This is a genomic window from Helicobacter muridarum (assembly GCF_000765805.2).
GTDB lineage: Bacteria > Campylobacterota > Campylobacteria > Campylobacterales > Helicobacteraceae > Helicobacter_A > Helicobacter_A muridarum.
In genome coordinates this window covers 1-41,668 of sequence record NZ_JRPD02000018.1, presented here as the reverse complement: position 1 = coordinate 41,668, position 41,668 = coordinate 1, and the positions used below count along the sequence as shown (strand labels likewise).

The window sequence follows — 41,668 nt, the reverse complement described above, 5'->3', positions numbered from 1 at the left end:
ATATGATGTTTCACAAAACACAGCAAGATATTATGCGAAATTGGCATATTGGTTTAGAATCTAACTTAGATTGCTTGGATTCTAAACAAAATCAACTCACAGAATCCAAAGCTAACTTATATAACTCTAATCAATCATTAAAACCACTATGTAGTTTCCTTTGCATTACATACAATCATATAGATTTTATAGAGCAATGTCTAATAGGATTTTTAGAACAAGAAACCACTTTTCCATTTGAAATAATTATTCATGATGATTGTTCAACAGATGGCACAGATAGAATCATAAAAGAATATCAATCAAAATATCCACAAATCATAAAAGCTATGTATGAAGAAGAAAACCAATATAGCAAAGGTGATAAAGGTAAACCATTCTGGGCTATTATGCATAATATGGCAGGCAAATATATAGCACTTTGTGAAGGAGATGATTATTGGAATGATATACATAAGATTCAAAAGCAAGTAGCATTTCTAGAATCAAATCCAGAATTTGTAGGTTGTTATCACCGTTGTCATACTATTTTATCAGATGGCACAATGTATAAAGAGGATCTTGGTAGTCAATATAAGGATATTAGTGCTCGTATGTTGCAGAGGCTTGAAGTTGGCATTTCAACAAGGACTATTTGCTATCGCAATGTTGTGGATTATTTAGAGCCAACATTGCATTACTACCATTATAAGATTCTAAATGGAGATACATTCCTTTGGACACTTCTAGGGCAGCATGGCAGCATTAGATATATGTCTGATATTAATCCCTCTTATTATCGCCTACATGCTGGTGGGATATGGTCTTCTTTATCAGATAAAACAAGATTTATTATTCATACTAAGAGTTTCTTTTATATGTCGGAATACTATTCTGAGATTGGTAACTATACAGCCGCTAGCTTCTTTTTTCAGCTTTCATTGCGAAATTTATGCTTTGCTAGTGATGCTAGCTTAATGCAAGATGACGTAGATTCTGTAATTAAGACTCTGTTAAATAAACGGGGGGGGGCAAAATACCTTTGGGTGGGCTTCGTTCATCTTCTATCAAGATTATTTTGCGATTGCTCTTCCCACGCTCTCATTTCTTTATCATTTCCTTACGAGAGAGGATAAGGAAATGGAGAGGAAAATATGCACAAACTTAATCTTCATTGTTGTTAAGAGATTTTATCTTTTATCTCAACTTATTCTTCTTATTGCCAACTCTATTTTTTATAGATATTTAGCATATATAACTAATAGCATATTTAGACTTTATTATTCCTATATAAAGTCTCATTTTATTTTAACTATTGTGGGACGTATATGATGTTTCACAAAACACAGCAAGATATTATGCGAAATTGGCATATTGGTTTAGAATCTAACTTAGATTGCTTGGATTCTAAACAAAATCAACTCACAGAATCCAAAGCTAACTTATATAACTCTAATCAATCATTAAAACCACTATGTAGTTTCCTTTGCATTACATACAATCATATAGATTTTATAGAGCAATGTTTAATAGGATTTTTAGAACAAGAAACAACTTTTCCATTTGAAATAATTATTCATGATGATTGTTCAACAGATGGCACAGATAGAATCATAAAAGAATATCAATCAAAATATCCACAAATCATAAAAGCTATGTATGAAGAAGAAAACCAATATAGCAAAGGTGATAAAGGTAAACCATTCTGGGCTATTATGCATAATATGGCAGGCAAATATATAGCACTTTGTGAAGGAGATGATTATTGGAATGATATACATAAGATTCAAAAACAAGTAGCATTTCTAGAATCAAATCCAGAATTTGTAGGTTGTTATCATGAGTGTATTATGCCTAAGGATAATTCTCATATATTATATGATAACCTTGATAGAGATAAGGTATCTAGCGGATTATCATTGCAGAGGCGAGAGGTTTTTATGTCTTTGCGCACACTTTGCTATCGCAATGTGATTGATTATTCGCAACCTATTATCTCTCATTATTTGCAGAGAATTTTTAATGGAGATGTGTTTGTAAATGCCCTCTTAGGTGCTTATGGCAGCGTTAAATTCTTGTCTGATATTAATCCATCTTATTATCGGCTACATGCTGGTGGGATATATTCATCATTAGCCAATGAGGATAGAGTAGCAAATAGCGTGCGAAGCTTATACTATATATCTTCATATTATGCAAAAATAGGCAAACCAAACTTATCAAGCCTATGGTTGCAAGAATCAATACAAACCTTCATTAGACAGCAACCAATAATATTAATGCAAGCTGATTGCGAAGCTTTAATAAAATCTTTATATCAACATTACCATTGCACACTCCCGCTTAAGTTGGCACTTCGTATGGTATTTCCAAGTGTATATAATATGCTTTTTGGCTTTCGAGATTGGCTTAGGAAGTATAGACAAAGATTTATAATTAAAGCAGATATTTCAAAGATATATTACAAAGAGTTTAAAGAGGAGAGGATTCCAAAGACATTAAATAATTTTCTTGCTAGAAAAATTCAAAGATTTCAAAATAAACGATTTGTAAAATATCGTTTAAATGCATTGCAAAATAATATTAACAACTTTTTTAGGTTGGGTGTGTTAGGAGTGCGAAAATTTGCAGATAAGTCTCACAAACCAGAGCTTATTGTGTCGTTTACTTCATATCCTAAGAGAATCTCACAGGTATTTTATACGGCGTATTCGCTTCTTACTCAAACACATAAGCCAGACAAAGTTATATTATGGTTAAGCAGCGATGAGTTTCCCAATAAAAAGCGAGACTTACCTAACTCTCTCTTGTCTTTTCAAAGATTTGGGCTAGAGATAGCCTTTGTTGAGGGAAATCTAAAATCCTATAAAAAAATAGTATATGCTTTGGATAAGTATAGAGATTGTGTTATTGTTATTGCTGATGATGATGCTTTATATCCCAATGATTGGCTAGAAAAATTATTTTTGGCATATACCAATAATCCTAGTTGTATTCATTGCAATCAAGCAAATCGTATTGGCTTGGATTCTAATAATAGTTTATTGCCCTATGTTCAATGGAGAAATGTTAATTCTGCAGATATGGGCACTAAAAATGATGATGTTGTTTGCAGTGAACCCTCGTTTATACACCTAGCAAATGGTTTAGGCGGAGTGTTATATCCTCCTAACTGCCTTTATAGAGATGTTTTAGATTCTAGCCTCTTTATGAGTCTTTGTCCATTGGGTGATGATATATGGCTATGGGCTATGGCTCTTTTGCAAGGCACAAAAATTCATGTTATAGAAGATAACTATAAAGACATATTTATCACAGATTGGACAACACAGGATAGCGCGCTATGGCGCACAAACTGCGATGAGGGCTATAATGATGTGCAATTAAAAAATGTTATAGCCAAGTATCCAGTTTTGTATTCAATGATTCTAGAATCTTCTAATCATGCTCGAGATATAGAATCTAAACATGAAGAAATTAAAGAAATTACAACAAATGCAATAAATTATCAACAAACCTTAAGTAATGGGGGGGGGGGGGGGTAACCTCCTAATTATTAAATTAGGCTTAATAAATCCAAATCTTCTAATTTCTGCAAATTTCCTTGCAAATATAATAACTCACATATCAAATCTATATCCCTTAGAAATTGAGTCTACTTCAAGCAACCCTAAAATATATATTCAAGGAATATTATATCTATTTTTGACATTGCATCTTAATTCTTGCTTTGTATTACTTTTTTCAAGTCCATATTGTTTACATAATAGTCACCGGCACTATTTTTTACATTTTATACATCCCACATATCTTAGCTCTTTATTTGACAATTTTAACAATAAGGAATGCTTATGAAGAAAATATGTCATATTATGTGGCTAGACAAGTTTATACCTCCATATATAAATTTTATAGAGACATACCTAAACCCTAAAGAGCATACATTTTTAGTTTATGGAGATGAGAGTTATTTAGCTCAATATCCCCTGCCAAAGCGAGATAATATAATTTTATTATGGAAGAGATTCCCTAATGTATTCCTAAGGGATTTATATCTTGCTTGGCATATACAAATATCAGATAAGGTTTTTATACATGGGTTGTGGGAACATAGAGCAAATAGAGTTTTAAGCTTCGTTTTTTGGAATCTTAAAAAATGCCACTATGCAATCTGGGGAGGCGATTTGTTTGATTATGTCAATGGTGATAAAAATGACCCTTGGTATCATAAAAAGGAAAAATATAGAAGATTTATTATTAAACGATTTGGATTTTTTATTCCGGTTGTATATGGGGATTATGATTTAGCTTGTAAATGGTATGGCGCAAAGGGTAAGATGTTAGAACCATTCATGTATGTAACATTCTTTGAGAAATATAAGGATATTCCATTCAAGCAACAAGGTGATAATATTATTATACAAGTGGGCAATTCCGCCGCACCTACGAATAATCATGAGGAGGCTTTAAATATCCTTGGGCAATTACCAAATAATAATTTGCAAATATATGCTCCTCTATCATATGGAAATATGGATTATGCTAATCGTATTAAGACGATTGGAAAAGACTTATTTATGGATAGATTTCATGCCTTAGAATCATTTATGCCTTTTTCTGAATACCAAGACTTCTTACAAAATGTTGATATAGCCATATTTAACCATAGAGAGCAGCAAGCTATGGGCAATATTTTTGTGTTACTTGCATTAGGGAAAAAGGTATATTTAAATGCTGGAACTACGCATTATGATTTCTTAATTCAAAAAGGCTTTCGAATCTTTGATATGAATAACTTTAATTTAGAGCCTATTTCGTTTGAGGATTCTACGCATAATAGGGAGTTATTAATTAAGCTATATAGCAAGGAGAATCAAATAAATAATCAAAAGTCGTTTTATAGCTAATTTGAATTGTATCAAGTTTTACATTTTGCATCACTCTGTAAATAAGTCTTTGCGGCATTCTTAGAATAGTATTCATGATTTTTGAGTGTATAATTGCATCTATTTGATAAAATTGGAATCTTATGGATACAAAAAAGATATTCATATCTATTGGACTTGCTTGGATTATTCTCATTTTGTTTTTTGCAATTATCTTACGAGATGAAGGTATTGAGGTTTCTAAGTCAGAGCTTATAGAAATCCTCAAACAACAAACACCACAAGAGATATTTGTGGATTCTAGCACGCTTTTTTTGCATACTAAAAATGCTATCTACACAATGCCCCTTTCTTCTCTTTTGCAAGATTCTATATATTCCTTGCTCCCTAGAGTTGGAGATGCTACTAATTGTATTAAGGATTCTAATGATGTATGTCTTCCTAATTCACAGACTAATATTAATAATTTACTCAACCAACCCATATTGCCATCTATACAAAGTAGAATAAGCTACACAGATAAGATGTATTATTTAGCATTTATTTTTGTGTTTGGTTTAATTGGAATCATAGCAAGCTTTATGTTTTATACAAAAATATTTTATGTTAAAAATAAAACAAATCCTAATAAAATTAATGACAATATGAATACATACGCTAATAAGTCTTATACTAATTCTAGTCCTAATGATTACCGTATAACCCAGCCTATTGCCCCAATGACTAGCCATGTTCGCTTTAATGATGTGGCAGGTATTAGGCAGGCAAAGGACGAGCTATTAGAAATTATTGATTATCTTAAGAATCCTAAGAAATACCAAGATTTAGGAATCCATTTACCAAAAGGAGTATTGTTATCAGGTCCTCCAGGGGTTGGCAAAACTATGATAGCCAAAGCTGTTGCAGGCGAGGCAGGCGTGCCATTTTTCTATCAAAGCGGTTCTTCATTTGTTGAGATGTATGTAGGTATTGGAGCGCAAAGAGTAAGAGATCTCTTTGCTAGGGCTAGGGTTAGCGCGCCTGCTATTATATTTATTGATGAAATTGATGCTATAGGCAAGATGAGGGGAATTGATAATCACCAAGAATGGGAGTCAACCTTAAATGAGCTTCTCACACAAATGGACGGTTTTGAGCAACAAAGTGGAATCATAGTCATAGCTGCCACTAATCAAGTAGAAAATATCGATAGCGCATTAGTTAGAAGCGGTAGATTTGATAGGCGAATATTTGTTGATTTACCTGATATAAAAGAAAGGGAAGAGATATTAAAGGTATATTTAAAAGGTCGCAAACACAATGTAAATCTAGCAGAAATAGCTAAGCTTTGCGTAGGATTTAGTGGCGCAGATATAATGTCTTTAGTCAATGAAGCAGCTCTTTACGCATTGCGAGACAAAAGGGATAGCATTACTACAGACGATATTATTGCTGCTAGTGATAAGATTATTTTTGGGACAAAAAAGCAAATTGCATTATCAGAATCCCAAAAGAAAATCATTGCAATATATAACGCGGGTAAGGCAATTTCACAATATTGGCTACTCCAAGACTTTGAGAAAATATCCCTTATTACATATTCTAATGCTCAAAATTTGACTAAGATTCCAGAATGTGCTTTAAAAAGCGAAATGATTACTTATATAAGGGTTGCTCTTAGCGGTAATATAGCTTTAGAAATAGAAGGCTTAGAATCTGCTAATATTTCTAAGCAAGATTTACAAGAAGCAAAGAATATAGCTATGACTATGTGTAAGGACTATGGTATGGGTGTTACAATCACTGGAACACAAGATGATGTATTAGACATATTGACACAGGCATATAATGAGCATAAAAGTTTCTTGCAACTATATAAGCAATATATTCCAATTATTGCCAATGAGCTACTAGATAAGGAGAGGTTGGATAAAGATGACATTCAGAGGATTCTTTTAGTCTAGTAATAAATCAACTATGAAGGGAGCACAATGAATATTAGACAAGCCTATATTGATTTTTTTGCTAAGAAAGACCATAAAGTCTATGATTCTATGCCACTTATTCCAGATGATGCAAGTTTGCTTTTTACAAACGCGGGAATGGTGCAATTTAAGGATATTTTTACAGGCAATATTCCTATTCCCACATTGCCAAGAGCTACAAGCTCACAGCTTTGTATCCGCGCAGGTGGAAAGCACAATGACTTAGAAAATGTCGGCTATACAGCGCGTCATCATACACTTTTTGAAATGCTTGGTAATTTTAGCTTTGGTGATTATTTCAAAAAAGAGGCAATCGCGTATGCGTGGGAGTTTGTAACGCAGATTCTAGGTTTTGATAAATCTGTGTTATACGTAACAATCCACGAGAGCGATGATGAGGCATATAAGCTATGGTGTGAGCATATCGCGGCAGAGCGTATTAAGCGAATGGGCGATAAGGATAATTTCTGGCAAATGGGTGATAGCGGACCTTGCGGACCTTGCAGTGAAATCTATGTCGATCAAGGCGATAAATATTTTCATAGCGATGAAGATTATTTCGGTGGCGAGGGTGATAGATTCTTAGAAATATGGAATCTTGTCTTTATGCAGTTTGAACAAAAAGATGGCAAAAGAATACCTTTGCCAAAGCCTAGCATTGATACAGGAATGGGCTTAGAGCGTGTCATTGCGCTTAAAGAGGGCAAGATTAATAATTTTGATACAAGTCTTTTTGCACCCTTAATGCGATGTATTGAGAATCTCACGCACAAAACATATATGGGCGATGATGAAATTTTTGATAGATTTGACTTTCAAGAATCACAGATTCTTGAAATTAAAAATACTCAAGCTTCTTTTCGTGTAATAGCAGATCATGCTAGAAGTGTTGCTTTTCTTTTAGCACAAGGAGTAAATTTTGACAAAGAGGGGCGCGGCTATGTTTTGCGTAGGATATTACGCCGTGCAGTGCGCCACGGTTATTTGCTAGGACTAAAAAAGCCATTTCTATACGAGGTTGTGGGCGTGGTGTGTGAAAGTATGGGAGAGCATTATTGTTATTTGCAAGAGCGCAAAAATGCCATTAAAGAGCAGTGTAATGCAGAAGAACTTCGATTTTTTGAAACCATAGAATCCGGAATGGCATTGTTTAATGCGGAGTTAGAAAGTTTGCAAAGTGAGGATTGTAAAAAGCAAGAGGGGACTTTTAGCGGTGAAGTGGCGTTTAAGCTCTATGATACTTATGGCTTCCCGCTTGATTTAACTCAAGATATGTTGCGCCAAAAGCATATACAAGTGGATATGGAAGTGTTTGATCAATGTATGAATGAACAAAAAAATCGCTCAAAGGCGAGTTGGAAAGGCAGCGGTGATTCTTTGAAAGAGGGAGATTTCAATCTGCTTTTAAGCAAGTTTGGGAAAAATGAATTTGTGGGCTATGAGAGCAATAAGCAATCGTGCAAGATTAAAGCCTTGTTAGATTCTAATTTTAGAATAGTGGATATATTAGAGCCTAATTCTCAAGGCTGGGTAATGCTTGATATTACGCCATTTTATCCTGAAAGCGGGGGTCCTGTGGGCGATACGGGTGTGCTATATTCTACAAATAAAGCTTTAGAATCTTCACAGGCGCAAAAATATGCCAATGTGCTAGATACGCAAAAATTCTTTGGGCTAAATCTCTCTCTTGTAGAATCTCTAAGAACCTTGAAAGTAGAGCAGGAAGTATTTGCGGAGGTAGATTCTAATCGTTTAGAGATTATGAAACACCACTCGGCTACGCATTTGCTACATTTTGCGCTAAGCAAAGTGTTAGGAAGTCATATCGCTCAAGCAGGAAGCCTCGTGCAGCCTCATCGTTTGCGCTTTGACTTCTCTCATCCAAAGGCTTTGACAAATGATGAAATTACCCATATTGAAAATCTTGTCAATGAGCAGATTCTTAAAGCAAATAGCCAAAAATGTGAAACTATGAATATCAAAGATGCAAAAGAAAAAGGAGCGAAAGCTCTTTTTGGTGAGAAGTATGGAGAGAGTGTGCGTGTGATTTCTTTTGGCGATTCTATCGAGCTATGCGGTGGGATTCATATTAAGAACACTGCTGAAATTGGCAGTTTTTACATCACTAAAGAATCAAGTGTAAGCAGTGGCGTGAGGCGAATTGAAGCAGTATGTGGAAATGCGGCATATCAATATGGTAAGAATGCTTTGATTGAATTAGATAAGGCAAGAGAATCTTTAAAATCTCAAGATGTTTTGCAAGGCATTGACAAATTAAAAATGCAGTTAAATGAGGCAAAAGAGAGAGTAAATAAGGCGAAACAGAATATAAAAAGCCTTGATTATGAGGAGATAAATGGCGTGAAGCTCATTGTGCTAAAGCTTGATTTCATAAGCGCAAATGAAGCAAAAGAGTTGATTGATAGGGTGAAAAATGAAAATGAAAATGTAGCTATTTTGCTATTGACTAAATCTAAAAATAAAATAAGCATTGCAGCAGGGGTAAAAAATGCACAGCTAAAAGCTGGGACATGGGTGAAGCAAGTAGCACAGATCCTAGGAGGCAGTGGCGGAGGTAGAGATGACTTTGCCACTGCAGGAGGCAGGGATATAAGTAAGATTAATGAGGCTTTAGCTTTAGCTATAGATATTGCAAAGAATGTTTTAAGGGATTATTAAGCATATTGGATTTTAGTATTTATCTTCCTAGAAGATTGTTTTGTGGGAAATATGAGCTTTTTGTCATTACTGTTCCTTAAATAAAGTATAAAAATTTATTGCTGCTAGATTTTAAATTGTAAATTTGTGTATAAGGGCGATTGCCCAATATCTAGCATATTCTATACATTCATAAACATGACAATATATAAACAATACTACATTACCTTGTATCATGAAGTGGAAATCTATCATCTAGTTTTTTACAAAAGCGCATAGATACTAATATTACTAACCATGATACATAAATCCACAAAAGCATAAACATGATTATAGAAATAGACCCATAAATATTTTTATAGAATTGATTATATCCCATGTAATAAACAAATAAGCTTTTGAATAGATACCAAATACCAGCACCAAGCATACTACTTAAGGCTAGCACTGTAAAACGAATAGATTTATTTGCTGCTATGCGAAATAGGATTGCAAAAGTTAACCATGCAGTAAGCATTGGTATGAACTTAGAAAAACTAGAAAATATATCCCAATACTTAGTAGATAAGCTTGAACCAAAATATATTGATGTTACTAAGAATATTGGTATAAGAGTGATTAGTAACCAATAAATTATAAAGGAGTCAAATAGACTTCGTTTCTTAGCAATAAAGATTCTAGCGGATATATCATCAAAGTTACGAAAGAAGAAAAAAGAGCTAACAAGGGCTACTAGGAATCCTATAAATCCCATCTCTTTGCCATTAAGCAAGAATCCATCAATCATAGTTAAGATGTCATTTGTATTGTCAAGCAATATATTATCTAATATAAACTCTTTAAGGCTATTAATTTGATTGTTAAATAATGGAAAAGTTGTAAAAATAGAAATAAATACAAGTAACATTGGTATAATGGAGAATATATTATAAAAACTTAGAGATGAGGCGTAGTGAAATATTTTTTCTTTATCTGTGAAGTCGTAATAATAATGAATACATTTATAATATTCATTATATAATTTTGCTTTGATTTTGGCTAAAAAACTACTTTTTTTTGAATCTATATTATTTTTAAGTTTAGGATTGTGCTCTATTGTGCTATTATTTGATATGCAACTTGATGTATAATTTATATTTATAGAAGTGGGTAAAAAGCTTATATTGTATTTTATATTATCTAGTGGGCTGCTATTTGTATTAGGATTTGTTTGGTTAGTAAATAATGAGCTATATTTTGTCATTAATAAGTTATTCCTTAATATTATCATAACACAAGTTTAACGGTGAAGCTAGTCTAAAAACTCTTGCCTAATTAGTTTACCATAATAATATTTAAGGGATAGTGTTTTTTTATTCTCATCGAATATATGAAGCCAATTGTGAAGAACACCATTCTTAAAATTTGCTTTCAAGACTTGATTTTTAGTATTGTATTGGTAGAAAGAGCCATGTAACTTGGATTTTTTATAATATCCATAGAAATGTAGTTTTCCATCAGGATAGAAGTGCTTGAAGCTACCATGTAGATAATCATTCTTATAATGCACTTCCAATGCTACTATCGTATTTTTATAGTAACCTACAAATTTTCCATGCTTTAATGACCCTTTGCAAGTTCCATCCAGGATAATCTCATCAATAACTACTTGACATTGATTTAACTTAGCAAAAGCAAATGAAAGAATCAGTATGAATATAAATAATATATATCTCATGATTTAGTTTAAACTTAAATTTAATTAAATACAAGTAATAATTTGACAATTATTTAGTAGAAAAAGACATACTAGGAATCCTAAGTTAATTATAGTTCCTTAATAATGTCTTATATTAGTAGTTTTAATTTTGAATAGGTAATTTCAATCTATTTAACGTTTAAAACCTCATTAATTTTTTTGATTCTATCTTCATTTAATAGATAGATTAGATTTTTTTCATCTTGTTTATTTTTTCTTAATTCTTCTTTTTTCTTAACTATACGATTTAGAATGCTTGTAGCTTTTGAGTTATTTCTATCATATTTCGCTTCTTCTAGATCTAGCTTGAGATTTTTCAAGTCAAATGCTACAGATTCCCGATAATCCTTAAATTTTTGAGTTTGTTTTTTCATTTCTTTATGAAATTCATATTCAATTTGTAAAATTTCTCTCTTTTGCTTGAAGCTAGCCTTATGATATATCTCTCCAAGTATGCCATCTGGTGCTTTTAGTTCCATATGATGATCGTTATGGTTATGCATACCAGACTGATTATGTGTATTCTTATTGTCCATATCCGAGTGTGCCATTAACAATCCTGTGGTAGCAACAGAAACAAACAATAAGCTCTGTAATATTCTCATGATTTCTCCTTAAAAACTTTAAAAGATGTTGTTAGAATTATAGCTGAAATTATGACTAATTCTATTTTTATTTACAAGACAAGGAGATTGTGAGATATATAGTCATAAATCTATGGAGGCTTTTAAAGACTTTGTTGTTAAGTTATCAATATGCTTTAACTTTATTTAATGAGGATTCGTTAATTACTGGCAGAATTTATAAATATCTCGAGCTTAATTGCACTGAAGTTTTAATTGTCCTTAATATCTCATCAGGGCTAATAGAAGCAATCTCGAATCTGTTGCTTTTTGATACGATATAAGGGTTTCCTAATAGTACTCGTTCAATAGATGTGTCTCGCATATTTTTCCCACTAGTTTTAGAACTATTACCATATAAAGTAATAGTTGGTGCGCCCATAACCCATGCAAGATGTGTGACACCTGTATCTCCACCAATGACGCAATCCATCTGTTTCATAACGAATTTTAAGTTATTCATTGATAGTTTTGGTAGTTTGCATACTCTTATATTTTGCTGTTTTATCATTTCTAATAAATCATCTGCCCTATCTGAATCCTCATTCCATACCAAAAAGAATTCTGAATTGGGTATAAATCTTGTTATTAGCCTTGAAAGCATGGCATAGTTCTTAATTGGATATACTTTTTCTGGAATCGATGCTTCTAGTATAAATAGTATCTTAAAGGTTTTTTCTCCTATTGTTTCATTTTGTTGAAGCATCTTTAAGAGTTCTGGATCTAAATTGTGATAGCTAATTCCAAGGCTTTGGGAGCGTAGTTCAATTGCCTTTGAAAGAGGCATTACAGACTCATTGAATTTATTTATATGACTAAATAGCACCTTGAAATTTCGCTCTAAAATATTTGAATCATAGCTTATGTCTACCTTATGCGAATATAGATAGCTAGCCATACCCTCTCTGCAGCCATTTTTGCTAAATCCTACAAATTTATTTGTGCTTAAGCACTTACCAATACTAGCTGATTTTATTAGCCCTTGCATGTCTATAACCATGTCATATTTGCCAATATTCTTAGCATAAGAACGAATCTCTACCAATCCTGTTAGACTTTTTAGCATTTTTTGAAATGGAAATTTATGAATTTTGTTTATACATGGGGATTTTTCTAATACACCTGCAAATCTTTCATCTACAAACCATTCTACTCGACAATCTTGCACTGATTTTAATGCCGCTAGCATACTAGAAGATATAACTACATCACCTAGAGACGATAACCTAATGATTGCAATTCTCATAATTTTCCTTTACTTGCTAGAAATTTTTTCTAGTTAATTCTTTTATTCATTAAGTATTACTATAAATATTTAAGAATTGATATTACTTTGCGTATAAGTATGATTCATGCCATTGTATGTCTTTATGTAACTTTTGTGCAGCATGTAAGCACCAGTATGGATTTCGCAAAAGCTCTCTGCCAATAAAAACAGCATCACATCTATTATTTCTTATCATCTCATCTGCCATTAAAGCATCATTTATTAAGCCTCCGCTAATACAAGGAATATCTTGCAGTCCATGTTTGATAATCTTGCAAGCCATTGTCTGATATCCGGGGAATATTTGAGCAGCCTCATTCATTATTACATCGCCAACTATACCTCCTGTGCTAATATGCAAGCAGTCTATTAGATTTTTTATTGGAGAAAGCAACTGTATAAAATCTTTTGGTTCATTCCCTCCGTTATTATAGTCATTGGCTGAAATGCGCACAATGATAGGATAGGAGCCGCCTAACTTATCTCTACAAGAAAGTATGATTTCTTTTAAAAATAAAGCCCTATCTCTTCCATATTCATCATCTCTTTTGTTGCATATTGGGCTTAAAAATTGCGATATTAGATAGCCATGTGCAGCGTGTATTTCCACAGCATCAAAACCAGCCTCTTGTGCTCTCTTAGCAGCTAAACTAAACTCCGATATGACTTGATATATATGATTTTTATTCATTTCTGTTGGGACTTTATATTTTTTACTAAAAGCAATAGGAGAGGGAGCTAGAATCTCTCCATCAATCTCGCTTTTCCTGCCTGCATGAATGATTTGGAGTGCTACTTTTGCGCCATATATATGACATTCATCTACTATTTCTTTTAGACCGTGTATTTGAGAATCCTCCCAGATTCCCAAGTCTTTATCTGTAATACGACCAATGGGTGATACTCCAGTAGATTCTAAAATTATTAATCCTACTCCACCTACTGCCCTTGTGGAATAGTGTAGCTTGTGCCATTTTGTTGTTTTGCCATCTTTTGTTGCTTGATATTGGCACATAGGTGCCATAACAATGCGATTTTTTAAGATTAAGTTTTTGATATTCCAAGTAGAAAATAGATCATCTTTCTGTTTCATACATGAGTTTCCTTAATTATTATAAATATATTCTAATTTCTAGATAAATAGACAAAATAATCTAAATGTTAATGTTGAATACCATTAGCTAAGTATAACATACCATTGTCCTTAGTTTTAACCATCTTAGTTAAATCATTTTTGTTTGGTTTGGATAGAATTTAAACTATTCTTATAGCTAATCTAAGGAGATATATGCAACCTTTCATATTGCATTTTATTAATATGCCACAATCTTTGCAAGATTCCCAAAGTGAAAGTTCATTTGAGATTCTATGCTATGCGTTGATTGAGAATCCAGACATAGCAGAGCGTGCCTTTCATATAATAAGCGATATTTCTGATGCCACAATAGAGACCTCGTATATGGTATTTTTTTCTAGTTTTTTTGCTGTATTATTTGGATTGCCATTAGGTATTTTATTAAGTATCACAAAGGTTAACTCCATATTTCCAAAACCAATGTTAAACAACATACTAAGCACGATTGTAAATATTGTTCGCTCGTTTCCATTTATAATATTGATTATTCTATTGTTCCCTTTATCGAGATTTATCATTGGCACAAGTATTGGCTCAACAGCTGCTATTATACCATTGTCAATAGCAGCTATTCCATTTGTTGCTAGGCTTTTTGAATCTGCGCTAGAGGAAGTAGACAATGGCTTAATTGAGGCTACTTTAAGCATGGGTGCTAGTAAGTTTTATGTGGTTAAGATGATGATTATGGAATCTATGCCTGCATTGGTGAATGCAACCACTAATACTGTTGTTTCTCTTATAGGATATTCTGCTATGGCTGGGGCAGTTGGTGCTCCTGGTCTTGGTGCTTTAGCTATTAATATTGGCTATCAAAACTTTGATACATTAACACTATTTCTTACATGTATTATGGTGATAATTTTGGTGCAACTAGTCCAAGCTATTGGAGATAGGCTTTCTCGTGCTTTAAGAACTCATAACTTTGGAATCTTTGATAAATTTTTTAGATGATATTCGTTTTTTACTTATTTATATTGTTTTATACTATATAAATCTTAGTTCTCAATTATTGTATATAGTTAGATAGCCATGTATTGTATATATTGTCGTTTGAGTATATTATAAAACTTGATATTTGAATTAAATGAAATTATTTATCATAAAAGTAACAATTAGTAACTATTCTAAAATAAAACATTACCTTGTATAAATTTTTTATTAATTCTTTATTAAAGAAAACCTAGAATCAAACTAACATAGTTTTCCGAATTTTATTTTTAATTTGGGAATCATGGTGTGCAATAAGCAGATTTATTTCATTATTAAGGAAGAATAATATGGATAGTGCGGCTTTTAATCACCCTTACTTTGGAGCATTCGTAATGTTTGTTCTTACTCTAGTGGCCTTTCAAGCAACATTTTTTTTACAGAGAGTAGTTTCTAGAAAATTAGCACAAAGACAAGGCGATAAGCTAAAGAGCGCGCCTTATGAGTGTGGTCCAATTCCAATTAAGCAGGGCAATAGAATTTCACATCAGTTCTATATCATTGCTGTTTTGTTTGTTTTATTTGATGTTGAAGTTATATTTATGATTCCATGGGCATTAGAATATCGCAATCTTGGCATACTTGGCTTTGTTGAGATGTTAGCATTTATTGGCTTGCTTGTGGTTGGATTTCTTTTTGCGTGGAAACGAGGAGCTTTGGCATGGCAAGACATCAAGTAGATTATTTAAGTGCTAAGGGCATGCCTGTTGCATTGGGAACTGTAGATAAGATTCTAAATTGGGGAAGGAGTAACTCTCTTTGGCCCCTTACATATGGTTTGGCTTGTTGTGCTATTGAGATGATGGCTACAGGCGGCTCGAGATTTGACTTTGATAGATTTGGTATTATATTTCGTGCTAGCCCAAGGCAGAGCGATGTTATGATTATTGCTGGGACATTGACAAAGAAACATGCAGAATTTACACGTCGTTTATATGACCAGATGCCAGAGCCAAAATGGGTAGTTTCTATGGGCAGTTGTGCAAATACCGGAGGAATGTTTAATACTTATGCGACTGTGCAAGGAGTAGATAGAATTATTCCTGTTGATATTTACTTGCCCGGTTGTGCACCTCGTCCCGAGACATTACAATATGCGATGATGGTTTTACAGCAAAAAATTCGTTCACAGAAAGCTTTGCCAAGCCCAGCAACAAAACGTCTAGTATAGCTATTACTTTAAATAGATTTTGAGTATAGAGTTCTTATTTAATACAGATTATAGAATTAAGTATTATGCAGGTAGTATTTGCTAGGTTAGTTTCGCGCCTGCGTATGTAGTTAAAGTTATAAAAGGATTTTTAAGGATATAACATGATACGAAGGAAGCAACCAAAAAAAGATGTTCAAAGAAAGGTATATCACACAGATACATTTTATCAGCCAATTCTTACTACTAGGATTCCTACTGCCCAAAGTGAGTTTGCTATAGTAGAAGAGGCTTTAAACAAGGAAAAATTAATTCTTAAAAGTTATGTAGAGATAGGGCAGGGTGTATTTTATGTTAAGAAAGATTTATTACTTAGGACATTGGAGATTCTAAAATCGCTTGGATATAACATCTTATCAGAAATGAGTGCGATTGATAATTTGGCTATTGACAATCACTTTGAATTATTCTATCAGCTTACTTCTCATGAGCAATCTCATAAGGGTAGACGCAGGCTTAGGATAAAATGTAGAATTAGAGAAGATGAAAGTATTCCATCTGTAAGTGAAATTTTTCCTGCTGCAAATTGGAGTGAGAGGGAATGCTATGATATGTTTGGAATCAAATTCGAAAATCATCCTTTCTTAAAGCGGATATTAATGCCTATTGATTGGGTAGGATTCCCATTACTTAAATCTTATCCGCTTAAAGGCGATGAATTTGCTTCTTGGTATGAAGTTGATAAAATTTTTGGTAGGGAATATCGCAGTATTGTGGGTCCAGAGCAAAGAGATAGTGCTAGGGTAGATAGGGCTGATAGTATAAACTTTGCACGTATTGGTAAAGAAGTCCCCAAAGGTTCAGAGCCTAGTGATAGCATTCATAAAATTACCTATCAAGAGATAAATAAACCACCAATCTTAAAAAAGTTTCCAACAAATAATCCTAAAATTCTTGACAAGAGATTGTGAGGTATCCATGGCGCAATATTTTAATAAGCTACAAACTCAATTTGAAAATGTGCTATTTGAGCAAGACGATAATAAAATGGTAGTGAATCTAGGACCTCAACATCCAAGTGCACATGGTCAATTAAGGCTTATATTAGAGCTTGATGGTGAGTTGGTTACACGCGCTGTAGCAGATATTGGATACTTGCATAGAGGCGTTGAAAAGCTCGCAGAAAATATGATATATAACGAATTTATGCCAACTACAGACCGTATGGATTATACTGCTGCAAGCAGTAATAACCATGCGTTTGCATATGGTGTTGAGACTTTGCTTGGCGTTGAAGTTCCCCGTAGGGCAAAAGTTATTCGCACTATTCTATTAGAGCTTAACCGCTTAGCTTCGCATTTGCTTTTTATGGCTACTCATGCTCTTGATGTTGGTGCTATGAGCGTATTTTTATATGCCTTCAAGGGTAGGGAATATATATTAGACATGATAGAGGATTATTGTGGTGCTAGGCTTACACATAATTCTATTCGAATAGGCGGTGTTCCATTAGATATTCCAAATAATTGGTTTGAGAACATAGAGCATTGCTTGATTGAAGTTGTGCAAACAACCGATTTAATCAAGGGGCTTTTAGATAAGAATAGAATTTGGCGCATGAGGCTTGAGGGTGTTGGCAAAATCACTAAGCAACAAGCTCAAGACTATGGTTTAAGCGGTATTATGCTACGAGGTAGCAGTGTGTGTTATGATATTCGTAAGGAAGAGCCATATGAAATTTATGATGAGATAGATTTCCAAGTCCCATACACTGATAGCGGAGATTGTTATGGTCGTTATGTTCTTTATACTGAAGAAGTATATCAGTGTTGTAGTATTATAAAGCAAGCAATAGCCATGTATAAAGGCACTTCAACGCAATTAATGGCACATGCTCCACAATATATTTCTGCCCCAAAAGAAGATATTATGACGCAAAATTATTCGCTAATGCAGCATTTTGTTTTGGTAACCCAAGGCATGAGACCTCCAAAGGGAGAGGTATATGCACCAACTGAATCTCCAAAGGGAGAACTTGGATTCTTCATTAGCTCATTAGGGAATCCATATCCACATAGAGTTAAAGTAAAAGCACCAAGCTTCTATCATCTGCAAGGTATGACTGCAATCATGCCGGGGCATTATCTAGCAGATATTATTACAATGATTGGTAATAGCAATATTATCTTAGGAGAGATTGATAGATAGATTCTGTTAGCTATTTGTGCTTTGCAGGATTTTATAGCTTAATATAAGGTAAAGATAATGAAACGATTTGACTTACGACATTTAAAAAGCAATTTTTACGACAAAATGGGTGAGCTTATAGATACTAGATTAGAAAGGGGTGAGGTTGGAATCTTTTTGTTTGAAAAAGGAGAGCATGAGAATGTAGCAAAGAGTGCAGCCTATGTAAAGGATAGAGGTCATTTACTTATGAATTCCTTACAATTTAACCATGTGGATTGGACTATCGTAGTCAAGAAAGTTTAAGAGAAATAAAAGGATTTTATTATGGTAAGAAAAGATAATCCAAATATTCCTTATAGTCTTAGTAATTTCCCTAAGGATCTATCTCGAGTTAAGTTCTTTACCACACAATCACAAAGTAAGGAAGAAATAAAGGCTTTTGTTGGTTGGGACGGAATTGTTATTTTTGATGAAAATCTTGATATTTTACAAACATTAAAGATGTATGCTAAACAGTATCAAAACTATGCTCAATCATGTGGCAGATGCACGCCCGGAAAGTTTGGTGGCAAGGTTTTGTATGAGCTATTAAATAAGATTCAAAATGATCCACATGCTAATCTTGATGATGTAGATAAGTTAAAAGAGGTTTGCGATCTTATGCGCATAACTTCTAAATGCGAGATTGGTAAGACCACACCAAAGCCAATTTTGCAAATCCTAGAATCTAATCCAGAAGTCTTCACAAAAGCAATACAAAATAAATCTAAAGATATAGATAAATCTAGCAAGAATTCCAAGCAAGACATGGATGAAGAAATCATGATCCCTACTTCGTCTAATGTCGTATATCCTGCAACAAGACCACTTACTAATGCTAATAATGTTCTAAGAGACTCTAAGACTAAGGAAACCAAACAAGTAAATGAATCCTTAAACACAGAATCAAAAAATCCAAGTTCTAAAGAACAAAATTATGATTTAGATGAATCTCTATATGAAGAGAATGAGTTTGAATTATTGCAGCGATATAAGAGTGCTATAAAGACTAAGATAGGAGATATTTCTTATATCTCAAAAATAACTGCGCCCTGCACAGATGAATGCCCATCAAGAGTTGATATTCCAGCTTATATAGAGGGCGTAAAGGATATTCGATATATGGACTCTTTGTCCAATACTAGAGGCAGCATGCCACTAGCCCAAGTTTGCGGTAGAGTCTGCCCTCATCCATGTGAAAATGCTTGTCGTAGAGCTATACTTGATGCTCCAATTAGCATTATGGAGTTAAAGCGCATTGGTGCAAACGCCGAGTTTAGCTTAAAAAGCTCTGGTATGTTAAAGCAATATGCCGCCCCTAGCTATGTAGAAAAAGATAGTTTCTTTAGCTCTATGGCAAGTGTTGGCGTTATTGGAGCTGGTCCAGCTGGGCTTAGTAGCGCGTATTACATGGCTTTACGTGGAATCAAGGTTGAAGTATACGAAGCCCTACCTGTGCTTGGCGGTGAAGTAGCTGTTGGTGTGCCTAATTATCGCATGCCAATTGATGCTTACAATCATGATATTAATGCTTGCAAGGAGCTAGGTGTAGTGTTTCATACTAATTATGAGGTGGATTCTAAGAATATATTAGAATTAGAAAGGAAACATTCAGCACTTGTTATAGCAGTTGGCACTAGGGCTAGCAAGAGGCTTGGTTGCAAAAATGAGAATCCAGCCTTAAATGGCTATTTACCTGCCATAAGATTTATGGATTCTGTAAATTTATCTCAAAAATTTCAAATTGGAGAGCTACCAAATCTTTCAGGTAAAAAGATAGTATGCGTTGGAGGTGGTTTTACATCTATGGATGTTGTTCGCTGTTGTGTGAGGCTTGGAGCAGAAAGTGTCATAATGCTGTATCGCAGAGATGAGGCTGCAATTATCAATAATACATCAAGCGAAGAATATCATGAGGCGTGTGAAGAAGGTGTTATATTTCAATTCTTAAGTGCAGTTGATGAAATAATTGAGCAAGATGGTGCAATCAAAGCCTTGAAGATTAATCGTTATGAGCTTATTAAAAGTGAGTCTAGCCCAAAGGGCGAGCTTAAATTAATCGAAGATGGAGGAGTGATTCTTGAGTGTGATATATTGATTCCAGCAGTTAGTCAAGAAATGGATTTCCCTCTAGAATCTAGCTTTGGTGTAGAGACTACTAAATGGAAGACAATACTTACAGATGAAGCTAGTTTTTCTACAACCAAAAAGGGAATTTTTGCTGCTGGAGATTGCGTTAGCGGTCCTTTAACTATTGTAAATGCTGTAGGGCATGGTAGAAGGGTTGCAAGTGTTATTGCTAATTATCTTAAAACAGGTGAAGTAGCAATTAATGCCGATGAGCAAATGGAAGATATTCTAAAAAAGATTGGAGTCTTTGATAAGAATAGAGATGTTCATGGATTCTTAAGCGGAAATAAACGCGAGGTAAGCATGAAGCTAGCCCCGCTTTATCGCTCAAAAAACTTTGAGGAAGTAAATTTTGGACTTAGTATTGAGAGTGCATTACATGAAGCTTCAAGATGTATGCGCTGTTACTATATAAGCATGTGCGTTGTGGGTGAGGATTCTAGCCTATCTGCAAATATGTAGGGAGATGATAATGAGTGAAGTGAGAGAAAATCTAATCATAAACATCGATGGCAAAGAATGTAGCGCATTAAGTGGAGAGAGTATACTAAATGTTGCAAGGCGCAATAAAATCAATATTCCTACACTTTGTGATTTAAAAAAATTATCTCCAACTGGTGCATGTCGTATGTGTATAGTTGAGGAAGAAAATGGCAATATAGTTGCAAGTTGTAAAAGCTATGTAACAAAGTCTATTTCTGTAAAAACTAATACGCAAAAATTGCAAAAATATCGCAATCAGATTATGAGCTTCTTATGTATTAATCATCCTTTGGAATGCGGTGTATGTGATAAAAGCGGCGAATGTGAGCTACAAGATAAAGTTTTAGAGACAAAAGTTGATATTCAGCCATTTTTTGCATTGCAGAAGAAACAAGACTTTGTACATTTTCATAATAAGATATATGATGAGAGTCTTTGTATTATGTGTGAGAGATGTGCTAGAACTTGTAATGAATTCGTAGGTAATAATGTCTTAAATGTGCTAGCTGGTGGCTTTAGCTCTAAGATTGGCGTAAATTTCAATGCTTATTGTGAGGATTGTGATGAGTGCGTTAGTGTGTGTCCTACTGGCGCAATGATTTCGGAGCGTTTTGTTTATACAAGCAATGCTTGGGAGTTAGAAAAGAATCCATCAAGATGCCTTCATTGCTCATTGCGTTGTGAACTTTTTTATGAGGTAAAACATGATATAGATTCCAATAAGCAGGTATATCGAATCAAAAATGAAGCTCATATCAAACAGCTATGCCATGCAGGGAGACATAATTTCTTAAGGACTAATCCGCTAGAGGCATTTCATAGCAATTTTTATAATCAATTAGGAAAAAATCAAAACCTATCTCGCACTAGATTAAATGATTTTAGATGTGATATAGAATCTATTCTAGCAAATGTAGATGCTATTAGATTAGATATTAATGTAACCAATGAAGAGGCTTTTTTAGCGCAAAAGTTAGCAAGCAGGGCTCAAAAGAAGCTCTATTGCAATGAGGCTTTGTATTACAAGGAATTTGGTGAAATTATAAAAAGCATTAGCAATAAATCATTTACTACGATACATAAAGCCTTGTTAGAAGCTAATTCTTGTATAGTGTTAGGAAGCTATCTTTTTGATGAAATTCCTGTGCTAAGAAGTGATTTATCGAAGTTAGCTCTTAAAAAAGGCTTGAAAAATATTTGGATTCATACCCTTTTAGAGAATAGATTTAAAAGCGATTTGGCTATTAAATATGAGGCTGGTAGCGAGCTTGCTATTAGTGCTTTTTTGCTTAATATATTTGCTAAGAGTTTGCAAGATTCCAAAGATTTAGCAAATTTAAATTTTATTAGCAGTATTTTATCTTGGCTTAATAATCTTGATTTGGGGAATTTAATAGCAGAGAGCAATATTAGCGATATGGAGCTTCAAGAGTTAAGTAGGCTATGTGTGGCTAGCTATGATGTTGTATTGCCAAATCACGAAGAGACTACATATCAAAGCAAGGTGGTGGTTTTGGTTGGTCAAGATTTTTATATGCAAGAATCATTTAGAAATATTGCCCAGGTATTGGGCGCAATAGATTCTCTAGATTTTGTAGAAGTCTTACCAATTCCTTATGGCAATGCCAATGGAATCAAAGAGATATGCACTCTTAGCTATGATAGCGGAGAGTATAAAAATGTGTTAGGAATTAGAGTTTTTGGCGAATATAGCCTTGCTCCATCTAGGCGAAGCAAAAATTGCTATCCTATTATACCGCTGCAGTTTATAGAGGGTAGTATGGTTGACTTGGATTATAATCTAGTTAAGATCTCTGCTAGCTTTGTGGAGACAAGCCCATTTAATCGGCATGGAATTGATAATTTTATATTCCATGATTTACTTGATATATGCAAGGATTATTTAGAGCTTGATATGGAATATTTAACTGATGTTATACCAGAGATTTCATTTTGCAAGATTCCATTTGAAAATGGATTCGATGACTTTCAAAGTCAAAGCTTAGTTTTGCCATTTGCTAAGATAGATATTAGTATGCCATTAGATGCGCAGGTAAATCTTAATGATGGAAGCGGAATATATGTATACAAGCCAGCTTTGAGCGGAAATCTAAGCTTTTATAAAGATTGTGATATGAGGCTCATAGCTAAGGATTATATGGATAAGAGCCCATTGCAAGATGTCAATACCACAAGGGATTCTATTCCTATTGATTCTATATTGCAAGTGTCTAGTCAATTTTGTATAGCTACCAATTTAAAGAATGATGATGTGATTTCTTTTCAATTTGATTCATTGGTATTAGATGTAAGGGTTGAAGTCGTGAATGGACTGAAAGGAATGATTGCAATTTTGCTAAGCGAACATTTGTTAAGTCCTAATAAATATTATGATTACAAGAGTATTTTGATTACAAAGTAAGAGGATATTATGACAATAAAGATTGAGGGACAAGAATTTGAATGTTTTGATGGTGAAACGATTCTTGATGTTGCTAGACGAAATAATATTCAAATTCCAACAATTTGTTATTTAAGTGGTTGTAGCCCAACTTTAGCCTGCAAAATGTGTATGGTAGAGGTAAACGGCAAGCGAGTATATAGCTGCAATGCTAAGATTAAGAGTGGTATGGACGTAGTCGTGCATAATGAGGAATTACAAAAAGATAGGAACGAAATCATGACTACTTATTGCGTAAACCACCCATTAGAATGTGGTGTATGCGATAAGAGCGGTGAGTGTGAATTGCAAGATTTTACACTTTATACAAAAGTTGATACACAGCTTTTTGGTTTGCAAGAGGCTGATAAAAAATCATTTAGTTTTGCTCAAAGCTTTTATGATCCTGCGCTTTGTATTATGTGTGAGAGATGTGTAACCACTTGCAAAGATAATATTGGTGAGAATTTTCTAAAAGCTGGTAAGGCTAATCTCTTTACGCCAGATTCTTATAAGGAATCTATGGGGAAAGATCCATATTCTGTTTGGGCAAAGCGGCAAAAAGGTCTAATTGAATTCATAGGCAATTATGAATGTAAAGACTGCGGAGAGTGTATATCTGTGTGTCCAGTGGGTGCTATGACTTATAAGGATTTTACATATAGGAGCAACGCATGGGAATTAGAAAAGGTTCATTCAACTTGTGGGTTATGCGCAGGTGGCTGTAATCTAATCTATAATGTTAAACATTTAGATGTTAAAGGCGACTTACAAAAGGTCTATAGAGTTCAAAATAATTACCTATATAATCCAATTTGTGGAGCGGGTAGATTTGCTTTTGATATGGTTTCTATTGGAAGTAGGAATCTCTCTTCAGTCCTCGCTGCATTTAAAAGGGCTGATTGCTTGCATCTTGGTGGAGATGTTAGCAATGAAGAGGCTTTGCTAGCAAATCTTATTTCTAAGAAATATAATATTCCATTAGTGAACTCTGAAGCAAGATTGTATCAGATATTTCAATTCTACTTCATTCAGGCAAGTTATTTTTATAATAATCTTTTCTCTAATTTGCAAGATTCTGCTCAAAGCTCAAAAAAAGAAGCCAATTTAAGCCCTATGGATATGTTTGCTACATATAATGATATTAGCGTAAGTAAGACTACTATTGCTTTGCATGCTTATTTCAAATATCAAGCCCCTTCGTTGCGATATAAAATCAATAATAATCTTAAAATGCAAAAGGGCTCACAACTAATAAGCATAGGGTTATTTAAGGATTCTCTATTGCAGAGTTTGAGCAAGAATGTAATACAAATCAAGGCAGACTCTAACATTAGCATAGCCGGAATTTTAGGGTTAATATTTGCAAATGACTTAATTGATGATTTTGAGGCATGCTTTCCTTATGCCTTGCAACCATTGCTAAATATGTCAGCATCTAACAAGGATTTTGCGTTAAAGGATAGCAGTCAAGAATCTACAGTAGATTCTAGTTCTAATATTGGAGAAGCAAAATCTAATGGTGAAAAAATAGAAGAAACCAAGCAAAAAGATTTAAAGCCAAATGAATCTATAGCAAATAATCTCTCTGCATATAACATTAGCCTCTTATTAGATTCTTTAAATTTGGAAAATCTAGATGCTTTGAAACTTAGCAAAAATGGCGGTGTATTAATCATCTCTGAGCATACCATTAATGACTTTTTGCAAAGTAATTTGGAGTATATACATGGGTATGGCATTAACCTTTATCAAGATAGAGAAAATCCTCCAAGCATAGCTGAAGCAGTTAGCCTAAGCATTGCAGAAGATATTACAAAGCCAATAGCTAGCTCACTTATGGATTCTCGTGCAAAAGCACGTATACTAGCCTATTTACTAGCATTTTTATGCTCTAAGCTAGATCTAAAGATTCTATATATTCCAAGCGGAGCGAATGTGCTAGGCATTGCATCATTGTGTGAGTTATCAGCCTTTGACATATCAGAATCCAAATGTAGCATTGGTATTAGGGCTAAAGGAGACTTTGTGCTTGATGCAAATCTTGAGACCATTAAGCCTAATTTCGCTCTGCCAACCCTAGCCCAAAATGAAGGCAGCATTACTAGCATGGAGATGCGAGTTTTACCTCTAAATCCAAGTGTGCCGTATTTGGATTCTAAATTGCAGCCAGCTTTTGATTTGAGTGATATAGCAAGGGAGATTGGGATATTTGATGATAATGAGCTAGATGAATGTGAATATATTGGCGATTTGACTAAATTTTTGCATTTGTATAGCAAGGGTTGGTTCATCTATAAAGACATTGCCTATGAAGATTTGAATGCTAGCTTTGATAAAGATGGGAAAGACAATAGAGGCTATATGATGATAACAAATCGCAATAATTTTTCTAAAGATGCGAAGCGCCCAATAGAGTTGAAATTTTCATTACGCCTTGCTAGTCAATGCAATGATTTTGGTTTGCCTAATTCTAAGTTTAACGAGGCATTAGAAAATAGCCAAAATGATAAAAGTAGCATAGATGATTCTAAAGATTCTAAAGCTAACTTTAGCTCTAATCCTAATACAGATGATATGAATGTAGCACGTTTTTTAGCTATCAAACTAGAGACGCAAAATCACTTTAACCCTACTACACTAGCAAGCAAGAATCTCCAATCAAAAAGTGGAATTCATGCTAGCAAATCTATCCTTGATGAATTGGGATTAGAGGATTCTAATATGGTTGTTGTTCGCAGTAATGGAGGCGTTGTGATTGCACCAATTTATTGCGATTATGACTTAGAGGATTGCGTTCTTGTTTCACCAATGCTTAGTGGAATAGAACTCTTATTTGGTGATAAGACCCATGTTAATGTGTCCTTACAAAAAGCAAAACAAATTGAATTAAGTGCTGTTTAGGCATGCTATGGACATAGGATAAAGGATATATATGAGTGAATTTATTATTGAAACAATTATCAAAGTGATTGTTGTGCTACTAGTTTTTTCTTTCTTAGGAGGATTTGCTACCTACTTGGAGAGGAAAGTTTTAGGATTTTTTCAGCGCAGATTAGGACCTATTTATGTGGGGCCTTTTGGATTATTACAATTTGGTGCAGATGCTATTAAGCTTTTTACAAAAGAGGATATTCTTCCTCATGGAGCAAATAAAATCATCTTTGCGCTAGCTCCTGTTGTAGCTTTGGTTAGTGCTATGACATCTATGGTTGCTATACCATTTTTTCCAGATTTTGAAATCTTTGGTTACAAAGTAACACCAATTATTTCTGATATTAATGTTGGTTTGCTCTTTTTTATATCTGTTGGTGCAGTAGGGATATATGCCCCCGTATTAGCTGGGCTTAGCAGTGGAAACAAATATAGTTTAATTGGTGCTATGAGGGCTTGTATTCAGGTCTTGAGCTTTGAGGTTGTTGGAGCATTATCAATACTTACTCCTATTATGCTTGTTGGTTCATTATCGCTTGTTGCTATGAATGATTATCAAAGCGGCGGAATTTTTAATTGGCTAATCTTTAAGCAGCCCTTAGCTTTTATTATATTCTTGATAGCAGGCTATGCAGAGCTTAATAGAACACCATTTGATTTACTTGAGCATGAGGCAGAGATTGTAGCAGGATATTGCACGGAGTATAGCGGCTTGAAGTGGGGTATGTTTTTTATTGCTGAATATGCACATATGTTTGCTTTTGGTTTTGTTATAAGTCTCATTTTTCTTGGTGGGTTTAATCCTATTTGGTTTATTCCCGGAGGCATTGCAATTATATTAAAGGTATGTTTTTTCATATTCTTGTTTATGTGGGTTAGGGCTACTCTTCCACACATTCGCCCAGACCAACTAATGAATATGTGTTGGAAGGTGCTTATGCCATTAGCCTTGATTAATGTGCTTATTACAGGCTTAGTATTATTATAAGGAGGATTTTATGGAAACAAATCAAACCAAAAATGACCTTATTGATGTTGAGAAATCATCGCAATTAGCAAGAGTAGATTCTAATATAAATATAGAATCTAAATCTGCTAAAGAGAGTCATGAAGATTTAGCTAATATAGATTTAGCATCAAATTATGAGGATACAATTCATTCTAATCATATTTCTACAAATGAGCATGTTTGCCAAGTAGATTCTAAGAAGCATGATTATTACTTCGTTCCTATGGAATCTCTACCTAGTAATGCCTTGCAAGCATTTAAGCGAAGTGCTAAGTTAAGCTTAGGGCTGGATTTGATTAAGGGCATGGCATTGACTATAAAGGAATTTTTTAGTAAGCCTGTTACACTTAATTATCCATTTGAAACACAACCACTAAGCCCTCGTTATCGCGCCGTGCATGATTTGCAAAGAATGCTAGAGTCTGGTAGTGAGCGTTGTATTGGCTGTGGATTATGTGAAAAGATTTGCACTAGTAATTGCATTAGAATACTTACACATGAGGGAGATGATGGACGTAAGAAAATCGACTCATATACAATTAATTTGGGTAGATGTATTTATTGCGGATTATGTGCTGAAGTTTGTCCAGAGTTGGCAATCGTTATGGGAAATCGCTTTGAGAATGCAAGTGAGCAAAGGGCGCATTTTGGGTTAAAAGAAGATTTTCTAAAAGATTTAGAGGAGGCAAAATTTCATCAGCAACTTGAGTTTGATGGCTTTGGTAGCGTGCGACCTAATGCTGATTCCGAAATAAAGCAAACTCCGCTAGATTATTAGTAGATAAGGAGAGAGAATGTTTGAGCTTATTGCTTTTTATGTGTTTGCAGCTTTGACTCTTTGTGCATTTTTGATCGTTGTTATATCAAGCAATATCTTATATGCGCTTACAGCCTTAGCATTTGGCATGATTTTAATATCTGGATTCTTCTTTTTGCTTAGCGCAGATTTTTTAGGCGTTGTGCAAATAATAGTCTATACTGGTGCAGTAGTAGTAATGTATGCATTTGGCATGATGTTTTTTGATAGTAATAAAGAAGTAAAAGAAAGATTCCATAATCAATTCTTTGTGTTCAGTATAGCTGGTGTTATTTTGTTAGCTTTATTGATTATTGTAGGCAATGCAGAATCATTTAAACTCGATGATATAGCTACTAAGGACATGAGCACGGAAGCTTTGGCTCATTTGTTATTTAATAAATACCTTGTATGCTTTGAAGCAGCAGCAGTAATGTTGCTTATGGCTATGATAGCAGGCATAGCAGCAGGTGCAAATAGAGTTAAATTAAATGAGGAAGATATATCCAATACAGATTCTAATGTTCATTTATATACAAAGGATTCTAAATGATTACCCTAAATCATTATTTAGTATTTAGTGCGATTATGTTTTGCATTGGTTTATATGGAATCTTACGTAGAAAGAATATCTTATTGCTTTTGTTTTCAACTGAAATTATGCTTAATGCTATAAATGTAGCTTTTGTATCAATAGGCTATTATAATCAAAACTTAGAAGGACAAATCATAGCCTTATTTATTATTGCATTAGCCGCAGCAGAGGTTGCTATTGGTTTGGGCTTAGTGTTGTTATTGCATAAGAAATACAAAACCTTAGATATTGATAATCTAAGCAATATGAGGGGCTAAATATGTCGCTACTTGATTTTATATTTATGCATAAAGAAATCTTGCTATGCACATTGGTATTTTTGCCACTTATAGCTAGTTTGATTGGTGCATTTAGCTCTACTATGCCAGCTAGCAAATTTGTTGGATTTATTTGCTCGCTTCTAATTAGTTCTAGTTTTGTGATTGCTTGCTTGCTGCTTTATTTATTAGCTAACTCTAATATACGAAGTTTTCATGTGGAGCTATGGGATTTTATTGAGACTAGTCAATTTCAAGTTAGTTTTTCGCTCATGTTTGATAAGATTAACGCCATTATGATATTTGTAGTTACCCTTGTTTCTAGCATGGTTCATTTTTATTCTATTGGCTATATGTCTCATGATAAAGGCTTTAATAGATTTTTTGCTTACTTGGGTGGATTTGTCTTCTCAATGTTATTGCTTGTTGGTGGTGATAATTTGCTTATATTATTTATTGGCTGGGAAGGCGTTGGCACTTGCTCTTATTTGCTAATTGGCTTCTGGTATGAGAAGAAGAGTGCCAATGTTGCATCTATTGAAGCATTTGTGATGAATAGGGTAGCAGATTTAGGAATGTTGCTTGGAATCTTCCTTGTATATGTAGAGCTAGGCTCTTTATCTTATGGTGAAATCTTTTTATCTTTGGCTAGTAATCCCCCTAGCGATACCATACTTACTTGGATAGCTATTTTACTCTTTATAGGTGCTATGGGAAAATCAGCACAATTTCCTTTGCATACATGGCTTGCTAATGCAATGGAGGGTCCAACTCCTGTTTCTGCCCTAATCCATGCTGCTACAATGGTAACTGCTGGAGTTTATTTAGTCATCCGCCTAGCACCATTGTATAATCTTGTCCCTAATGTCGCCTATTTTATAGCATGCCTTGGGGCATTTGTAGCAATATTTGCTTCTCTTATGGCTATTGTTAATAGGGATTTAAAACGTATTATTGCTTATTCTACTCTTTCACAGCTTGGTTATATGTTTGTCGCAGCAGGGCTTGGCGCATATTGGGTTGCATTATTTCATCTGTTTACGCATGCGTTTTTCAAATCTCTATTATTCTTAGGTGCTGGCAATGTTATGCATGCTATGAATGACAAGCTAGATATTACTAAGATGGGTGGATTGTCTAAACCACTTAAAGCTAGTATGATATTTATGTTTATTGGCTCTATTGCATTATGTGGAATCCCGCCTTTGGCTGGATATTTCTCTAAGGACAAGATATTAGAGCTAGCTTTTGCACAGCATGAATATGCTATATGGACTATATTATTAGTAGGTGCAATCTGCACTGCCTTTTATAGCTTTAGGCTTTATACTCTTGTATTCCTAGCACCCAAGAATCATGATGAACATGCACATGAGGCAAGTAAGATTATGCTATATGCTATGACTCCTTTAGCTTTATTGGCTATTGTTGCTGGATTGTTCCATAATCAGTTTTCAGAATTTTTATCAAGTGCGCTAGTACCAATAGATATTCATGTAGATAACTTATTGTTGCTTATTGCATTCACACTAGTGCTTATTCTAATATCTATATGGATTGCATATAGTATGTATAAAAATGGATATAAGGAAAAATCTAGCTACAACATTTTTCATAAGATTCTGAGCAATGAATATTATATTCCACATCTATATAGGTTAGTCTTTGTTAAGCCTTTTGGAATGCTATCAGACTTATTCTATCATGTTGTTGATATGGGCATAATTGATAGGGTAGTAGATTCCATAGGTAAATTATTCTTATTAATAAGCTATGTGTTGCGACCTATACAAAATGGTAATCTTAGTAGCATGCTTCGACTAGTGTCTCTTGGCTTAGTGATACTGCTCATCATCATGCTATTGTATTTTATTGTGATATAGGCAAGGAGTATAATGTGGAATATTTGTTGAGTTTGATTATTGCCTGCCCGCTTGTAGCATGCCTATTTGTTTTTATGTTTGATGATGGCGGGGCTAAGAGATTTGGTAGAATCATCTCTTTTGTCGAGCTAGGCTTGGTTGTTGCGTTATGGGCTTGTTATCTTCCTGATTATGTAGATGGGCAATTTTTTAGCACATTTGCGCTGATTCCTAGATTAGGGGTTGATTTTGCTACTTCTGTTGATGGAATATCTTTGTTTTTGGTGGTTTTAACAGCATTTATTATGTTTATCGCTACAATCTATTTGAGACGCATAGATGATGCTAAACCTTTTGTTGTTTGTTTGCTCTCATTAGAGGGAATCTTAATGGCATTATTCACTTCAGAAAATGCACTTATGTTTTATACATTCTGGGAATTAGCATTATTGCCTGTGCTTTATATCGTGGGAGTTTGGGGTAGCGGACAAAAAGTATATATTGGATTAAAGTTTTTTATATATACATTTGCTTCTAGTCTTATTATGCTGCTTGCTATTGTATATATGGGATATTTGTATTATCAGCAAACAGGAATGTGGAGTTTCAACATATCATCATGGAAGAGTGTTTATATAAACATTCCATTTGAAACTCAAATCTGGTTATTTTTGGCATTTTTCATATCTATTGCTGTAAAGATTCCAATCATTCCATTTCATACATGGTTGCCACATATTTATAGTGAGGCTCCAGCTCTAGGAAGCGTTATGTTATCAGCTTTGCTTTCCAAAATGGGAACATATGCTCTTTTGCGTTTTCCTCTGCCCTTATTTCCTGATGCAAGTATATATTTTATGCCGCTTATAAGCATTCTAGCAGTTATTATGGTTGTGTATGCGGGCATTATTGCATTTAAGCAAAGTGATATTAAAAAAGTTATTGCCTATAGCTCTATTTCACATATGGGTATCGTAGTTTTAGGAATTTTTAGCTTCAATGGTGAAGGTATTAGTGGAGCGGTATTTATGATGGTAGCCCATGGGATTACAAGTAGCGGGCTATTTTTATTGGCAGGCATGCTTTATTATCGAACTATGACAAGACATATAGATGAATTTGGTGGAGTAGCTAGTGTGATGCCTCATTATTCTGCATTATTTGCCATTGTGATGATGTCTAATGTTGGGCTACCTTTAACGATTGGATTTGTAGGCGAATTTTTATCGCTCTATGGTTTTTTCCAAACTTCTGTAATTTTAACTGCTATTGCCGGCACTACATTGATTATTTCTGCAAGCTATATGCTTTATTTATTTAAAAATGTCTTTTATGGATACTCATATTTGCAAAATAAAACCTTCTTTGGTAATCTAAAGGATTTGAATTTTAAAGAATATTGTGCAATTATGCCAATTATAGCGGTAATTATATGGCTTGGAGTATTTCCTAATACATTATTAAAACCTATGCAAATCTCTGTTCAAAAGCTTATTGCAACTATGTATACACTATCAATTAATCAAATCAGCAAAGATCATTTGTTAAGCGTTAATGGAGGGCTTATTGGTCCTATGATAGATCATTTTTATGATAACAGTATCTATAAGTTAAAACCTCTTAGCAAAGAAGAAAAAGAAGAATTAATAAATAGTGAATTTGAAAATCACTTGAGCTATTGTATACAACAATATGGTAATAGATTGCATATATCTAATGATGAATATAAAGACATATCCAATTGTCTTATACTCTTAAATTCTAATAGGGGTTTAAATAGCAATTTTCAAAAAAACGAAAGCAATGCTTTAAATGCAGATTCACAGACGATAGGAGTTAGCAATGAGTGATTTAGATTTATCTACATATTTGCATTATTTTTATATGTATATGCCTTCTGCTATTTTGGTTGTTGGCGCAATAGTTGTTATGTTTAGTAATGTCTTTGCTAGATCATTTTCACGTAGCACTAGTCTCTCTTTGTCTATGATATTTATTTCTGCTGCATTTCTGTTTTGTTTAAGCGTGGGGCATATTGGTGTTACTTCATTTGTTAGCTTTATTGCAGAGTTGATTATATTGGTTGCATCATTCTTTTTTATGTTCCTTACTTTTTCTAGATTGCGATTTATGGAGTTTCAAACTCCTGAGTTTTATCCTCTGTATTTATTTTCAGTTGCTGGCTTTTTGTTGATGTCAAATGCCAATAATCTAATCTTTGTATTACTTGGTTTAGAGATTGGTAGCTTGCCACTAGCTACTATTATTGCATTGAGCAAGCGAGTTTATGGTATTGAAGCTGGTATTAAATATTTCGTATCAAGTGCGTTGGCTAGTATATTTTTTATATTTGGAATCTTGCTTTTCTATCTTTATACAGGAAATTTTGGTATTTCTGATGCGATGTCATCTTATAAGGAATTTTCGCATCATGATGATATATATAAGAATCTAATTGTGTTAGGTGGAGTTGTATTTATACTAGCTGGACTTGGATTTAAAATATCATTAGTCCCATGGCATAGCTGGATGCCAGATATTTACGAGGCTAGTAACCCTGTAATAGCTGGATATATATCAGTCGTACCAAAGATAGCTGGATTTGTTGTATTTTTGTATATTTTTGATCCTATTTTCTATGATCCAGAAATGTCAAATACTTTTATTGGCAAAATACTATGGGTAATGTTGTTAATTACGATTACATTGCCAAATATTGCCGCTCTTTTACAAAAAGATATTAAAAGAATGCTAGCTTTTAGCTCTATTTCTCATTCTGGTTTTGCGCTTGCCTGTATATATTTGGGTAGTTTTGAATCCCTAGCTCTTTATTGGGCATTATTTTTAATAACTAATCTTGGAGCGTTTGCGCTTCTTTGGGTGTATCGTCCTGTATCTATTGATTCTCAAACATTTATAAGTTCGGATTATCATCTTGATAGATTTAATGGATTTAGTAAGGTATGTCCTATTGGTGCTCTTGTGATGTCGTTTTTTATGATTTCATTAGCCGGAATTCCTCCATTTAGTATATTTTGGGGCAAAATATTCGTAGTTGGTAGCGCGCTGCAAAAAGGAGAGATAGCCTTAGCATTAGTTATGATGCTAAATAGTGCAATTGCAGTATGTTATTATCTAAAGCCTATTGTAGCAATGTTCTTTAAGGCTAGAAGTATAAACGAAAAGATTGACTTTTATCAAAATAATGCAACTGCTGGCATGAAGTTTGTCATAGTATCTTGTATGTTGCTTAGCTTTTTGGCAGTGTTTATGTCTTCTTATGTTTTAAATTTCTTAGAGCTTGGTAGCGTATGGTAGTCAAGTTTTTAGATTCGACTCCGCTTGCTAATTATAAGATTCTTAGCAATTCCATTACACCACGTCCGATTGCTTGGATTAGCACATTAAGCACTGATGATATAGTTAATCTTGCTCCATTTAGCTTTTTTGCTCCGCTTTGCGCTACGCCTGTGATATTTGGGGTAAACATTATGAATAAAAGCAATGGGGAATTCAAGGATACTCTAAGAAATGCAAAGTTAACTCATAAGATAACAATTAGCACTGTGCAAGTGGATTTTTTGGAATCTATGCAGCAAACTAGCAATGAGCTGCCATATAATGTAAGCGAAGCCCAGCAATATGGCATTGAGTTAGAATCAATATCTCCCACATATCCTCCTATTGTAAAGGGGAGCCTTGTAGCTTTCTTTTGTGAGTTTAGAGATGTGTTATGCTTTTCTAAGACTTCTTCAACTCTTATTGTAGAAGCAAAAGAAGTTTTCATTGATGATTTGGTTTATACAGAAAGTCTAAATTTTAGTATTGATAATGTAGGTAGGGTTGGTAAGAGCTTTATATATAAACAATGAGATTTATCTATGATCAATCTAATTAGCCAGTTTTGTTTTATTTTGATTATTTGTTAATGGTGGTTTATGGAATTTTTTAGCAATGTTTATGACGCACTAGTTTGCTGTGATGTGCAATATAAGAAACTAAAGATACAAGAAATTCAGGCTAATTTTTTATCTTTGAGTTTTTATCATTCTGCTCCAATACACACCTTGCATGAGCCATCTTATGCAAAACTATGTGAAGTCATTCACCCAACAAGAATCAAACGCCCTAAGAAATGCGATTCTATTCAATCTGTGGCAAAGATTTTGCATTCAGTAGCCCATATTGAGTATAGTGCGATTGATTTAGGTCTTGATGCAGCTTATAGATTTAGAAATATGCCAAGTGAGTATTATTTGGATTTTATTTCTCTATCTTTTGAAGAGATTTTGCATTTTGGTATGTTGGAGTCCTTGCTGCTAGATCTTGGCTTTAGATATGGTGATTTTGCTGTGCATGATAATCTATTCTTGGCTATGATAAAAACCCCCACACTAATAGAACGTATGGCTTTGATTCACAAAGGTTTAGAGGCCTTGGGATTAGATTCTAATCCATTTGTTGCCAATAAGATTAAAAACACAAATATTTTTTTGAAGGATAGAATCTTAGAGATTCTAGATATTATCTTACATGATGAGATTGGGCATGTTGCAAAAGGAGGAAAATGGCTTTTATATGCGCAACAAAAGCTCGGAGATTCTCGCAGTCTATCTCAAATACTAGAGCCTTTTAGCGATATTAATTTAATAGGTAATATTCCTAATGTAAAGGCTAGAATAGAAGCTGGATATACACAAGCAGAAATAGAATCTCTGCAAGCATTGCGAAAAGAATATAATGAAAGATTGGTTTGATTATTACAAAAGCTATGGCTTTTAAAATATTATTAAAAGTATTAAGATAGAATACCAGACGATAATAATTATTTATTATCAATTAATCTATTTTTCAATTTTTACAGGAGACAATCATGTTAGTAACAAGAAAAGCCCCAGATTTCACAGCTCCAGCAGTTCTACCAAATAATCAAATTGTTGATAACTTTGAATTAAGCAAAAACTTGGGTAAAAATGGTGCAGTTTTATTCTTTTGGCCAAAGGATTTTACATTTGTATGCCCTAGCGAAATTATCGCAATGGATAAAAGAGTAAAAGCCTTTAATGAAAAAGGGTTTAATGTAATTGGGGTATCTATTGATTCTGATGTTGTTCATTTTGCATGGAAAAATACAGCTGTTAAAGAAGGCGGTATTGGACAAGTAACTTTCCCAATGGTATCTGATATTACTAAGCAAATTTCAAGAGATTATGATGTTTTATTCAATGGTGCAGTAGCTCTTCGCGGAAGCTTCATTATTGATAGAAACCAAATTGTTAGACATGCAACAGTAAATGATTTACCACTTGGTAGAAATATGGACGAATACCTAAGATTAGCAGATGCTATTTTATTCCATGAAGAGCATGGCGAAGTTTGTCCAGCTGGTTGGCAAAAAGGCGATAAGGGTATGAAAGCTACAGCAGATGGCGTAAAAGAATATCTTTCACAAAACAGTGATAAGCTATAATTAGCACTTAGCTTCTATCTACTTCGCCACCATATAATGCTTGCTAGCATTTGTGGTTGCCACATAGTTTTACTAGTTATTGTTGGTTAGTATTCTAGCTAGTGGTAGCTTGTTTGTTAACACCTCTATTTTACTTTTTTACTTGTATCCATCTTGTTTTTTGAACTATTTTTTCTAGCAATTTTTGTAAAACAAAAATTGTATTACAATGCAATTTATTCAAAGGAGTATTAATGCAGGATTTTTCAGAATCTATTAATCGCTTTGATACATGTTCGCTTAAGTGGAATGTATCAAATAATGAGCTACCTATGTGGGTAGCTGATATGGATTTTCAAGTTTCTAGCGAGATAAGCCATGCTTTGCAAAAAGTGCTTAATCATGGTGTATTTGGTTATACAGTTGTGCCAGAGCTTTATTATGAGAGTATTATTTCATGGTGGCAGAGGAGGTATGATTTTGTTATGCAAAGACAATGGCTACTTTTTGCGAGGGGTGTTATCCCATCTATTTCTTGTATTATTAGGCACTTTAGTAGTGCAGGAGATTCTATATTATTGCAATCTCCTGTCTATCATATTTTTTATCAGTGCATTAAAGACAATGGTAGGAATATTCTAATTAATGACTTGTTTTATAGCAATGGTTGCTACGAGATAGATTTTGATGATTTAGAGTATAAGTTGGCAAATCCTCGCACAAAGATTTTTCTACTTTGTAGCCCTCATAATCCTATTGGTAAAACTTGGGATAGGGATACATTGAAAAGGATTGGGCATTTGTGTGCAAAGCATGAAGTGCTAGTTATATCAGATGAGATTCATTGTGATATAACATCTCCTTCTATTAGATATACTCCATTTGCTTCTATTGATGCTATTTGTGCAAATAATAGCATTACTACACTTTCTGCAGGAAAGAGTTTTAATATAGCTGATTTGCATTCTGCTTGTCTTGTTATACCAAATGCTAATATACGCAAGGATATGTTAAAGGCTATGCACAAAGAGCATGTTCATAATGCAAATATCTTTGGCTTGCAAGCATGTATAGCTGCATATAGTCATTGTGAGTATTGGCTAGAATCTTTAATTAACTATATAGAAGAAAATAAGCTAACTCTTAAAACCTTTGTAAGTAATAATATTCCCTATGTGCATGTAGTGGAATCAGATGCAACATATCTTGCTTGGATTGATTTCTCTATGATTCCACATAAGAAGGCAGAGGATATTGATAAGTTTTGCGATTTCCTACGAAATAAAACAGGATTATATGTTTCTAATGGGCTAGATTTTGGCAACAATGGCAGGGGGTTCTTGCGCTTAAATCTTGCTACATCAAGGAAGAGAGTTGAAGATGGTTTAAACAGATTAAAAGAGGGCTTTAGACAATTCCAAAGCTAGGCTATACCATATAATCACCTTTGAATTTTTAAGATTCAAAGCTAGAGAAATAGATATCTATAAAGTTTATCTATAATGATTTACTTAGAATATTAAAATGTTACTTTTTGCCAAATATATATTGTAGCTTAGCTCCATAAGCAAATGCTCGTCTTAAATTACCACTATTTATCACTGGTAAGCCAATGATGAATTCAAATCTTAAATTCTTCAATGTGTATAGGCTGATTCCTGCCTGGGCTATTATATCAGTAGAATTCCATACATTATTTTTGATTGGCACATCGGCATATACTCCAAAGAAAATTCCCATAGACTTAAAGTCATAGAAATAATCAATCCCACCACCAACAGTAAAGAAATCAGATCTATTTAGATTTTTATAAGAACTAATGGCATATATTTTGAATCCATTGCGACTATTCAAATAATAAAATCCGCCAAAATGTAAAGAAAATGCAAAAAAGTTTGTATTTTTAGAGTTTAGCCTTGTTTCATAATATCCATTCAATCCAGCACCAGCAAACCAATATAGATGACTATCATTTTTTATACTTATTCTTTTTGTTGAATTATTAGATAAATTCTTACTCTTATCAGTCTCATTGTGTTGTTTTTCGGTAGACTTTAAGCCATTTGCATCACTGCTCTTTGCGCTTTCACTTGCTTGGGATGGATTTGATGTCTCCTCATTAGATAGCATTACTTCCTCTTGAGCATTATTATCTTGTATATCTTGTTTTTCATTACTATTTTGATGTTTTTGTTTCCTTTTTTCCTCTTTTAATTCCTGCATTTCTTGCATTTGTTCAATTAAAACATTATCAAGAGCATCTGCAAATACATATCCGCATAGTATGATGTAAATTACTAGATTTCGCATCATTAATCCCCCATTAAGTAAATAACTTATTCTAATTCACCTTATTTTTTGTATTTTATAATGCTTTGTTATTGCTGATTGAAGTTAGATTTCATTTATAATATTTGGAAAATATGTTAAGATTGTAGCGTAATTTAATTATTTATTGTTTGTAGTGCATGATTTAAGGATGTTTGTTATGAAAATCTTTGGCACAGATGGTGTTCGAGGTAAGGCTGGTGTAGATATTACCCCTATAGTTGCATTAAAGCTTGGTATCGCAGCTGGAATCTACTTCCAAAGGGATAAGGGAGCTAGTAAGATTCTAGTAGGCAAGGATACAAGAAAGAGCGGCTATATGGTTGAGAATGCTGTAGTTTCTGGGTTAATATCTGTTGGCATGGATGTAATACAAATAGGACCTATGCCTACTCCTGCAATTGGGTTCCTAACTGAAGATATGCGTTGTCATGGGGGGATAATGATAAGTGCTAGTCATAATCCGTTTTATGATAATGGAATCAAATTTTTTAATAGCCAAGGATTTAAGCTATTTGAGGATAAGGAGAGTTTAATCGAAGAAATATATCATAGGGTTGATTCTTTGCAATGCTATAAGACCAATAGAGATATAGGCTCTAGCAAACGAATAGATGATGTTATTGGTCGTTATATTGTGCATATTAAAAACTCTTTCCCTAAACATCTAAATCTTCAAGGAATCCGCATTGTTTTAGACTGCGCAAATGGTGCTGCGTATAAGGTTGGTCCTAGCATATTTAAGGAATTGGGTGCTGATGTGATAGTATTAAATAATGCTCCCAATGGCTATAATATTAATGAAAATTGTGGTGCAATATCTCCTAATAGCCTAGCTTTAGAGGTTAAGCGTATGAGAGCAGATATTGGTTTTGGTCTTGACGGCGATGCAGATAGATTGGTTGTAGTTGATAATAAAGGCAATGTTATAGATGGCGATAAACTTATTGGCGCGTTAGCTCTTTTTCAAAAAAATCAAAACTTGCTTAAAAATCAAGGCGTGGTTGTAACTATTATGAGCAATAACGCTCTAGATGATTTCTTGAAATCTCATTCTATAAAGCTTTATCGCTGTAATATAGGAGATAAGTTTGTTTTGCAAGAAATGCTTCAACATGATTTTATCTTTGGTGGAGAACAAAGCGGGCATATTATATTCTCTAAGTTTGCAAAAACAGGTGATGGGTTAGTATCTGCTCTGCAAGTGCTAGCCCTTATGGCAACAAGTCAAAAATCAAGCAATGAAATTTTAGATCCATTTGATTTATATCCACAGCTGCAAACAAATCTTATAATCCAAAATAAGATTCCATTTGAGCAAATAGATGGTTTAGATAAGCTTCTAAAAGAAATTGAATCTAGCGGCATCAGACATATCATTCGATATTCTGGTACTGAAAATAAGCTTAGAATCTTATTAGAAGGTAAAGATATATCTTTACTAGAGAATTATGAAACTAAATTAAAAGAGGTTTTTTGTAAAATGTAAACTTTAGAATGATTTCGTATCATAAATCATACAATTTTCAACTCATCTACTTATGGAGATACAAATGAATAATTTTTATAAGTTTGGATTAGCATCAAAGATGCGAATAGTTATTTTAATTACAGTTGTTATTGTAGTTGGGACTTTGTGCACTATAATCTTGCTAAATGTAAAAGACAAACAAATAAATGCTGCTATGGATTCTATATTCTTATCAGCTAAATATAATGCTAGCAATGTCAATGCTATGTTTAATTCAGGTTTATATCCTTTTAAGACTTATGCTTCTATCTTGTCTTATCGTGCTCGACTCTATGATGGAGCATTAATTGATAAAGTTAAAAGGCTTACAATTAACATTGATAATGTTAGTTATGGATTTTTATACATGTATGGTGTAGATTATGCGGAGATAACAGAGAATATTCGTTTGAGCGATGATAGTTTGATGATATTAATCGAAAATCATAGCAAGAACATTGTTCCAAATAATACAGATATTATAAAACATCCTTCTGTGCAATCAGTTTTACAAACTGGAAAGGGGGCAATAGGAGTCCCGATGAAAATTAGCATTCAAGGTAAAGAGGTAGAGGGAAATATTTTTGCATTTCCGCTATTTAATGCAAAAAATGAGATAATTGGTGTTTTAGGAGGCATATTTCACTATGAAAATGTAATTAAATCTTTATTTATTAGTAAAAATGATTCTTATCCAAATGAGGCAAAATTGTTGGTTGCTCAAGATGGAACTATTATTACGTCTAGCTATAAATCTCAAGATAGAATTGTTGGTTTAAATTTAAGAGACTTAAACAAAATGTATCCTGGTTTAGAACTTATATCAGATAAGGCAATGAGCAATGAAGAAACAAGGATGGAACTTGGTGATGCATTGGATAGTTATGGTGCTCATGCAAACGTTGAGCTGCCTCTGTTTGATGATGTTCGTTGGCATGTTATAACTATTACACCAACAGAAGATGTGCTTTCACTTTATTCTAAATTACGCACAAGTGCTTTTATTATGGTGCCCATTGCAATTTTTATAATTCTTGTGGTACTTACATTATTTACAAAATACCAGATAACCGATAAGTTGACAAATTTAAGCAATCTATTGCTTAACTTCTTCAAATACCTAAACCATGAAACAAATCAACCTCCAGCCCTTGTTAAAATCAAATCCCAAGACGAATTAGGCAGAATGGCAGAAGCAATTAATTCCAATATACAAAGAACTCAAAAAAGCCTAGAACAAGATTCTAATGCAGTAGCTC

The 41,668-nt window shown here is 33.8% G+C and carries 31 protein-coding genes and 2 pseudogenes; 27 read left to right on the top strand and 6 right to left on the bottom strand.

What is annotated here, in order from left to right; translation table 11 throughout:
- The 5 genes from LS73_RS07455 to alaS form a co-directional block, all read left to right on the top strand.
- On the top strand, window positions 1–1,115 hold a 1,115-nt coding region (locus LS73_RS07455; protein WP_104717613.1), incomplete at its 5' end, for a glycosyltransferase.
- 192 nt (window positions 1,116–1,307) lie between these two features.
- Complete coding sequence (locus tag LS73_RS07450; protein WP_114985915.1) at window positions 1,308–3,524, top strand: glycosyltransferase family 2 protein; 2,217 nt, start codon at window positions 1,308–1,310, stop codon at window positions 3,522–3,524.
- A 306-nt stretch (window positions 3,525–3,830) separates the two neighbouring features.
- Entirely contained in the window at window positions 3,831–4,886 is a 1,056-nt protein-coding gene (locus LS73_RS07445) for a TDP-N-acetylfucosamine:lipid II N-acetylfucosaminyltransferase family protein (protein ID WP_034559543.1), read from the top strand.
- A gap of 122 nt (window positions 4,887–5,008) precedes the next feature.
- The gene (locus LS73_RS07440) at window positions 5,009–6,808 is read left to right on the top strand and encodes an AAA family ATPase (protein WP_034559544.1); all 1,800 of its coding nucleotides are present in this window, start codon (window positions 5,009–5,011) and stop codon (window positions 6,806–6,808) included.
- Window positions 6,809–6,835: 27 nt separating this feature from the next.
- Window positions 6,836–9,508 (top strand): alanine--tRNA ligase, encoded by a 2,673-nt coding sequence (gene alaS / locus LS73_RS07435; RefSeq protein ID WP_034559546.1) that lies wholly within the window; start codon window positions 6,836–6,838, stop codon window positions 9,506–9,508.
- Window positions 9,509–9,710: 202 nt separating this feature from the next.
- Here the strand turns inward: alaS and LS73_RS07430 are convergent, their stop codons facing one another.
- The 5 genes from LS73_RS07430 to LS73_RS07410 form a co-directional block, all read right to left on the bottom strand.
- Window positions 9,711–10,730 (bottom strand): YihY family inner membrane protein, encoded by a 1,020-nt coding sequence (locus tag LS73_RS07430; protein WP_052089979.1) that lies wholly within the window; start codon window positions 10,728–10,730, stop codon window positions 9,711–9,713.
- A gap of 48 nt (window positions 10,731–10,778) precedes the next feature.
- Window positions 10,779–11,204, bottom strand: coding sequence for a toxin-antitoxin system YwqK family antitoxin (locus tag LS73_RS07425; protein WP_034559547.1), 426 nt, complete (start codon window positions 11,202–11,204; stop codon window positions 10,779–10,781).
- A 149-nt stretch (window positions 11,205–11,353) separates the two neighbouring features.
- Window positions 11,354–11,830, bottom strand: coding sequence for a hypothetical protein (locus LS73_RS07420; RefSeq protein ID WP_034559552.1), 477 nt, complete (start codon window positions 11,828–11,830; stop codon window positions 11,354–11,356).
- Between the two features lie 196 nt (window positions 11,831–12,026).
- Window positions 12,027–13,094: a lipopolysaccharide heptosyltransferase I gene (gene waaC / locus LS73_RS07415; protein ID WP_052089981.1), complete on the bottom strand. Its 1,068-nt coding sequence runs from the start codon at window positions 13,092–13,094 to the stop codon at window positions 12,027–12,029.
- Window positions 13,095–13,176: 82 nt separating this feature from the next.
- Window positions 13,177–14,208 carry an oxidoreductase gene (locus LS73_RS07410; protein ID WP_034559555.1) on the bottom strand — a complete coding sequence of 344 codons (1,032 nt, stop codon included), beginning with the start codon at window positions 14,206–14,208 and terminating at the stop codon, window positions 13,177–13,179.
- Between the two features lie 324 nt (window positions 14,209–14,532).
- Here LS73_RS07410 and LS73_RS07405 point away from each other — a divergent pair, with 324 nt between their 5' ends.
- From LS73_RS07405 to LS73_RS07310, 20 genes and pseudogenes are all read left to right on the top strand, one after another.
- A complete protein-coding gene (locus LS73_RS07405) occupies window positions 14,533–15,201 on the top strand; it encodes a methionine ABC transporter permease (RefSeq protein ID WP_034559573.1) in 669 nt (222 codons plus the stop codon).
- A 326-nt stretch (window positions 15,202–15,527) separates the two neighbouring features.
- Window positions 15,528–15,917, top strand: a complete 390-nt coding sequence (locus LS73_RS07400) for an NAD(P)H-quinone oxidoreductase subunit 3 (protein ID WP_034559557.1) — start codon at window positions 15,528–15,530, stop codon at window positions 15,915–15,917.
- Window positions 15,899–16,408: a NuoB/complex I 20 kDa subunit family protein gene (locus tag LS73_RS07395; RefSeq protein WP_034559558.1), complete on the top strand. Its 510-nt coding sequence runs from the start codon at window positions 15,899–15,901 to the stop codon at window positions 16,406–16,408. Before LS73_RS07400 ends, LS73_RS07395 begins: the two co-directional genes overlap by 19 nt.
- Before the next feature lie 143 nt (window positions 16,409–16,551).
- Window positions 16,552–17,358: an NADH-quinone oxidoreductase subunit C gene (locus LS73_RS07390; RefSeq protein ID WP_034559559.1), complete on the top strand. Its 807-nt coding sequence runs from the start codon at window positions 16,552–16,554 to the stop codon at window positions 17,356–17,358.
- 7 nt (window positions 17,359–17,365) lie between these two features.
- Window positions 17,366–18,595 (top strand): NADH dehydrogenase (quinone) subunit D, encoded by a 1,230-nt coding sequence (gene nuoD / locus LS73_RS07385; protein ID WP_034559560.1) that lies wholly within the window; start codon window positions 17,366–17,368, stop codon window positions 18,593–18,595.
- 57 nt (window positions 18,596–18,652) lie between these two features.
- Window positions 18,653–18,880 carry an NADH-ubiquinone oxidoreductase subunit E family protein gene (locus LS73_RS07380; RefSeq protein WP_034559562.1) on the top strand — a complete coding sequence of 76 codons (228 nt, stop codon included), beginning with the start codon at window positions 18,653–18,655 and terminating at the stop codon, window positions 18,878–18,880.
- 21 nt (window positions 18,881–18,901) lie between these two features.
- Window positions 18,902–21,208, top strand: coding sequence for an FAD-dependent oxidoreductase (locus LS73_RS07375; RefSeq protein WP_034559564.1), 2,307 nt, complete (start codon window positions 18,902–18,904; stop codon window positions 21,206–21,208).
- Window positions 21,209–21,218: 10 nt separating this feature from the next.
- On the top strand, window positions 21,219–23,651 hold the full coding sequence (locus tag LS73_RS07370; protein ID WP_233708782.1) for a 2Fe-2S iron-sulfur cluster-binding protein: 2,433 nt from the start codon (window positions 21,219–21,221) through the stop codon (window positions 23,649–23,651).
- A 9-nt stretch (window positions 23,652–23,660) separates the two neighbouring features.
- Window positions 23,661–26,573 (top strand): 2Fe-2S iron-sulfur cluster-binding protein, encoded by a 2,913-nt coding sequence (locus LS73_RS07365; protein WP_034558002.1) that lies wholly within the window; start codon window positions 23,661–23,663, stop codon window positions 26,571–26,573.
- A 31-nt stretch (window positions 26,574–26,604) separates the two neighbouring features.
- Window positions 26,605–27,591, top strand: a complete 987-nt coding sequence (gene nuoH / locus LS73_RS07360; protein WP_034558003.1) for an NADH-quinone oxidoreductase subunit NuoH — start codon at window positions 26,605–26,607, stop codon at window positions 27,589–27,591.
- A gap of 181 nt (window positions 27,592–27,772) precedes the next feature.
- A pseudogene (gene nuoI / locus LS73_RS07355) lies at window positions 27,773–28,387 on the top strand (NADH-quinone oxidoreductase subunit NuoI); the annotation flags it as partial.
- A gap of 19 nt (window positions 28,388–28,406) precedes the next feature.
- On the top strand, window positions 28,407–28,961 hold the full coding sequence (locus LS73_RS07350) for an NADH-quinone oxidoreductase subunit J (protein ID WP_034558004.1): 555 nt from the start codon (window positions 28,407–28,409) through the stop codon (window positions 28,959–28,961).
- Entirely contained in the window at window positions 28,958–29,260 is a 303-nt protein-coding gene (gene nuoK, locus LS73_RS07345) for an NADH-quinone oxidoreductase subunit NuoK (protein WP_034558005.1), read from the top strand. Before LS73_RS07350 ends, nuoK begins: the two co-directional genes overlap by 4 nt.
- Window positions 29,261–29,286: 26 nt before the next feature.
- Window positions 29,287–31,143, top strand: a complete 1,857-nt coding sequence (nuoL, locus tag LS73_RS07340; protein ID WP_034558229.1) for an NADH-quinone oxidoreductase subunit L — start codon at window positions 29,287–29,289, stop codon at window positions 31,141–31,143.
- A gap of 14 nt (window positions 31,144–31,157) precedes the next feature.
- Window positions 31,158–32,972, top strand: a complete 1,815-nt coding sequence (locus LS73_RS07335) for a complex I subunit 4 family protein (protein WP_081955565.1) — start codon at window positions 31,158–31,160, stop codon at window positions 32,970–32,972.
- A complete protein-coding gene (locus LS73_RS07330) occupies window positions 32,965–34,440 on the top strand; it encodes an NADH-quinone oxidoreductase subunit N (RefSeq protein WP_052089645.1) in 1,476 nt (491 codons plus the stop codon). Before LS73_RS07335 ends, LS73_RS07330 begins: the two co-directional genes overlap by 8 nt.
- Window positions 34,434–34,994, top strand: a complete 561-nt coding sequence (locus LS73_RS07325) for a flavin reductase family protein (protein ID WP_034558006.1) — start codon at window positions 34,434–34,436, stop codon at window positions 34,992–34,994. Before LS73_RS07330 ends, LS73_RS07325 begins: the two co-directional genes overlap by 7 nt.
- A 66-nt stretch (window positions 34,995–35,060) precedes the next feature.
- Window positions 35,061–35,879, top strand: coding sequence for a ferritin-like domain-containing protein (locus LS73_RS07320; RefSeq protein ID WP_034558007.1), 819 nt, complete (start codon window positions 35,061–35,063; stop codon window positions 35,877–35,879).
- Window positions 35,880–35,995: 116 nt separating this feature from the next.
- Window positions 35,996–36,592: a peroxiredoxin gene (locus tag LS73_RS07315; RefSeq protein WP_034558008.1), complete on the top strand. Its 597-nt coding sequence runs from the start codon at window positions 35,996–35,998 to the stop codon at window positions 36,590–36,592.
- A 233-nt stretch (window positions 36,593–36,825) separates the two neighbouring features.
- A complete protein-coding gene (locus LS73_RS07310) occupies window positions 36,826–37,998 on the top strand; it encodes a MalY/PatB family protein (RefSeq protein WP_034558009.1) in 1,173 nt (390 codons plus the stop codon).
- Between the two features lie 100 nt (window positions 37,999–38,098).
- Here LS73_RS07310 and LS73_RS07305 read toward each other — a convergent pair whose 3' ends face one another.
- Window positions 38,099–38,881, bottom strand: a complete 783-nt coding sequence (locus tag LS73_RS07305) for a hypothetical protein (protein WP_138070010.1) — start codon at window positions 38,879–38,881, stop codon at window positions 38,099–38,101.
- A gap of 178 nt (window positions 38,882–39,059) precedes the next feature.
- On the opposite strand from LS73_RS07305, the gene glmM reads away from it, so the two are divergent.
- Together glmM and LS73_RS07295 are read left to right on the top strand one after the other, a co-directional pair.
- Complete coding sequence (gene glmM, locus LS73_RS07300; RefSeq protein ID WP_034558011.1) at window positions 39,060–40,388, top strand: phosphoglucosamine mutase; 1,329 nt, start codon at window positions 39,060–39,062, stop codon at window positions 40,386–40,388.
- Window positions 40,389–40,452: 64 nt separating this feature from the next.
- Window positions 40,453–41,668 (top strand): annotated as a pseudogene (locus LS73_RS07295) (hypothetical protein); the annotation flags it as partial.

What these genes read in the sequence shown, in the direction of transcription:
- LS73_RS07450 (WP_114985915.1), top strand. Translation starts at nt 1,308, where the DNA reads ATGATGTTTCACAAAACACAGCAAGATATTATGCGAAATTGGCATATT.
- LS73_RS07445 (WP_034559543.1), top strand. Translation starts at nt 3,831, where the DNA reads ATGAAGAAAATATGTCATATTATGTGGCTAGACAAGTTTATACCTCCA.
- LS73_RS07440 (WP_034559544.1), top strand. Translation starts at nt 5,009, where the DNA reads ATGGATACAAAAAAGATATTCATATCTATTGGACTTGCTTGGATTATT.
- alaS (WP_034559546.1), top strand. Translation starts at nt 6,836, where the DNA reads ATGAATATTAGACAAGCCTATATTGATTTTTTTGCTAAGAAAGACCAT.
- LS73_RS07430 (WP_052089979.1), bottom strand. Translation starts at nt 10,730, where the DNA reads ATGACAAAATATAGCTCATTATTTACTAACCAAACAAATCCTAATACA.
- LS73_RS07425 (WP_034559547.1), bottom strand. Translation starts at nt 11,204, where the DNA reads ATGAGATATATATTATTTATATTCATACTGATTCTTTCATTTGCTTTT.
- LS73_RS07420 (WP_034559552.1), bottom strand. Translation starts at nt 11,830, where the DNA reads ATGAGAATATTACAGAGCTTATTGTTTGTTTCTGTTGCTACCACAGGA.
- waaC (WP_052089981.1), bottom strand. Translation starts at nt 13,094, where the DNA reads ATGAGAATTGCAATCATTAGGTTATCGTCTCTAGGTGATGTAGTTATA.
- LS73_RS07410 (WP_034559555.1), bottom strand. Translation starts at nt 14,208, where the DNA reads ATGAAACAGAAAGATGATCTATTTTCTACTTGGAATATCAAAAACTTA.
- LS73_RS07400 (WP_034559557.1), top strand. Translation starts at nt 15,528, where the DNA reads ATGGATAGTGCGGCTTTTAATCACCCTTACTTTGGAGCATTCGTAATG.
- LS73_RS07395 (WP_034559558.1), top strand. Translation starts at nt 15,899, where the DNA reads ATGGCAAGACATCAAGTAGATTATTTAAGTGCTAAGGGCATGCCTGTT.
- LS73_RS07390 (WP_034559559.1), top strand. Translation starts at nt 16,552, where the DNA reads ATGATACGAAGGAAGCAACCAAAAAAAGATGTTCAAAGAAAGGTATAT.
- nuoD (WP_034559560.1), top strand. Translation starts at nt 17,366, where the DNA reads ATGGCGCAATATTTTAATAAGCTACAAACTCAATTTGAAAATGTGCTA.
- LS73_RS07380 (WP_034559562.1), top strand. Translation starts at nt 18,653, where the DNA reads ATGAAACGATTTGACTTACGACATTTAAAAAGCAATTTTTACGACAAA.
- LS73_RS07375 (WP_034559564.1), top strand. Translation starts at nt 18,902, where the DNA reads ATGGTAAGAAAAGATAATCCAAATATTCCTTATAGTCTTAGTAATTTC.
- LS73_RS07370 (WP_233708782.1), top strand. Translation starts at nt 21,219, where the DNA reads ATGAGTGAAGTGAGAGAAAATCTAATCATAAACATCGATGGCAAAGAA.
- LS73_RS07365 (WP_034558002.1), top strand. Translation starts at nt 23,661, where the DNA reads ATGACAATAAAGATTGAGGGACAAGAATTTGAATGTTTTGATGGTGAA.
- nuoH (WP_034558003.1), top strand. Translation starts at nt 26,605, where the DNA reads ATGAGTGAATTTATTATTGAAACAATTATCAAAGTGATTGTTGTGCTA.
- LS73_RS07350 (WP_034558004.1), top strand. Translation starts at nt 28,407, where the DNA reads ATGTTTGAGCTTATTGCTTTTTATGTGTTTGCAGCTTTGACTCTTTGT.
- nuoK (WP_034558005.1), top strand. Translation starts at nt 28,958, where the DNA reads ATGATTACCCTAAATCATTATTTAGTATTTAGTGCGATTATGTTTTGC.
- nuoL (WP_034558229.1), top strand. Translation starts at nt 29,287, where the DNA reads ATGCATAAAGAAATCTTGCTATGCACATTGGTATTTTTGCCACTTATA.
- LS73_RS07330 (WP_052089645.1), top strand. Translation starts at nt 32,965, where the DNA reads ATGAGTGATTTAGATTTATCTACATATTTGCATTATTTTTATATGTAT.
- LS73_RS07325 (WP_034558006.1), top strand. Translation starts at nt 34,434, where the DNA reads ATGGTAGTCAAGTTTTTAGATTCGACTCCGCTTGCTAATTATAAGATT.
- LS73_RS07320 (WP_034558007.1), top strand. Translation starts at nt 35,061, where the DNA reads ATGGAATTTTTTAGCAATGTTTATGACGCACTAGTTTGCTGTGATGTG.
- LS73_RS07315 (WP_034558008.1), top strand. Translation starts at nt 35,996, where the DNA reads ATGTTAGTAACAAGAAAAGCCCCAGATTTCACAGCTCCAGCAGTTCTA.
- LS73_RS07310 (WP_034558009.1), top strand. Translation starts at nt 36,826, where the DNA reads ATGCAGGATTTTTCAGAATCTATTAATCGCTTTGATACATGTTCGCTT.
- LS73_RS07305 (WP_138070010.1), bottom strand. Translation starts at nt 38,881, where the DNA reads ATGCGAAATCTAGTAATTTACATCATACTATGCGGATATGTATTTGCA.
- glmM (WP_034558011.1), top strand. Translation starts at nt 39,060, where the DNA reads ATGAAAATCTTTGGCACAGATGGTGTTCGAGGTAAGGCTGGTGTAGAT.